Source organism: Pseudomonas sp. Lb2C2, assembly GCF_052112205.1.
In the GTDB taxonomy this organism is placed as follows: Bacteria; Pseudomonadota; Gammaproteobacteria; order Pseudomonadales; family Pseudomonadaceae; genus Aquipseudomonas; species Aquipseudomonas kilonensis.
Map to the genome: position 1 here is coordinate 1 of NZ_JAUTYW010000009.1, position 57671 is coordinate 57671.

The following is a 57671-nucleotide window of genomic DNA, read 5'->3' on the forward strand; positions in this document are numbered from 1 at the left end:
TTACGGTCTATGAAAAAGCCCTCGACCTGAACCAGGACGGCCAGGACCTGGCCCCTGGCACCGTCACTGGCAGCGAGCCGAGTGCCACCAGTGAAACCGCCAGCGGTAGCTTGGTCGGCTCGATCAGTGGTGCCACCGGCGCCGTCACGTTCACCCTGGTGGGCAACGCCACTGGTGCCTACGGTCAACTGTCACTTCAGCCCGACGGTTCTTATACCTACACCCTGACCTCGCCGGCCACGACCACGCCCCATGCTAACGATGGCCCGAACATGTTGAGCGAAAGCTTCACCTACCAAGCCACGGACACCCTGGGCAACAGCACCACCGGCAGCCTGGTGGTCAGCATCGTCGATGACGTGCCAAAGGCCGTTGCGTCCGAGCGTTCGGTCACGGCGGTGGAGATCGATACGAACCTGCTGATCGTGCTCGACGTGTCCGGCAGCATGAAAGACGACTCCGGCGTGTCGGGGCTTTCGCGGATGGAACTGGCGAAACAGGCGATCAGCGCCTTGCTCGACAAATACGACGACATGGGCGATGTGAAAGTCCAGCTCGTGACCTTCAGCGGCAGCGCTACCGAGCAGAGCACCCTGTGGGTGGATGTGGCAACGGCCAAGACGCTGATCTCGGCGCTGAATGCCCACGGTGACACCAATTATGATGCTGCCGTGGCGATGGCCAAGACTGCGTTCGCAAATCCCGGCCAACTGACCGGCGCACAGAACGTTGGCTATTTCTTCTCCGACGGCAAGCCGACCTTGGGCGAAATCGGCTCGGCAGACGAGGCCGCCTGGAAAGCCTTTCTCGACGCCAACGGCATCAAGAACTACGCCATCGGCCTGGGCGGCGGTGTCAGCAACACACACCTCGACCCGCTGGCCTACGACGGCAGCGCCCACACCAACACCAACGCGGTGGTGGTCACCGACCTGAACCAGCTCAACTCGGTGCTTTCCGACACCGTGCAAGGCGCGCCGGTCACCGGCAACCTGCTGGGCGAGGGGGGCTCGTTCGGCGCCGATGGCGGGTTTATCAAAAGCCTGGTGGTCGATGGCACCACGTACAGCTACGACCCGGCGGCCAACGGTGGCCACGGTGCGCTGACCGCCAGCGGCGGGCTCAACCATGGCTCCTTCAATACCGCTACCAACACACTGAGCATCGCCACCGATCATGACGGCACCCTGGTGGTCAATCTGGATACCGGTGCGTTCAGCTACACCTCCCAGACCGCCACCAGCACCCTGATTACCGAGCACATCGGCTACACCGTCAGTGACAACGATGGCGATCTGGCCAGTTCCAACCTGGTGATCAACGTCGTGCCCAACAGCCCGCCGATCGCTGTCGACGACAACATCATCACCAACGTGCTGTCGGGCAACATCGTGATCCCGGGTGAGTTGCTGCTGGGCAACGACAGCGACGTCAACGGCGATCCGCTCACCGCATCACCCACCAGTTTCAATACCGGTTGGACCGCCAAAGGCGGGGATTTCACTGGCAGCACCGGCACGGCCAGTTTCACCGGCAACAACGTGCAGTCGATCAACCTCAGCCGCAGTGCCTTCGTTGCCAATACCGCGAGCATGACGGCGATGCTGGTGGTCAGCGGTGCACTGGGGATGGTGTCCAATAACAACGCCAACGATGAAGACCGGCTCAACATCAGCCTCAAACAGGGCGAAACCCTCACCCTGGATCACAACCTTTCGGCCGGTCGCATTGCGATGGAGTATTCACTCAACGGCGGGCCATTCATTGCGATCAACGATGGTGCTTCGTTCACAGCGGCAGCGGATGGCAACTACCAGATCCACGTCATCAACATCGCCAATCCCGGCGGTGGTAATTCCAACGCGGCGGAAAACTATCAGCTGACCCTGACCGTCGACTATGCCGGGGCACAGGACAAAACGCCGGATTACCACGGCAGCTACACCGCCAGCGACAACCACGGCGGCAGTGACAGCGCATCGGTAGACATCAGCTATCAGGCGGGCCATACCCTGACGGGCACCAGTGGCGATGATGTGCTGGTGGCCGGCAACGGCGATAACCTCCTCAACGCAGGCGACGGCAACGACATCCTCAGCGCCGGTTCGGGCAACAACACCCTGCATGGCGGGGCAGGCGATGACTTGCTCTACAGTGGCGCGGGGAATGATCTGCTTGACGGCGGTACGGGCAACGACACCGCGAGCTATGCTCACGCGACCGCCGGGGTCACCGTCAACCTGGGTCTGCTTGCGGCGCAGAACACCCTTGGCGCCGGCACCGACACACTGGCAGGCATCGAAAACCTGATGGGTTCGAACTTCAACGACACCCTCATCGGCGACGGCGCCAGCAACCGCATCAACGGCGGATTGGGCCATGACGTGCTCAATGGCGGTGGTGGCGATGACTTGTTGATCGGCGGCCTGGGTAACAACACCCTGACCGGCGGCAGCGGTGCCGATACCTTCCAATGGCAGGCAGGCAACAGCGGCCACGACGTGATCACCGATTTCGCGCCCGGCGTCGACAAACTCGACCTGTCCCAGCTGTTGCAAGGGGAGAACGGCAGCGCGGCGTCACTGGATGATTACCTGCATTTCAGCGTGAGCGGCAGCGGTGCTTCGGTCGTCACCAGCATCGATGTCAGCGCCATTGCCGGCGCCACGCCGAACCAGACCATCGACCTGGCCGGCGTCAACCTTGCCAGTCATTACGGCGTCACGCCGGGGGCGGGGGGAATCATCGGCGGAGCGGACACCGCCACCATCATCAATGGGATGTTGAATGATCATTCGTTGAAAGTGGATACGGTGTGAGCTGAGCTGAAACGACAAAACCCGCCATCTCCGGTCTGGACATGGCGGGTTTTGCCTTTGTGGCGAGGGAGCTTGCTCCCGCTCGGCTGCGCAGCAGTCGTAAACCGGTTGCTGCGGTCTGCCTGGAAGACCACGTCAGGTCCATTTGGGGCGGCTTCGCCACCCAGCGGGAGCAAGCTCCCTCGCCACAGTGGGCAGCGCTGTACTTCCAGATGTACACAGGGTAAGCACAGCCCCACACTCAGGGTTTGCGCAATGTCTTCTGCCTGAGGATATAAACCGTCACCAGCACCGCACTGGTGAGCATGAACCCCCGGGCCCACGGCAGGGGCACCAGATAGCAGGAAAAGAGGATGCTCGCCCACATCAGCCCGATGGCATAGACCTTGCCCTTGAGCGGGATACCGTTGCCGCTGAGGTAGTCGCGGATCCACGGGCCGAGGCGGGGATGTTCTACCAGCCATTGGTAGAAGCGTGGCGAGCTGCGGGCGAAACAGGCCGCCGCCAGGAGCAGGAAAGGGGTGGTGGGCAGAACGGGTACGAAGATGCCGATAACCCCCAGCGCTACGCTCAGCCAGCCAATGGCCAACAGAACGTAACGCAGGATCAGCGGGCGATTGCCAACGGGCGAGGGCACCCGGTCACTCAGTGGTGGCGAGGCTTGAGGATCGCCGGTTTCTCGTCCGGGGCGTTGCACAGCAGGTACAGGGCGGTGAGGGCTTCCGGGATCTGGACGATCATGTCGTCCATCAGGTTGGCGTCGGCGGCGATGTCGGAAAACTCCGGTTGCTCGTCGAACAGGCCGGAACCAACCATGATCGGCAGCAGCATTTCGCTGACTTCCTCTTCGGCGGTTTCGAACCAGGCGGCTTCGCGCAGGAACACGCCTTCCATGAAGCCGATGCACCAGCCACGCAACTCCGAATCGTCCGGGTCATCGCCCAGGTCCAGGTCGCACGGCAGTTCGAATTCTTCGTCGGAGGCCAGTTGACGGGCGATGTGGGCCTTGAGGCCGACCAGCGTGGCTTCGATCTCGGCACGCTGGGCTTCGTCGCTGTAATGCGGCTCTTCGGCGAACAGGGCGTCGATCCATTCACGGTCCGGCACCGTTTCTGCGCAGATGGACAGGGCGGTCAGATAGCCGTGAGCGGCCACGTAGTCCAGCGCCTCTTCGTGCAGCTCATCGGCGTCGAGGAAGACTTGCAGGCGGGTCAGTTGCTCAGCGAAGGACATTACGGGCTACCTTGGGGAATAAACAATGCGGGAATTCTAGGCCTTCTTGAGCGCCCAGGCCAGCCGCGTGGCGTATTTGCCTCTTGAAGGCCGGGGGGGGACACAAATGGAGGGCACCGCAGATCAAATGTGGGAGCGAGCTTGCTCGCGATGAGGGCGGCACATCCAGCACCTTCTCAAAATGACCCACCGCTATCGCGAGCAAGCTCGCTCCCACAGGACTTGTGGCAACAGAAGCAATGTGTTGGGCATCCCAGCCGCTAGCACCTCCTGTCAGCAGCCCCCTTTGCAACGAAGGCCTCGGGTATACTGCCGCGTTTTGTGATGCCCTGCGGCGTCCCGCCGGTTCGAAACGCACACTTACGATTTGCCGGTGCAGCGTTTGTGATCCTGAACCAGCCTTGCAGGGATGTTTTGGTGATTTTTGGAGTTTTTATGCTCGAACAGGCTCAACGCGTCCTCAAGGACATCTTCGGCTACGACAGTTTCCGTGGCCGCCAGGGTGCCATTATTGAGCGCGTGGCCAGCGGTGGCGATGCCCTGGTGCTCATGCCCACCGGCGGCGGCAAATCCTTGTGCTTCCAGGTTCCAGCGCTGTTACGCGACGGCCTGGCGGTGGTGGTCTCGCCGCTGATCGCATTGATGGACGATCAGGTCGCGACCCTTGAAGAACTGGGTGTCGCCGCCGCTGCGCTGAACTCCACCCTCAGTGCCGAGCAGCAGCGAGACCTGGCGACGCGGATCAAGCGCGGCGAAGTGAAAATGTTGTACCTGGCCCCGGAACGCCTGGTGCAGCCGCGCATGCTGGCGTTCCTGCAGAGCCTGGAAATCGCCCTGTTCGCCATCGACGAAGCTCACTGCGTGTCCCAATGGGGCCACGATTTTCGTCGCGAATACCTGCAACTGGGGCAATTGGCGGAACTGTTCCCCGACGTGCCGCGCATCGCCCTGACCGCCACCGCCGACAAGCGCACCCGCGAGGAAATCGTCGAGCGCCTGCACTTGCAGGATGCCGAGCGGTTCCTGTCCAGCTTCGACCGCCCGAATATTTTCTACCGCATCGTGCCCAAGGAGCAGCCGCGCAAGCAGTTGCTGGCGTTTCTCGCCGAACGCCGCAGCGATGCCGGCATAGTCTATTGCCTGTCGCGCAAGAAGGTCGATGAAGTGGCCGCGTTCCTGTGTGAGCAGGGGTTCCCGGCGTTGCCGTATCACGCCGGCCTGCCCAACGACCTGCGGGCCTATCACCAGAAGCGCTTCCTCAACGAGGAAGGTCTGATCATGGTGGCCACCATTGCGTTCGGTATGGGCATCGACAAGCCCAACGTGCGTTTTGTCGCGCACCTGGACCTGCCCAAGTCCCTCGAGGCGTATTACCAGGAAACCGGACGTGCCGGCCGTGATGGCTTGCCGGCCGACGCCTGGATGGCCTACGGCCTGCAAGACGTGGTGATGCTCAAGCAGATGCTGCAGAACTCCGAAGGCGATGAGCGCCACAAGCGCCTGGAGCAGCACAAGCTCGATGCGATGCTCTCGCTGTGCGAAGAAACCCGCTGCCGTCGCCAGACCTTGCTGGCCTATTTTGACGAAGACATGCCCCAGCCTTGCGGGCATTGCGACAACTGTGTCGATGGCGTGGAAACCTGGGACGCCACCGAACCGGCCCGCCAGGCCTTGTCGGCGATTTTCCGTACCGGCCAGCGCTATGGCGTCGGGCATCTGGTGGACGTGTTGCTGGGCAAGGACAACGAGAAGGTCCGCAACTTTGGTCACCAGCACCTTTCGGTGTTCGGCGTGGGCAAGGCGCGCACCGAGAGTGAGTGGCGTTCATTATTCCGACAACTGGTGGCCCGCGGTCTGGCCGACATCGACCTGGAAGGCTACGGCGGCCTGCGCCTGAGTGCGACGTGCCGGCCGTTGCTCAAAGGCGAGGTCACCCTCGAACTGCGCCGCGACCTCAAGCCGGCAACGGCGGTCAAGAGCAGCAAGAGCCAGGCCAGCCAACTGGTGCGTGGCGAAGAGCGCGATCAATGGGAAGCCTTGCGCGCCTTGCGGCGCAAGCTGGCCGAGGAACACGGTGTCCCGCCGTACGTCATCTTTCCCGACTCGACGCTGCTGGAAATGCTCCGCAGCCAGCCCACCTCCCTGGAGGAAATGGCTCGGGTCAGTGGCGTGGGCGCGCGCAAGCTGGAGCGGTATGGCGAGGCCTTCCTCCAGGTACTGGGTGGCGAGGCCGAAGCACCGAAAGCGGTGGCCGATGTGCGCCACGAACTCATCACGCTGGCCCGGGCCGGCATGACACCGTTGCAGATCGCCGGGCAATTGCAGTGCTCGGAAAAGAACGTCTACACGATGCTGGCCGAGGCCATCGGCAAACAGCAGTTGTCCCTGGAGCAGACGCTGGATCTGCCTGAGGAACTGATGGGCGAGGTTCAGGACGCGTTCCTGGATGGCGAAGGTGAGTTACCCCCAGTGTCTGAAGTCGCCGCACTGTTTGTCGGACGAGTTCCCGAAGGCGTGCTGTACTGCGTCAGGGCTGCGTTGCAGTCGGAATTTGAAGTCTGATCAGTGAGTTGCGTTCCTTTAACGATTCAGTACAAGGCGAGCCTTGCTTGAATCCAAAGCTCATGCTTAGCTGACTAATAATTAGTTTTTCTCTATTTCAGATCTGATGAGTTTTTTTATGCCGTTAACCGATCAACACCGTTTTGGCATGCAGTTGGCGCAAATGTCTCGAGGCTGGCGTGCCGAACTGGATCGTCGCCTGGCCGGGCTGGGCCTGTCCCAGGCGCGTTGGCTGGTGCTGTTGCACCTGGCCCGTTTCGAACAGGCGCCGACCCAGCGTGAACTGGCCCAGAGTGTCGCCGTCGAAGGCCCGACCCTGGCTCGGTTGCTCGACAGCCTGGAAACCCAGGGGTTGGTGCAGCGCCAGGCTGTGGCCGAGGACCGCCGGGCCAAGAAAATCGTGCTCTGCGCACCGGCACTCCCCTTGATCGAACAAATCGAAACCATTGCCACACAATTGCGTCGGGAGCTGTTCGAAGGTGTCGACGAGGCGGACATGCGCGTGTGCATGCGGGTCCACGGCACGATCCTGGCCAACCTGGAAAAGTCCTGAGGCATATCCCTGGCGTCAGACTTTTGAGATTCGCCGGTTAGCGAACTATAACCAGTACTAAGTGATCGTATTGGATGCGTTTACGCTCAGTCTGGTAGTCGAAAGGGATGCCCATGCTTGAAAGTTTGCAGTCCACGTTGCGCAGTTGGGTCAACGTGTCGGTCGTCTTGGGTGCCTTGGGGTTTCCGGCTTTGGCGTCAGCGCTGGGGCTTGGCGAGATCACGCTCCATTCCGCCCTGAACCAGCCGCTACGCGCCGATATCGCCCTGGTCGATGTGGCCGGGATCGGCGAGGGCGATCTGTCGGCCAGCCTGGCGAGCCCGGACGATTTCAATCGTGCGGGTGTGGAGCGGGTGTTCTTTCTCAATAACCTGCGCTTCACGCCGGTATTGCGCGGTGATCGCAGCTTCATTCGGGTGACCTCCAACAAGCCGGTGGAGGAGCCGTTTCTCAATTTCCTGGTGCAGCTCAATCAGCCCAACGGGCGTCTGCTGCGCGAATACACCGTGCTGATCGACCCGCCGGGCACGCCGGGTATCGTGCCAGTCCGTGACGAACCCTCCGCGGCCCCGCCGTCCATCAAGCCGCCCCCGGCGGTACAGGGCAAGCGCTACACCGTGGTGCAGGGAGACAACCCCTGGATTATCGCCAAGCGTCTGCATGACGCCGGCAGCAACGCGTCGGTCAATGAGCTGATGCAAGGAATCCAGGCCTTGAACCCCGGCAGTGACCGGCTTTCCATCGGCCAGCGCTTGTTGTTGCCCGATTCGGCCGTGCTGCCGACACCGGCTGCAACCCCTGCCGGCCAGGCCCCCGCCGCGTCCGATGAACAAATGGCCGCCAGCGTGCTGCAAAACCAGCAGCAACAGAAAACCATCGATGAACTGCAGGCCAGGCTCCAGGTCCAGGATGAGGAAATCGCCGGCCAGCGCCAGCAGATCAGTGAATTGCAGACCCGGCTGGCCGAGGTTGCGCCAGTCCCTGTTGCATCGACACAACCGCAACCGGCGCTTCCTGCATCGGAACCGGCGCCGCAAGCGCAACCCGCTACAGAGCCGGTAGTAGAGCCAGAGGGCATCGATTGGGCATGGGGGGCGGGGCTGGTGGGCCTGTTGGGGTTGCTGGCGCTGCTACTGTTTGTTCGGCGTCGGCAGCAGCAGGCCGAGTTGGAACCGATGACCGGGCGGCCCGAGCCGATGCTGGAGGAGGGCGATGAAACCTTTGCAGCAATCCCCGACACGGAACCGCCCGAGAGCGCCGCATCGTTCAATAACGGGGATACGCCCCAGGGTGATGTGCTGGAGGGCGTCGGGATCTACCTGACCTACGGTCGTTTCACCGAGGCCGCTGGGCTGTTGCGCGCCGCGTTGCTGGCGGAGCCGGAACGCACCGACCTGGGCCTCAAGTTGCTGGAAGTACTGGGCAAGCAGGGCGATGTCATCGGTTTCCAGGCCCAGGAACATCATCTACTGGCACAGGGTATCGATGCCGGGACGCTGGAGGATATCCGGGGGCGCTACCCCAAGGTTGCCATGATCGCCGCGCCGACAGTGGCATCGGTACAACCTCAGGTACCGGTTCTTGCACCTGCTTCGGCACCGACCCCGACCCCGACCCCTGCTCCTGAACGTGAGCCGTTGCCTGGTGACGAGTTCGAGTTGGACCTGGATGCACTGTCCATGGAAACCAGCTGGGACCTCGCCGATGCCCAGGACAATACTGCTGAAAAAGAGGACGTCTCACCCCATGCCGTCGAGGGCTTGTCGCTTTCAGGTTTCGACGAACCGGACTTGCAATGGGAAGCGCCACTGGAAACCGAGTCGCTGGACGATGCTTTCCTCGATAGCTTTGCCGACGAAGAACAATCGCTGGAGTTTGAGCCGCTGGCCCTTGAACCTGTTTCCCTGGACACCCTGTCCCTCGAGCCTCAGGCCCCGGAGCACTCGGTCAAGCTGGAACAGGCACAGAATTGCATCGACGATGGCGACCTGAAGACTGCCGTCACCCTGCTTGAAGAACTGCTCGAGGAGGGTGACGAACCCCTCAAGCAGACCGCCCGGGTGCTGCTGGCAGGGATCCGCTAAGGTTGCAGCACAGCCAACATCACCGACACTGACCCACCGCTATCGCGAGCAGGCTCGCTCCCACAGGGATTTGTGGTGGACAGCCATTGCGCGGACACCCATGGACCCCATGTGGGAGCGAGCTTGCTCGCGATAGCGGCCTGTCAGGCTATCAATCCAGCCCAGGCAAACGCCTACCCCTCAAAACGTCTGCCCCAGGTTCAGATACACCGCCTGTTCATCATCGTCGTTAAAGCCATAGCTGAAATTCAGTGGCCCCAGCGGTGTATCGAAACCGAGGAAAATGCTGGCGGCGTTGATGTAGCCGCTGTCGAATTCGTTGTCATTGTTCCAGGCCCGGCCGCGTTCCAGTGAGCCGCCGATGTACAGCGGGAAGTCCAATGGCAGGTAGGTCCGCGGTGTGAGGCGGCGGTAATACACAGCACGCATCAGGCTGATGTTCTGCCCGGAGACCCCGTCTTCGCGAAAGCCCGACAGTTGCCGTGCGCCACCGAGCACAAAGCTGGACGTCACGACCTCTGCGGTGTCCAGTGTTCGGCCGTAGCGCCCACCCAGGATGAAGGTGTCCGGGCCGCTGCTCAGGGCCTTGTCCAGTTTGAACTCCCACTGGCGGTAACGCTGGTCGGAACCCAGCCCCGGTTCGTATTGGCGCCAGGTCAGGCCGATGTCTTCCCCTTCATGGGGGAAATACACGTTGTCGAAGGAGTCGAAGGAGTACTTCAGCTCATAGAAGCCTTCATTGAAGTTTTCGCTGGGCTGGTCGTGATCGCCAATACGCACATCCGCCTTGCCCCAGGCCTGGCCGACACCAAAGCGGATTTCGCCGTTGTTGCCGATCTGGCGGCCCACGTTCAGCCCGAAGCCATAGCGCTCGACGCGATACTGGGCCACTGGATCGTTGTCCAGGATGGACTCCACGTTGCGCGACTCGAATCGCCCGTAGGGGGCGATGAAGTAGCGTGAGCCGACATCCAATGGCTGGTAGAACTCGCTGTACAACTCTTGCTTGCCGCCGATCTGCGCCCGGGTCAGCCATTCGGCGCCCAGGCGATTGATACCGTTGACCCGGTAGCTGGCCCCCAGGTTGAAAGCGCTGTCGCCGCGCATGTCGTCCGACAGGCTCAGCCCCAGTCGCAGGTAGTCGGTGCCGGTGCGCCTGCCTCGGGCGCTGATCACCAGCGTGTGGTCCGGGCCCTTGTGGACCACGCGGTATTGCACCTGTTCGAAGTAGTCCAGGCCGTACAGCGTGCCCATGTCGGTCTGCAGGCGTCCCAGATCCAACGGCTCACCGATCTGCTGGCGAACGTAATAGCGAATCACGTCATCACCGACTTTCGAGTCGTTCTCCACGCGAATGGCGGTGATGACCGGCGTGCGTTCGCTGGGAGTGCGCGCGGCCATGAGTTCGGCGTCGGGCGCCTCGGGCGGACGCAGAGGCGCCAGACGCGCCTGGAGTATCCGGGTGGCGCGGTAGCCGGCGTCGATCATTTCCCGGGCCTGGCCGAAATCGGTGGAGCCGAAGCTCGCCAGGGCCGGCTGGATCAGTACGTCGTCTTTTTTCAGGGTGGCCAGTTGCTCTTCAGAGTTGCGCCGGGTCATCAAGGTGGTCGACTGGTTCAGCACGTCGACCACTGTGACCAGTTGCTTGCGGTTGCGCAGCGGCGTACCGATGTCGACCACGATGGCCACGTCCACGCCCATCTCCCGGGCCACATCCAGCGGGATGTTGTCGGACATGCCGCCGTCCACCAGCAGCCGGCCGTCCAGTTCCACCGGGGCGAACACCGCCGGGATCGACATGCTGGCGCGAATGACCTTGGGCAGGTGACCTTTGCGGAACACGACTTTTTCACCGGTGGCGATGTCAGTGGCGACTGCGCGAAACGGGATCGGCAGTTTGTCGAAGTCCCGTGTATCGCTGGCGTGGGCCAGCAGGCTTTCGAGCAGCAGGGCCAGGTTCTGGCCCTGGATGACCCCCAAGGGCAGGCCGAGGCTGCCGTCGTCGCGAAAGCTCAGTTTCTGTTTTACCAGGAAGTCGCGGTCATCCTGCTTGCGCCGGAATGGCACGTCCTTGCGGGGTGGCGCATCGGACAAGGCCTGTTGCCAGTCGATGCCCAGGGCGAGTTTTTCCAGTTCGTCGATCTTGTAGCCCGAGGCATACAGCCCGCCGATCACCGCGCCCATACTGGTGCCGGCGATGGCATCGATCTTGATGCCTTGCTCTTCCAGGGCCTTGAGCACACCGATGTGGGCCAGCCCTCGTGCGGCGCCGCCGGACAGCACCAGGCCGATTTTCGGGCGTGGCGCGTCGACGGCGGGCTCGTTGGCATGGCCGAGCAGGGGCAACAGCAACAGAAGCAGAAGGGGCAGCAGGCGGCGCATCGTCAATCTCGGGGCGGGCGATCAAAGGCGGGTATTATAGCGACGCCTTCGAACCCAGGAGTTCCCCCGTCATGACTGAACACAAACCGGAAGTCGTCATCACCTATTGCACCCAGTGCCAATGGCTGCTGCGCGCCGCCTGGCTGGCCCAGGAGCTGCTCAGCACCTTTGGCGATGACCTGGGCAAGGTGTCGCTGGTGCCGGGCACCGGCGGTGTGTTCCACATCAGTTGCGACGGCACGCAGATCTGGGAGCGCAAGGCCGACGGCGGGTTTCCCGAGGCCAAGGCCCTCAAGCAGCGGGTCCGCGACCGGATCGATCCGGAGCGGGACCTGGGCCACAACGATCGGGTTCAGTGAGACGCGGCTTGGGCGCCAACCCCCGGTTTCTTTGAACCGCTCAGTTGGCTTGAGATCACGATGGCCGTGATGATCACCACGCCGCCCAGCAGCATGCGCAGGGTCGGGCTCTCATCGAACAGCCACCAGGCCATGGCGATGCCGTAGACCGGCTCCATGGCGAACACCACCGCTGCCGTGCGCGCCTTGATCACCGCCAGGCTGGCGACGAACAGACTGTGGGCCAGGCCGGTGCAGAACACGCCGAGCAAGCCGATCCACAACCAGTCGATGGGGCGAACGTCGCTCAATTGTGGCGCGGCCAGCGGCAGCAGGCACAACCCGACCACCACGTTCTGGCACAGCGCGGCCTGCACCGGCGGCACGTGCGCCGAGCCGGCACGGTTGGTCAATGACAGCAGGGAGAAGAGCAACCCCGAGAACATGGCCCACAGCAGGCCAGTGGTGGCGCCGCTGGCCAGATCGAAGTTAGGCGTGACCAACACCAGGCCGACGCTCACCAACACCACCAACCAGATTTCATTGGCGCGAATCCGCTCGCGGAAGATCAGCCCTTCAAGCAACACCGTGAAGGCCGGGAAGCTGGTGAACCCCAGCGTGGCGACCGCCACGCCGGCAACCTTCACGGCGATGAAGAAACTCACCCAATGTCCGGCCAGCAACAGCCCCCCAAGCAACAATCTTCGGCCATCCTGTGCCCGCAGTTTCTGCCAGCGGCTGCTACTGGCGAACCGGGCAAACATCGCCAGGGCGAGCACGGCGAAGACGGCGCGCCCGAACACAATGACCGTTGGCGAGGCCGCGGCGAGTTTGCCGAATACACCGGTGAGGCCAAACATGAGTGCGCCGATGTGCAGGGCGCCGAGGGCAGTACGAGGTGTCATTTCAATCCTTTCAACAGACAGTGGGGCAACTGGCGAGTGTCTTCTGTGGGAGCGAGCTTGCTCGCGAAAGCGGTGGTTCAGGCAATGCAGATATTGACTGACAGATAGCAATCGCGAGCAAGCTCGCTCCCACAGGATCGTCCCCTAGTATTTAAGCGTTTGGGAGGTGGTGGCGTCTGTCGCGATCCTAGCGATTTTTAGCGCGAAGCTAGCGCTGACGCCGCAGCTTGCCCGGCGAGACGCCGAATTCGCGCAGCACCGCAGCGGCGAAGGCACTTTGGGAGCTGTAGCCGACGCGGTGGGCGATCTCGCCGATGGGCAACTGCGAATCACGCAACAACGCCACGGCCTTGTGCAAGCGGCGGCTGCGGATGTAATCCATCGGGGTTTGCCCGCACTCGGCGACGAAGCGTGCGTGCAGGCGGGCGCTGGAGAGGTCGGCGATTCGCGCCAGGTCCGCCACTTGCAGCGGATAGGCGGCGTTCTGGTCGATGTGGGCGTTGAGTGCGGCGTAGGGCAGGCGCCGGCCGCCGAGGGTTGCCTGGCGAGCGTTATTGAGACTCGCCAGCAGCAGCACCGCGCCTTGCTGGGCGATCACCGGATCGTCCACCGGGCTGCCCGCCAACCAACTGACCAACTGGCTTTGCCCCGCATCCAGGGGCAGGCGCGCGGTGTCGTCGAGCAAACGGCGGCTGGCGTCGGCGTGATCCCCCAGGCATTGCCCGACCCAATCATCACTGGGCACATCCAACACCAGGCAGCGGCTGCCGTGGGGGCTGCCGCAGCCGTGATGCGCGCCGGCCGGTACCACCACGAAGCTTTGTTGCACCACCTGGCTGCCATGCCCTTCGACCTCGAAATCCAGCGCACCAGACAGCCCGAACACCAGTTGGGCATGGTCATGGCTGTGGGCGATCAAGTCGTGGCTGTAGTGGCGTAGCGTGAGGATCGGTCTCATCGCGGTCTCCCGTGTCAGGCCGCCAGCATACACCGAGGGCGCCACGCCCGGCGCTGTCATGCAATGGACTTGTGTTTGTCATGGGCCATTAACCGCTGACGTGCACAGTGGCAAAAACGATCAGAGGGTTGCCCAATGACCAGCGCCGAGCTCGCCAAACCCAGCCGCAAACAGCGTGTTCGCACCCTGTGGATTTCCGATGTGCACCTGGGTACCCGGGATTGCCAGGCCGAGCACCTGTCGCAGTTTCTCAAGGGCTACCACGCCGACAAGATCTACCTGGTGGGTGACATCATCGATGGCTGGAAGCTGCGCGGTGGCATGTATTGGCCCCAGGCCCACACCAACGTCATTCGCCGCTTGCTGACCATGAGCAAGCGCGGCACCGAGGTGATCTACGTCACCGGCAACCATGACGAATTCCTGCGGCGCTATTCGAAGCTGATCCTGGGCAATATCCAGTTGGTGGACGAAGCGGTGCACGTCACTGCCGATGGTCGGCACCTGTTGGTGATCCATGGCGATCAGTTCGATGTCATCACCCGTTACCACCGTTGGCTGGCGTTCCTCGGGGATTCGGCCTACGAGTTCACCCTCACGCTGAACCGCTGGCTCAACCATTGGCGCGCCCGTTACGGCTACGGTTACTGGTCGCTGTCGGCGTACCTCAAGCACAAGGTCAAGACCGCCGTCAGCTTCATCAGTGACTTTGAGGAAGCCATCGCCCACGAGTGTGTGAAGCGCGAACTGCATGGCGTGGTCTGTGGGCATATCCACCATGCCGAGATGCGCAAAGTGGGTGAGGTGGAGTACCTCAATTGTGGCGACTGGGTCGAATCCTGCACGGCGCTGATCGAGCACTGGGACGGGTCGATCGAGTTGTATCGGTTGGCAGAGGCCCAGGCGCGGGAGGCGCTGGCCAAGACTGAGTTGAAAGTGACCGAGCCGGTGTAGGCCGGCCTGACGCTTTCTAAAGCGAACACATAACCCCTGTGGCGAGGGAGCTTGCTCCCGCTGGGCTGCGCAGCAGTCCCTTTTTATGAGCGCTGCGCACTCAAGCGGGAGCAAGCTCCCTCGCCACAGGGATTTGCTGTGTCTGTCAGGCCGGTGTGTCAGTCATCGCCGCCTTGTAGATCGATTGCTTCGGCGCGGCAAACACCCTTTCCAGCATCGGCTCGAAGAAACTCAACGCCAGCGTGTCGTACTCGGGGTCGAACGCCGCCGCGTCATATTTCGCACAAAAGTCGATGGTCGCCTGGTACTGCGGATGATCGAAAAACTGCTCGCGCAGGTGCCGGTCCATGCCCAGGTGATGGAAGAAGTAGTAGCCCTGGAAAATCCCGTGTTTTTCCACCATCCACAGGTTTTCGGCGCTGACGAAGGGCTTGAGGATCGCCGCTGCGATGTCCGGGTGGTTATACGAGCCCAGGGTGTCACCGATATCGTGGAGCAGGGCGCAGACCACGTACTCCTCGTCCTGTCCGTCACGGTAGGCGCGGGTGGCGGTTTGCAGGGAGTGGGTGAGGCGATCCACCGGGAACCCGCCGAAATCGCCGTCCAGCAGTTTCAAGTGGGTCAGGATCCGGCTCGGCAATTGCCGGGCATAGGCGCTGAAATCGGCCGCGATGAGCGCCCAGTCTTCCTGGGTGCCGTCCTGCATGTGGGTAAAGCGTGCATGGGTGTTCATGGGCAGTCCTTTGGCTAGAACGCAACCTTGCCCAGCAGCATGTCGCGGTACATGACGAAATCGCCGAGCAGGCTGTAGAACGGGTGCTGGAAGGTGGCGGGACGGTTCTTTTCGAAGAAGAAGTGCCCGACCCAGGCAAAGCCGTAGCCGGCCACGGGCAGGGCGAGCCACAACCACCCGCTACCCACGACGAGGGCCATGACGAAAATCAGGATGACCAGGGAGGTGCCGATGAAATGCAATCGGCGGCAGGTGCTGTTGCTGTGCTCGCCGAGGTAATACGGGTAGAACTCGGCGAAGGTATTGAATTGTCTGGTGTTTTCCACGACTGCGCTCTCTGTGGTTATTGTTCTGGCGATCGATGCTTCAGGCTTCTCATTCAAGTCTAGAGTGATCATTTGCAACGGCCAGTGACAATGGGCGCCACTCTAGTGTCCGGTCTTACCAATAACGCCCCTTTTGGACGGCTTCTGTTGCCGTCCAAAAGGGGCGTTATTGGTAAGACCGGACACTGCTATCCTTCGCAAATCCAGCCGTACCCTGCGGCTCGTCATGCAAGTAAAACGTCATGAGCGAACGAACGACTTCTTCAAGCTGGGCGATGGGGATTGTCAAGGCGTTGGAAATGGACGGCCTGGATTGTCGGGCGCTGTTCCAGCAACTGGGACTGGACTTTGATGCGCTGGATGATCCGGATGCACGTTTCCCCCAGGACTCGATGACGCGGCTCTGGCTGCGGGCGGTGGAGGTGTCGGGTAACCCGGCCATTGGCTTGAACATGGGCAAAGTGGTGCGCCCGGCCTCGTTCCATGTGGTTGGCTACGCCTTGATGTCCAGTCGCACCCTGGCAGAAGGCTTTCAACGGCTGGTGCGATACCAGCGGATCATTGCCGAAAGCGCCGAATTGAGTTTTCGTCGGTTGGAAGAAGGCTACGGGCTGATCCTGACGGTGCATGGGGACCATCTGCCCCCCACTCGCCAAAGTGCCGAAGCGTCCCTGGCCTGTGCGTTGGCGCTATGCAGTTGGCTGACCGGGCGCGCCCTGCACCCGGTGAAAGTGCTGTGCCAAGGCGCCGAGCCCTTGGACCTGGCGCCTTATCAGCGAGCTTTCTGCGCGCCGTTGGTGTTCGACGCCCCTTATGACGCACTGATTTTTGAACGGGCCGACATGGAGGCGCCGCTGCCGACGGCCAACGAAGCCATGGCGCAGCTTCACGACCGGTTTGCCGGGGAGTATCTCGCGCGTTTTTCGGAAAGCCGCGTGACCCACAAGGCGCGCCAAGTGTTGTGCCGACTGTTGCCCCAGGGCGAGCCCAAGCGAGACGTGGTGGCGCAGACGCTGCATCTGTCGCAGCGCACTTTGCAGCGGCGCTTGCAGGAGGAAGGCACGAGTTTCCAGAGCCTGCTCGAAGACACCCGTCGCGAACTGGCCGAGCAGTACCTGGCGCAGCCGGGCATGACGCTGCTGGAAATCGCCTATCTGCTGGGTTTTGCCGACCCAAGCAATTTTTTTCGGGCCTTTCGCCGCTGGTTCGACACCACGCCGGGCGAGTACCGGGCACGGTTGTCGAGCCAGTCTTGACCGGTCAGTGACGCCAGAACGCCGGGATACACAGCACGAATACCGTAATGATTTCCAGTCGGCCCAGCAGCATGCCGCCTGACAGAATCCACTTGGCCGCGTCCGGCAGCGGTGCGAAGTTGCCAGCCGGCCCGATGGTTTCCCCCAGCCCCGGGCCGACACCGGACACGGTACTGGCTGCACCGGTCAGCGCCGTCATCCATTCCACCCCCAGCAGCGACAGCAGCAGCGCGATCACGCAGATGGTGATGGCGAAGAAGAACGAGAACGTAAGGATCGAGCGGACGATTTCTTCGTCGAGGCGATGACCGTTGTATTTCTGCTTGATCACCGCGCGCGGGTGGATCAGTTGATTAAGGTTGGCCCGCAGCAGGATGTAGGCGACCTGGAAGCGGAAGATCTTGATCCCGCCAGCCGTCGAGCCCGAGCAACCGCCGACGAACCCCAGGTAGAAGAACAGCATCAGCGAGAAATTGCCCCACAAGCTGTAGTCGCCCAGGGCAAAGCCGGTGGTGGTGACGATGGACGTCACGTTCAGTGCCACGTGCCGCAACGCGTCCAGCCAGTGCAGGTCGGTGGTTGCCCAATACCAGGTGCCGAGCACCAGCCAGGTCACCAGCAGTACGCCGATAAGCCCCTGGACCTGCTGGTCCTTGATCAGCGCCCGGCGATTGCCTCGCAGCGTCGATACATACAGGGCAAACGGTAGGCTGCCGAGGATCATGATGACGATGGTGACCCAGTGCACGGCCGGTTGGGTCCATTTGGCCAGGGACAGGTCCGAGGTGGAAAAACCGCCGGTGGAGATCGCCGACATCGCATGGTTGATGGCATCGAACAGGCTCATCCCGGCCCACCAGAGCGCCAGGGTACCTAGAATGGTGATGCCCACGTAGGACGCCACGATCAGCCGCGCCACCATGTGGGAACGGGGCATGACTTTTTCCGAGCGGTCCGACGACTCGGTCTGGAACAACCGCATGCCACCGATGCGCAGCAGGGGCAGGATCGCCACCGCCATGCCGATGAAGCCGATGCCGCCGAGCCAGTGCAGCAGCGAGCGCCACATCAGGATACCCGGGGACATGTTGTCCAGGCCACTCAGGACGGTTGCGCCGGTTGCGGTGATGCCGGACATGCTTTCGAAAAACGAGTCGGTGTAGCTGATCTTCTGGGTCAGCAGGAACGGCAGCGCGGCAAACACACACACCACCAGCCAACTGCTGACGGTCAGCAGGTACATGTCCCGCGGGCGCAGGTGGATGTGCTCCGGGCGTCCGGGAAGAATCAGGGCCAGGCCGGCAACAAAGGTGATCATGCTCGACCAGAGGAAAGACGGCAGGTCGCTGGTGCGCTCATAGATCAGCAGCGTGGCCATGGGCACGACCATGAAGATCGCCAGGGTGATCAGGAAGATGCCGATGATGAAACCAATGATCCGCAGGGTCGGCAACGCCATGAAGTCCGCTCAGGCTGAAAGGGAAGGGCGCCATTCTACCTGCGGCAAGCGGCATGTAAACCGGAAGCCGGCGGGGCCTGGGCGCTTGGCCGCGGAATTTGAGCTAACGAACTCGCCGCGCAGCCACTAGAATAGCCGGACATTTTTTCAGGAGGTGGCCGATGCAGGCTCTCGACGCTTTGCTCAACCGTGTTTCCGTCCCGCGCCTGGTGGACCCGGCCCCCACGCCGGAGCAGCGCGAACTCATGTTCGCCGCGGCCATGCGGGCGCCGGATCACGGCCAGTTGCGGCCATGGCGCTTTCTGACGGTCGAAGGGCAGGCGCGCAATCGCATGGGCGAACTGCTGGCCGAAGCGGCGCGGTTCAATGACCCGCTGGTACCGGAAGCGGTCGTGGAAAAGGCCCTCAACGGCCCATTGCGTGCGCCTTTGGTCGTGGTGGTGATTGCCCGCCTGCAGGACCATTTCAAGATCCCCAAGTCCGAGCAACTGCTGGCGGCCGGCTGCGCGGCTCATGGCATCCTACTGGCGGCGTATGCCCAAGGGGTCGGTGGGGTGTGGCGGACCGGTGAGCTGGCGTATTCGCCGCATGTGGCCAGGGGGCTTGGCCTTGAAGACGGGGAAGAGGTGATTGGTTTCCTCTACCTGGGCACGCCGCAGAAAGAAGCGCGTACGGCGCCGAAAGTGGAAACCGCCGAATTTGTCAGCGAGTGGACAGGCCTGTAGGTAGAGAGTCTGGCGCAGCGCCTGTGGTGAAGAGGACTTATCTGTGGCGAGGGGATAAATCCCCTCGCCACAAGGGGATTTGTTCAGCTATTTAAAGGCTGGTTATCTGCAAACGTCAGCAATCGCCTCGGCCAGCAGGTCCAGGCGCGTCGCATCGATGCCGGCCACGTTGGCCCGGCCGGTGCCGACCATGTAGACGCTGTGGCGCTCGCGCAGGTGCTTGACCTGTTCCGGGGTCAGGCCGGTGTAGGAAAACATCCCGCGTTGCACGCCGATATGGGCGAAGCGCTCGCGCAAGCCATGGGGTTCGAGGGCCTCCAGCAAGCCGCTGCGCAATTGCGCGATGCGCAGGCGCATGGCCTGGACTTCATCGGCCCACAGGCTCTTGAGTTCCGGGTTGCCGAGGATGGTCGCCACCACGGCCGCGCCATGGTCCGGCGGTGTCGACCACAGGTTACGGGCGATGTTTGCCAGTTGACTGCGGATGTCCACCAGCTTCTCGGCATCCCGGGCGCAGACGATCAACGCACCCGTACGATCGCGGTAGAGGCCGAAGTTCTTCGAGCAGGAACTGGTGACCAGCACTTCCGGCAGGGCCTGGGCAAACAGCCGGACCGCCCAGGCATCCTGCTCCAACCCATCGCCGAAGCCCTGGTAGGCGAAGTCGATCAGCGGTAGCAGGTCGCGGCTGCGCACCACCTCCAGCACCTGACGCCATTGCTCATGGGACAGGTCGAACCCGGTGGGGTTGTGGCAACAGGCGTGCAGCAGCACCACATCACCCTTGGGCGCCTGGTTCAGGACCGCCAGCATTGCCTCGAAATCCAGACGGTTATCGGTCCCCACGTACGGGTAATGACTGACCTTGACCCCGGCCGCGGCGAAGATGGTTTCGTGGATCGGCCAGGTCGGGTTGCTCAGCCATACGCCACGGCCCGGCAGGCACTGGGCGATGAAGTCGGCGCTCAGGCGCAGCGCACCGGTGCCGCCCGGTGTCTGGGTGGCGCCGGCACGTTTTACGCTGATCAGCGGCGAGTCGGCGCCCAGCACCAGCTCGTTGATCAACTGGCCGAACGCAGCGTCGCCGTGACCGCCGATGTAGGTCTTGGTGGTCTGGCGATCCACCAGTCGCTGCTCGGCCTGCTTCACGGATTGAAGAATCGGCGTCAAGCCCTGGGCGTCCTTGTAGACGCCCACGCCCAGGTCGAACTTGCTCGGGTTGCTGTCCGCCCCGTAGGCCTCCATCAGACCAAGGATCGGGTCGCCGGGTACCCGGCCGATGGCGTCGAAATGCATTACTTGCGGCCCTCGGCGGTCTTGGCCACGTCATCGGTGCGGGCGGCCATGATGAAGTCGTTGCGGTGCAGGCCCTTGATGGAGTGGCTCCACCAGGTCACGGTGACTTTGCCCCATTCGGTGAGCAGGCCTGGGTGGTGGCCTTCGGCCTCGGAGATTTCACCGACGGCGTTGGTGAATGCCAGGGCATGTTTGAAATTCTTGAACAGGAAAACTTTTTCCAGCTGCATCACGCCGTCGCGCACTTCGATGTTCCAGTCGGGGATCTGCTTGATCAGTACCGGCAGTTCTTCGTCGCTGACTTGTGGGGCGTCGGCGCGGCAGGCTTCGCAATGGGCTTGGTTCAGAGTGTTCATGGTGTGTTCCTGGATCGAATTTTTGAAAACGTCGATGCACCCACGCTAAAGCAAAGCCGCGTTGTGCAACAGACTCAATTGAGATTAAAAGACGCGGTTCACGCAGCCTTTGGTGGGAATTTCGGCGTGTGCAGGCCCAGTTCCCGACCGCGCTTGACCATGCCCATGATGTCTTCGTGGGCCAGGTCGAACAGGCGCTTGAGCTCGGGCAGCACGAAATACACCGGTTGCAGGATGTCGATGCGATACGGCGTGCGCATGGCTTCCAGTGGATCGAAGGCCTGGTGCTCGGGCTCGTCGGACAGGCAGTACACGGTTTCCTTGGGCGAAGACAGGATGCCGCCGCCATAGATGCGCCGGCCCTGTGGGGTCTCCACCAGGCCGAACTCGATGGTCATCCAGTACAGGCGCGCCAGGTAAACGCGTTCTTCCTTGGACGCCTGTAGGCCGAGTTTGCCGTAGGTGTGGGTGAATTCGGCAAACCAGGGGTTGGTCAGCAACGGGCAGTGGCCAAAGATCTCGTGGAAAATGTCCGGCTCTTGCAGGTAATCCAGCTCTTCACGGGTACGAATAAAGGTCGCCACCGGAAACTGTTTGCTGGCGAGCAATTCGAAAAAGGTCTGGAAGGGGATCAACGCCGGCACCCGGGCGACTTGCCAGCCCGTGGTCTCGCCCAGCACTTGGTTGATTTCGCCCAGTTGCGGGATGCGGTCGTGGGGCAGGCCCAGCTTGTCGATGCCGTCCAGGTATTCCTGGCACGCACGGCCTTCGATGACATTCAGCTGGCGGGTGATCAGCGTGTTCCACACCGCGTGTTCTTCGTCGGTGTAGTGGATAAAACCTTGCGCATCGGGCTCGCGGGCCACGTACTGCGTCTGCTTCATGCTGCTCTCCTGCTGATTTCCCTCTGGGGGAAGATGTGTTGTTTTTATGTCCAGCGATGCAATAGAGATAGCGCGAAGCAGCGGTGTGCGCATCGGCTTGGGGGGCGATGGATCAGGCGAACGAAAGCTCAAATCGTAAAGTATTCGTTACGATTTGGCCGGCACTACGATGTTGTCGGGTTTTTCAGGTGGGAATCGGCCTACATCTGTAACATAATCTTGACGACTATTTGCGTTGTCGCGCAGAAAACCTTTGTGGCGAGGGAGCTTGCTCCCGCTGGGGCGCGAAGCGGCCCTGTTTTTTGGGGCTGCTGCGCAGCCCAGCGGGAGCAAGCTCCCTCGCCACAGGGGGATTTGAATGACGCGCCTTTCTATCTCATACGCACCCGGGCCTCTTCATGCGCATCAAAGTCCATTGCCAGAACCGCATCGGCATCCTGCGGGACATCCTCAACCTGTTGGTGGAGTACGGCATCAACGTCGCCCGGGGGGAGGTCGGTGGCGAGCATGGCAATGCGATCTACCTGCACTGCCCGAACCTGATCAACATCCAGTTTCAGGCGCTGCGTCCGAAATTCGAAGGCATCGCCGGGGTGTTTGGCGTCAAGCGTGTAGGACTGATGCCTAGCGAGCGTCGGCACATGGAGCTCAACGCCTTGCTCGGCGCCCTGGAGTTTCCGGTGCTGTCCATCGACATGGGCGGTTCGATCGTTGCAGCCAACCGGGCGGCGGCGCAGTTGCTCGGCGTGCGGGTGGACGAGGTGCCAGGGATCCCCCTGTCCCGCTATGCCGAGGATTTCGACTTGCCGGAACTGGTGCGCGCCAACCAGTCGCGTATCAACGGCCTGCGGGTCAAGGTCAAGGGCGACGTGTTCCTGGCCGACATCGCGCCGCTGCAATCGGAGCACGACGACAGCGAAGCCATGGCCGGTGCGGTGCTGACGCTGCACCGGGCCGACCGGGTGGGCGAACGTATCTATAACGTGCGCAAACAGGAGCTGCGTGGCTTCGACAGTATTTTCCAGAGTTCGAAGGTCATGGCAGCGGTGGTTCGTGAGGCCCGGCGCATGGCACCGCTGGACGCGCCGCTATTGATAGAGGGTGAAACCGGCACGGGCAAGGAGCTGCTGGCCCGCGCCTGTCACCTGGCGAGTCCGCGCGGGCAATCGCCCTTGATGGCGCTCAACTGTGCCGGGCTGCCGGAGTCCATGGCCGAGACCGAACTGTTCGGCTACGGCCCGGGTGCCTTCGAAGGCGCCCGGGCCGAAGGCAAGCTTGGACTGCTGGAGCTGACCGCCGGGGGAACGCTGTTCCTCGATGGTGTGGGGGAGATGAGCCCGCGCTTGCAAGTGAAACTGCTGCGCTTTCTGCAGGACGGTTGCTTCCGGCGTGTTGGCAGCGATGAGGAGGTGTACCTGGACGTCAGGGTGATCTGCGCCACCCAGGTCGATTTGTCCGAACTCTGCGCCCGGGGCGAATTCCGTCAGGATCTGTACCACCGCTTGAACGTGCTTTCCTTGCACATTCCACCGTTGCGCGAATGCCTCGATGGTCTGGCGCCGCTGGTGGAGCATTTCCTCGACCAGGCCAGCCGCCAGATCGGCTGTGCCCTGCCCAAGCTGGCCCCGGCGGCGATGGACCGTCTCAGTCACTACCACTGGCCGGGCAACGTCCGGCAGTTGGAAAACGTGCTGTTCCAGGCCGTTTCCCTGTGCGATGGCGGCACGGTCAAGGCTGAGCATATCCGCCTGCCGGATTACGGCGTGCGCCAACCCCTTGGCGATTTTTCCCTCGAGGGTGGCCTGGACGAGATCGTCGGGCGTTTCGAGAAAGCGGTGCTGGAGCGCTTGTACTCCGAGCACCCCAGCAGCCGGCAGTTGGGCAAGCGGCTGGGGGTTTCCCATACGACCATTGCCAACAAGTTGCGTGAGTATGAAGTGGGCAAAGAATCTGGCGCGTGAAGATAGGCGTTTCGTGGCGAGGGAGCTTGCTCCCGCTCGATTGCGCAGCAATCGCCAAAAGTGTGGGGCCGCTACGCAGCCCAGCGGGAGCAAGCTCCCTCGCCACAGGGGGCGTCCATTGATCAGGATAGGCGGACACTTGCCGTAAGCGGCACGACACCGCCGGTTTTTCGTCTTCGATACTTTTGCAGAATCCCTTCCAGAACCCCCAGGCCCTTTGTTTACCGGGTCCATCCGCGCCAGAAAAAAGTTGGTCTGCAAATTGCTTAAGGCTGTGCAACACAGCAGTGGGCGGCAAACGTCCGGCATGCAGAGGAACGACAGTGGACAAGTACCTTTATGTGGCAATGACCGGCGCCAGCCAGAACGCACTGGCGCAGCGGGCCCATGCCAACAACCTGGCGAACATCTCCACCAATGGTTTTCAGAAAGACCTGGAGCAGGCACGTTCGATGCCGGTGTTCGGCGACAGCTTTCCGGCGCGGGCGTTTGCCCTGTCCGAACGGCCTGCCACGGATTTCACCCCGGGTGCGCTGATTGAAACCGGTCGTGACCTCGACGTGGCGGTCAGCGGGCCTGGCTGGATGGCTGTGCAGAACCCTGACGGCGGAGAAAGCTACGTGCGCACCGGCAGCCTCAATGTTGACGCCCTGGGTGTGCTGCGCGCCGGCAACGGCATGCCGGTAATGGGCAATGGCGGTCCGATCGCCGTGCCGCCGGAGCAGAAGATCGAGATCGGCCAGGACGGCACCATCAGCATCCGCGCCATGGGCGAAGGCCCGCGGGTGATGGCTGAAGTTGACCGCATCAAGCTGGTCAACCCGGACCTCAAGACCATGACCAAGGGCCTGGACGGTTCGATCCGTACCAAGGACGGCCAGCCGGCGCCCATCGACGGCAACGTGCAGTTGGTGTCGGGTTTCCAGGAGGCGAGCAACGTCAACGCCGTGGATGAGATGACCTCGGTGCTGGCCCTGGCCAAGCAGTTCGAGCTCCACGTCAAGATGATGAACACCGCCAAAGAAGGCGATGAAGCCATGGCTCGGGTCTTGCAGATCTAACTATTAATTACAGCGTCGCGCCGAAAAACAGGCGTACGAGGAGAATCGAATGCTTCCGGCTCTTTGGGTTGCCAAAACAGGTCTGTCCGCCCAGGACACCAACCTTTCCACTATTTCCAACAACCTGGCGAACGTTTCGACCACGGGTTTCAAGCGTGATCGTGCCGAGTTCCAGGACCTGCTGTATCAGGTAAAACGCCAGCCTGGCGCCCAGTCGACCCAGGACAGCGAACTGCCGTCGGGCCTGCAAGTGGGTACCGGTGTGCGCATCGTCGGCACCCAGAAAAACTTCAACGCCGGCAGCCTGCAAACCACCGAGCAGCCGCTGGACATGGCCATCGACGGTCGCGGTTTCTTCCAGATCCTGCAACCGGACGGGACCACGTCCTACACCCGTGACGGCACGTTCCACCTCGACTCCAATGGCCAGATCGTCAACGCCAGCGGTTTCGCCCTGGAGCCAGCGATCGTTATCCCGAACGATGCCCAGACCTTTACCGTGGGCCGTGACGGCACCGTGTCCGTCACCGTGGCGGGCAACCCGGCCTCCCAAGTGATCGGCAACCTGCAGACCGCCGACTTCATCAACCCGGCCGGCCTGCAAGCGGTGGGCAATAACCTGTTTCTGGAAACCGCCGCCAGCGGCGCGCCGCAAGTCGGCACTCCCGGCCTGAACGGTTTCGGTACCACGCTGCAGAACACCCTGGAAACGTCCAACGTGAGCACCGTTGAGGAGATGGTCAACATGATCACCACCCAGCGCGCCTACGAGATGAACTCCAAGGTGATCTCCACCGCCGACCAGATGCTCTCGTTCGTTACGCAGAATCTGTAATCACGTCGCAACGTCCGTCATTACGTAGACAGGGCGGCCCCAGGGTCGCCTGCAACACCAAGAGGTAGGGTCATGAAACGCTTCGTATCTGTTCTGGCACTGAGTGGGATCACCGCACTCGCGGGCTGTGTCGCGCCGACACCCAGGCCCAATGACCCGTATTACGCCCCGGTGTTGCCGCGCACGCCGTTGCCGGCTGCCGCCAATAATGGCTCGATCTACCAGGCCGGTTTCGAGCAGAACCTGTACAGCGACCGCAAGGCTTTCCGGGTTGGTGACATCATCACCATCACCCTGAACGAGCGGACCCAGGCCAGCAAGAACGCCAACTCGCAAATCGACAAGACCAGCGAGACCAGCGTCGGCCTGACCTCGCTGTTCGGCTCCAGCCTGACCACCAACAACCCGATCGGTAGCGGCGACCTGAGTCTCAATGCCGGCTACAGCGCTGATCGGGCCACCAAGGGCGACAGCCAGTCCGGCCAGAGCAACAGCCTGACCGGTTCGATCACCGTGACCGTCGCCGATGTGTTGCCCAACGGCATCATCGCCGTGCGTGGCGAGAAGTGGCTGACGCTCAACACCGGTGACGAACTGGTGCGCATCGCCGGCATGATTCGCGCCGATGACATTTCCACTGACAACACTGTTCCGTCGACCCGTGTAGCCGATGCGCGCATCACCTATTCGGGTACCGGTGCCTTTGCCGATGCGAGTCAGCCGGGCTGGTTCGACCGTTTCTTCCTCAGCCCGAAGTTCCCTTTTTAGGTGGCCCAGTTGAATCTTAAGCAGCTGTTGATCGGTGCCCTGGTGATGTCGGCGGCCTTTACCGCTCAAGCCGAGCGTTTGAAGGACATCGCCAGCATTTCCGGCGTGCGTTCCAACCAGTTGATCGGCTACGGCCTGGTCGTGGGCCTGAACGGTACCGGTGACCAGACCACCCAGACCCCGTTCACCCTGCAGACCTTCAACAACATGTTGTCGCAGTTCGGCATCAAGGTGCCGGCCGGCTCCGGCAACGTGCAGTTGAAGAACGTCGCGGCGGTGTCGATCAGTGCCGATCTGCCGGCGTTCGCCAAGCCTGGGCAGCAGGTGGATATCACCGTCTCGTCCATCGGTAACTCCAAGAGCCTGCGCGGCGGTACCTTGCTGCTGACGCCGCTCAAGGGTATCGACGGCAACGTCTACGCCATTGCCCAGGGCAACCTGGTGGTGGGCGGTTTCGATGCCGAGGGGCGCGACGGTTCGAAGATCACCGTCAACGTTCCGTCGGCCGGCCGCATCCCAGGTGGTGCGTCGGTGGAGCGGGCGGTGCCGAGCGGTTTCAACCAGGGCAACAGCCTGACGCTGAACCTCAACCGTTCCGACTTCACTACCGCCAAGCGCATTGTCGACAAGATCAACGACATGCTCGGCCCAGGCGTCGCCCAGGCCATCGACGGCGGCTCGATTCGCGTCACCGCGCCACTGGATCCGAGCCAGCGGGTCGACTACCTGTCGATCCTGGAAAACCTTGAGGTCGACCCGGGCCAGGCGGTGGCGAAAGTCATCATCAACTCGCGTACCGGCACCATCGTGATCGGCCAGAACGTCAAGGTGTCTCCGGCCGCCGTGACCCACGGCAGCCTGACGGTGACCATCACCGAAGACCCGATCGTCAGCCAGCCGGGGCCGTTGTCCAACGGCCAGACCGCCGTGGTACCGCGTTCGCGGGTCAATGCCGAGCAGGAAGCCAAGCCGATGTTCAAGTTCGGCCCGGGCACTACCCTGGATGAAATCGTCCGGGCGGTGAACCAGGTCGGCGCGGCACCGGGCGACTTGATGGCCATTCTCGAAGCCTTGAAGCAGGCCGGCGCGTTGCAAGCCGACCTGATCGTGATTTAAGGAACACGGCCATGGTGGATATGCGCAAAGGCGCCTTGATCAGCGGGGATTCGGGGTCCTACTCGGACTTGAACCGCTTGAACCAGCTCAAGGTCGGCGACAAGAACAGCGAAGGCAACCTGCGCAAAGTGGCGCAGGAATTCGAGTCGCTGTTCCTCGGCGAAATGCTCAAGTCCATGCGTTCGGCCACCGAGGCCTTGGGCAAGGACAATCCGATGAACACGCCGGAAGCCAAGCAGTACCAGGAAATGTACGACCAGCAGTTGGCCGTTTCCATGTCCCGCGAAGGCGGTGGTATCGGCCTGGCCGACGTGCTGCTGCGCCAGATGTCCAAGAACAAGCCGCTGGTGTCTGGCGAGGCGGCGACATTGTCGGCTGCCAAGCAGCAAGAGGTGCAGGACAAGGTCGCCAAGGCGCCGGTGCCGACGCCAGTGGCGGCCGGGACCCTGCCCACCGATGGCCCGTTGTCGCGTATCAGCGGCCAGCGTCCGTTGTGGGCTTCGCGGGCCGTGAGTGCGCCGCAAGGGGCTGAGGGCGTCCATCGCAACGACATGGAATTGCTCAACCAGCGCCGCCTGGCCCTGCCGCCGAAACTGGCCGACCGCCTGCTCGCCGGCCTGGTGCCTTCGGCGTCGGCCAATGCCGATGTGCCTGCGCAGAACTTGCTGCCTGATCGCGCCATCGCCGCCGTCAAGCCGGCCACCGGCGAACTGGCCAATGGCGACTGGCTGGCCGCGCTCAAGGCTTCCGAGCCCAAAGGCGACATGCAGGTCTATGGTCGCGCCGTGGCACAGCCACCGCTGGCACCGGCACGCAAGGCCTTCCGCGATGCCGATGAATTCGTCAACGCCATGCTGCCAATGGCCAAGGAAGCGGCGGACCGCATCGGTGTCGACCCGCGTTACCTGGTGGCCCAGGCCGCCCTGGAAACCGGTTGGGGTAAATCGGTCATGCGCCAGCCCGATGGCAACAGCAGCCACAACCTGTTCGGCATCAAGGCCAGCGCCAATTGGAAGGGCGATTCGGCGCGGGCGATCACCAGCGAATTCCGCAATGGCGCGATGGTCAAGGAGACGGCCGAGTTCCGTTCCTACGCCTCGTACCGCGACAGTTTCCATGATCTGGTCAATCTGCTGCAAAGCAACAGTCGCTATCAAGATGTACTGAAGTCGGCCGATAACCCGGAACAGTTTGTACGCGAGTTGCAGAAAGCCGGTTACGCCACCGACCCGAACTACGCCAGCAAGATTTCGAACATAGCCCGGCAGATGACGAGTTACCAAAACTACGCGTCGGCTGGTGCCACCACGACTTTATAAGGTCTGAACCATGAGTTTGCTCAATATCGGGATGTCGGGTCTGTCCGCAAGCCAGACCGCACTGGTGACCACGGGTAACAACATCGCCAACGTCGATACCGCTGGGTATTCGCGTCAGCAGACCGTGCAGACCACCAAGGCGTCGAACCAGTACGGCAACGTGTTCATCGGTTCCGGCACAACCCTGGCGGACGTGCGCCGGGTGTATAACGCCTATCTCGAAGCGCAACTGAAAACCACCACCTCGCTCAACAGCGACGCGGCGGCCTATCAGGGCCAGATCACTCCGCTCGACTCCCTGTTGTCCGACAGCGGCACCGGTCTCAACGGGGCATTGACCAAGTTTTTCGCCTCGGTGCAGAACGTCAACGCCAAACCGGGTGACGATGCATCCCGCCAGTTGCTGCTTAGCGATTCCCAGGCCCTGAGCAACCGTTTCAATTCGATTGCCAGCCAGTTGACGGAGCAGAGCCAGAACATCAACGGCAACCTGTCGAACATGGTCGAGCAGGTCAATAACCTGGCGGCCACCGTTGCGCAGTTGAACAAGAAAATCGCCGAAGTCTCCAACGCCGGCGGCGCCCCTAACGACCTGCTCGATGCCCGCAGCGAAACCATTCGCCAGCTCTCGACCTTCACCGGCACGCAGGTCGTCGAGAACGGCAGCAGCCTGGACATCTACCTGGGCTCCGGCCAACCGTTGGTGATGGGCAATACCGTCAATACCCTGGAAGCGGTGCCGGACAAGAACGATCCGGGTCGTATTGGCATCCAGCTCAACAGCGGCTCCAGCTCCATGGACCTGACTTCGGTGCTCACTGGCGGCGAAATCGGTGGCCTGATGCGCTACCGCAGCACCGTGCTCGACCCAGCCATGAACGAGCTGGGGCGCGTGGCCCTGGTGGTCGCCGACCAGATGAACAGCATCCAGGCGTCGGGCATCGACATGAACGGCGCCTTCGGCTCCAACCTGTTCAGCAACATCAACAGCACTGCGCAAATGAGTCAGCGCAGCGTTGCGTCGTTGAACAACAGTGCGGGCTCCGGCAACTTCAACGTGTCCATCGAAGACACCGGAAAACTGACCACCAACGACTACAAAATTACCTTCACCAGCGCCACCAATTACACCGTGCAGCGCTTGCCTGACAACACGTCGATGGGCGCATTCAGCACTACGACTACGCCAGCACCGATCGTCGATGGCTTCTCGCTGACCTTCGCCAGTGGCACCGCGGCCGCAGGCGATTCGTTCAAGATCACCCCGACCCGCAACGCGGCGACCAGCATCAAGACCGAGATGACCGACTCCAAGCGGCTGGCAATTGCCGCGCCGTTGGGCGCCGCCATCGTGCCAGGGGGCAGCGGTACGCTGACCATTCCGGCCAGCGGTCAGCCCACCATGACCACGAAGCTGGACATCTACGATGAGGCCACCACCAGCATCATCCAGAACGGCATCAAGAATTCCATGCCGGTCAAAGTGGTGTTCGGCGCGACGTCCACTGATGGCACCAGCCAGGCTTACCAATTACTCGATGCCAAGGGCTTCGAGATCAGCAATGGCACGATCAAGCCTGGCCAGAGCAACACCCTGAGCCTGAGCGTTCCGCTCACGGACGCCAGCGGCAACCCGATCATGGATTCGTCCGTACCGCCGGTGCAGCGCACCGTCACGTTCGACATGTCCATTGCCGGCGCGCCATCCGAGGGTGCTGGTATCAATGTCAGCCTCAGCCAGCCCGGCACCCTGGACAACCGTAACGGCACCGCCCTGGCCGGTTTGCAGACCGCCAAGACCGTGGACACCGGTTCTTCCAGCGCGGGCATTTCCTTGAACGATGCCTACGGCAAGCTGGTGGAAGGCGTAGGTTCCAAGGCCGCCCAGGGCAAGCTCGACAGTGCCGCCACCGGTGCGATCCTGGACAACGCCAAGAACGCCCGCGACTCACTGTCGGGCGTGGACCTGGATGAGGAAACCGGCAACCTGGTCAAATTCCAGCAGTACTACACCGCGTCTTCGCAGATCATCAAGGCTGCGCAGGAAATTTTCAGCACGCTGATCAACAGTCTTTAAGGAGCCGTAGCCCATGCGCATTTCCACCTCCCAGTTTTACGAAAGCACGGCTGCGAACTATCAGAAAAACTTCGCCAACGTGGTCAAGACCAGCGAAGAGGCCAGCAGCCTGGTGCGCGTGAACACCGCTGCCGATGATCCGGTAGGGGCCTCGCGTCTGCTGCAACTGGGCACGCAAGCATCGATGCTGGCTCAGTACGAAACCAACACCAACACCATCAAGGCAACCCTGGGCACCACTGAAGCGGTGATGACCAGCATCGGCAACGTGCTGCAACGCGCCAAGGAATTGGCCGTCGGTGCCGGCAACGCCGGCTACACCGACGCCGACCGCCAGGCCAACGCCTCGGAGCTGGCGCAGATCGAAGAGCAGTTGCTGAGCCTGATGAACAGCAAGGACGAAAACGGCAAGTATATTTTCGCCGGCTCCAAGGGCGACACCATTCCGTTCACCCGCAACAACGATGGCAGCTACAGCTATAACGGTGACCAGGTGACCCTCGACCTGCCCGTCGGCGACACCATGTCGATGGCCACCAACAGCACCGGCTGGGAAGTGTTCCAGCAGGCCGTCAACACCAGCCGCAGCCAGGTCACCATGACCGCGCCTGCGGTGGATGATGGCCGCGTGGTGCTGTCCAACGGCCAGGTGTCGTCCAGTGTCAGCTACAACAGCAAATTCCGCAGTGGCGAACCGTACACCGTTGAGTTCACCAGCGGCACGCAACTGAGAATCACCGACTCCGGCGGCAACGACGTCACCGCCGAAGCCAGCCAGGGCGGTGCTTTTGATCCCAACAGCAAAAGTGGTCAGGCGGTACAGTTCCGTGGCCTGGAACTGACCCTGAACATCAACCTGCAAACCGGTGATACCGCGGGCACTGTGTTGCCTGGCCACACCTTCACTCTGGCCGCCAAGCCGGATACTTTTGTCACGACCCGCAGCCCGGGCAACCCGACCACGGTCCAGGTCACTGGCAGCGAAATCACCGACCCGGTGGCCTACCACGCCAGTTTCCCTACCGGTGCGGCCGTACTGAAGTTCACCAGCGCCACCGATTTCGACCTCTACACTGCGCCGCTGACCGCCAACAGCCAGCCGGTGTCCAGCGGTACCCTGGCCGGCAACGTGGCCACCGCCTCGGGCGTGAGCTTTACCCTGGACGGTACGCCTGCCGCTGACGATCAGTTCAGCATCGCGGTCAACACCCACGAAACCCAGAACATTCTGGACACCGTGAACCAGCTGAAAACCGCGCTGAACACGCCGACCAACAACGATCCGATTGCGCTGCAAAAGCTGCAGGCTTCGCTGGCCTCCGGCATCGGCAACCTGGCCAGCGGCACCGATCAGTTGTCCAGCGCCTTGAGCTCGGTAGGTGGGCGTGGCCAGGCTCTGGAAACCCAAAGCGACACGAACCAGAGCCTGCTGTTGGCCAATAACCAGACTCAATCGTCGATTCGTGATTCCGATGCGGCCGAAGTGATGACTCGCCTGACCTTGCAGCAGACCATGTTGCAGGCCTCGCAACTGGCTTTCAGCAAGATCACCCAGTTGGGCCTGTTCAACAAGATCTGAGCCGGTATCGACCGAGCCGCCAACCGTCTTTTTTTAAGCGGTTCCGGGGCTCCGACCTGAAAAGGCCGGGGCCCGCCGCTCGAGAGTTTTAACCGTGAAGTCACTTCCGCTCGTCAGTATCGTCATCCCCGCCTACAACCCTCGGTTCTTCGACCAGGCACTGCTCAGTGCCCTGACCCAGACCTACGAACACATCGAGATCATCGTTTGCGATGATTCGCCTAGCGATGAGATTCGCCAGATCGTCGAATCGTTCACTGAACCGTCCCATCCGATCCGCTACTTGCGAAACCCACAGCGACTGGGGCTTCAGGGCAACCTGTTGCGCTGTGTCGAAGAGGCCAGCGGTGAGTTCATCAAGGTGCTGTGCGACGATGACCGTCTATTCGCGCCGAGCATTGCGATGCAGGCCCGGGCGTTGATGGATCATGCTGACGTGAGTGTGGTGTTTGCGCTTCGGCTGTTGTGCGACGCAGGCAACTTCATCTTGCCACCCCGGGTGGATAACTGCCGCTTCTCGCCTAATGACGCCTTGCTCAAGGGCGACGACATGCTGGCGATTTTTGAGAAAACACCTACCAACTTTGTCGGTAATTTCAGTTCCGCCCTGATGCGCCGGGCCGATGTGCTGGAGTTGTTGCCCGCCCTGATTCAGGACGGTGCCGGTTTTGTTGCGGTGCTCGATTTTGCTTTGTTTGTCTGCTTGATGCGACGCGGCAACCTGATTGCCTTGAATACCGTGTTGAGTATCGAGCGTCTCTACCCGGAGCGGTTGAGCAAAACCCCGGAAATGCTCAAGGCTGCCAAATCAGAGTGGGAATGGCTGGCGCAGATGCTTGTTGCACGCAGCGGTGAAGCGGCTCCAGCCTCGGGTTGGGTGCGCTGCATCGATTTGAATAAAGTCACTGACCAGCCTCATGCCTGGCAGGAGCTCTGCGTAACCCGCGTGCTGGGCAACCGCAATACCGTCGTCAATGGTCGGGTAGGCGCCCAGAGCGAGAGCTATGCCGAGTTCTACCGTGAATGGCTGTCGAATCGTCGTTTCAGTGAGGTCGAACAGCGTGTCATGCCTGCGCGCATCGACAGTTGGCCGTTGCGGCCGAACATCGTGCCCATTGTCATCGACGGTGCCGGTGATGATGTGGCATTGGCGTCCACGCTGCGCAGCATAGACGGCCAGCTCTATCCGGCCCAGGCTGTCGTGGTGCTTTCCGACGCCCGTTGCGAGGCCAATGACCGGGTGTTGCAGTTGCCCTATCAGCCCGATTGGGCGCGGCAACTCAATGCCATTGTCCCGCAGTTGGAGGGCGCGCATTGGTTCTATCTTCTGCGCGCTGGCGATACCCTCCGTGATTCAGCGTTGTTGATCCTGGCCGAACGCGTGGCCGGGAAACCGGGAATCCTCTGCGCTTACAGCGATGAGGGCGCACTGGTAAACGGCGAGTCCATCGAGCCGGTATTCAAGCCTGATTTCAACCTCGACCTGATGCGCGCCTATCCCTACGTCGGCCGGGCCCTGGCCTTCGAGCGTGAGCGTTTCATGACCGTGGGCGGTTTCGACCCGGCCCATGGCGAGCTGGCACCTCACGATTTGCTCTGGCGGTTGGTAGAAGAGGCTGGCCCGCAGACCATCGAGCACATTGCCGAGATTCAGGTGGAGTCGACGCTGAGCTTCGCCCAATGGCTGTCGTGGCCAGGAGTTATTGAGGGCAACGCCCCTATGGTCAGCGCTCACCTGGCGCGCATCGGCGCACCTCATGAGATTCGCCAGGATATGCTGCCGCTGATCAATCGCATCGACTACCGATATGGCATTCGTCCGTTGGTGTCAATCATCCTGCGTACGGGGGATTCGCTGACAGCCTTGCAGCGCTGCTGCGAAAGCCTGATCGAGCGCACGGCCTATACGCATTATGAAATTCTGATAGTGGATAGCGGCGCCCGGGATCCTGCCATGCTCGGCTGGCTGGCGGACATGGCGCAGTTGGGCGCAAGCATGCTGCGCGTGCTGCGCTACGCCGGTGACGACAATGAGGCTGCGGTGCGTAACTTTGCCGCGAGCCAGGCCCGGGGCGACTACTTGTTGCTGCTTAGCCCACAGATGGTCATTTGCGAAAGTGATTGGTTGGACGAGCTTATCAACCATGCCTTGCGCCCGGAAGTCGCGGTGGTCGGCGCAAGGATACTCAGCCCCCAGGGTACGATTGTCGGCGCAGGGCAGATCCTCGGGTTGGCCGGACCGGTGGGATCACCATTTTATGGCGAGTCCGCGACCTCGCGTGGCTACATGCAGCGTCTGCACACGACTCAGAACTGGAGTTCGGTCAGCAGCGACTGCCTGATGGTTCGCAAGCAGGTGTTCGAAGAGCTCGATTGTCTTGATGAAGCGACGTTCACCCAGGGCCTCAGTGACGTCGATTTGTGCCTGCGCATAGGTAAGGATGGCTATCTGGTGGTCTGGACGCCTTACGCCAGCGTCATGCAAGCGACCGGGCAATCGCCAGCCCAGCCGGAAGAAGCGTTGCAGGAACGCGAGCGTGAAGTTTTCTATCGCAAATGGCTGCCGCAGATTGCTCGTGACCCGGCTTACAGTCCTTCCTTGAGCCTGGGGGCTTCCAGCTTCGGTCTGGAACCCTCGCTACGCAATAACTGGAACCCGTTTTGCACCCGTACATTGCCACTGGTACTTGGTTTGCCAGTCAATGCCACAGCAGTTGGTCATTATCGCGTCACGGCCCCTCTGGCTGAGCTTGAAGCTGCCGGTCGAGTGATTGCTCGGGTGGCCTACGAGTCGCCTTCGACCGTTGAAATCGAGCGGCTGTCTCCAGATGCCATCGTGTTGCAGGGGCGCTACAGCGAAGGTGCTGCTGGCGACATTCTACGAATGAAGAAGTATTCCGGCGCTTTTAGGATTTTTGAACTCGACGACTACATCGTAAGCGCGCCCAAGAAAAATACCCACACGCGCAACAAACCGGTCAACACCGAGCAGATGTTGCGCGAGGGTATCGCGTTGTGTGATCGCGTGGTGGTGACAACTCAACCGCTGGCGGATGCCTTATCCTGCATGCACAACGAGATCCGCGTGGTGCCTAACATGTTGCGACCCGAGCCATGGGCCCGGTTGAGCAGCCGGCGCGGAACATCCTCCAAGCCACGGGTCGGCTGGGGCGGCGGGACCAGCCACAGCGGCGATCTGGAAATCATTGCCGACGTCGTCCGCGAACTTGCCAATGAGGTGGAGTGGGTGTTCTTCGGGATGTGCCCGGAAGTGTTGCGCCCCTACATTCATGAATTCCACGCCTCCGTCGGGTTGCAGACTTACCCGTTCAAACTGGCCAGCCTGAACCTCGACCTGGCACTGGCGCCGCTGGAGTTCCACATCTTCAACGACTGCAAGAGCAATCTGCGCTTGCTGGAGTACGGCGCCTGCGGCTACCCGGTGATCTGCACCGACACCAAGGCCTACGACGGCTTCCTGCCGTGTACCAAGGTACGCAGCAACAGCACCGAGGAATGGATCGCGGCAATCCGCATGCACTTGGCCGACCCTGACGCCAGCTACCGCATGGGCGATGAACTGCGCGAAGCGGTGTTGCGCGACTACATGCTCAGCGGCAAAAACCTGCAACATTGGTTGTGGGGTTGGTTGCCGGACTAGCTCTGACAAAACTTGGATCAGTGGCGACTTTAGTCGCCTTTTTTTCGCCTCAGTCTCCATGCCCACAAGCCGATAAAGGCAGATGAGTTTTTTTGATCGCGAGCGGTTTTATCCAATGCTGCTTGAAAAAATACCCGGTTTCTCAACAGAGCAAGGAAGAAGCAAATGGCAGTGATAAATGGAACGAGCGGCGTGGATACACTGGCCGGGAGCAGTGATGACGACGAGGTCTATGGATTGGCCTCCAATGATGTACTCCTGGGTAGCGCTGGGGCGGACAGGCTGGATGGGGGGACGGGGGTCGATACGGTGGATTATTCCGCTTCGACGGCTGGCATCGACATTGATATTCGCAACGGTGTCGGCCGGGCTGGTGTCGGTGGTGATGCCGAGGGCGATACGCTGGTCGCTATCGAAAAAGTTATCGGTACGGCATTTGATGACACTTTCACGAGCGCGATTGGTGGCCCTACTTTTGAAGGCGGCGCCGGTAACGATGTTTATAACGTCGCCACAAGTGGCGTGAAAATAATTGAGCAGGACAATGGTGGCATCGACGAGCTGCGTACCAGCTGGAAGTTGATGACCATGGACCCCTTCATTGAAAACATGACCTACACCGGCAGCACAGACTTTACCGGTTACGGCAACGCCAGCGACAACATCATCACCGGCGGCGTGGGCAACGATGTGCTGTTCGGTGGTGACGGCGCCGACCAGTTCTTTGGCGGCGCGGGGCTGGACGTGGCCGGTTATACCGACAGCAAGGTGGCGGTGAACATCAACCTCAAGACGGGTGTTCACTCGGGCATTGCGACTGGCGACACCTTTACCGACATCGAAGTGATTCGTGGCACAGGTGCTGCCGATACCTTCGTGGCGGACGGTCGGGCGATTGGCTTCGACGGCGGCGCGGGCATCGACACGGTGGATTACTCGACGTCGGCCGAGGCGATCAATGTCGATATTCGGGCCTATAAAGGCTTGCCTGGGATTGGCGGTGATGCCGAGGGCGACACGCTGGAAGGGATCGAAAAGGTTATCGGTACGGCGTTCAATGACACGTTCACCAGTGCCTGGGGAGCCGTGACGATGGAAGGCGGGGCAGGGGACGATCTCTATACCGTCAATACCAGCGGCAACAAGACGGTCGAGTTGGCTGACGGCGGCTACGACGAAGTTCGCACTAATCAGGCCACCTTCACCCTGAACCCGTTCATCGAAAAACTGACCTACACCGGCACGGCGACGTTCACCGCGTACGGCAACGCCAGCGACAACATTATCATCGGCGGCGTGGGCAACGATGTACTGTTCGGTGGTGACGGCGCCGATCAGCTCTTCGGCGGCGCGGGGCTGGACGTGGCCGGTTATACCGACAGCAAGGTGGCGGTGAATATCAACCTCAAGACGGGTGTTCACTCGGGCATTGCGACTGGCGACACCTTTACCGACATCGAAGTGATCCGCGGCTCAAGTTACAACGACACCTTCGTGGCGGACGGTCGGGCGATTGGTTTCGACGGCGGCGCGGGCATCGACACGGTGGATTATTCCACTTCGACCGAAGCGATCAATGTCGATATCCGCAATTACAAAGGCCTGCCAGGTACCGGCGGTGATGCCGAGGGCGACACGCTGGAAGGTATCGAAAAGGTCATCGGTACGGCGTTCAATGACACATTCACCAGTGCCTGGGGCGCCGTGACGATGGAAGGCGGGGCAGGGGACGATCTCTATACCGTCAATACCAGCGGCAACAAGACGATCGAGTTGGCTGACGGCGGCTACGACGAAGTACGCACTAATCAGGCCACCTTCACCCTGAATCCGTTCATCGAGAAACTGACCTACACCGGCACAGCGGCTTTCACTGCTTACGGCAGTGTCACTGACAACATCATCGTCGGCGGCGCAGGCAATGACGTGCTGTTCGGCGGTGACGGCGCCGATCAGCTCTTCGGCGGCGCGGGGCTGGATGTGGCCGGTTATACCGACAGCAAGGTGGCGATGAACATCAACCTCAAGACGGGTGTTCACTCTGGTATCGCTACCGGCGATACCTTTACCGACATCGAAGTGATCCGCGGCTCAAGTTACAACGACACCTTCGTGGCGGACGGTCGGGCGATTGGTTTCGACGGCGGCGCGGGCATCGACACGGTTGATTACTCGACGTCGACCGAAGCGATCAACGTCGATATTCGCGTCTATAAAGGCCTGCCTGGAATTGGCGGTGATGCCGAGGGCGACACGCTGGAAGGGATCGAAAAAGTCATCGGTACGGCGTTCAATGACACATTCACCAGTGCCTGGGGCGCCGTGACGATGGAAGGCGGGGCAGGGGACGATCTCTATACCGTCAACACCAGCGGGAACAAGACGGTCGAGTTGGCTGATGGCGGCTTCGACGAAGTGCGCACTAATCAGGCGACCTTCACTCTGAACCCATTCATCGAGAAGCTGACCTATACCGGCACAGCGGCTTTCACCGCGTACGGCAGTGTCACCGACAACATCATCGTCGGCGGCGCAGGTAACGACGTGCTGTTCGGCGGTGACGGCGCCGATCAGCTCTTCGGCGGCGCGGGGCTGGACGTGGCCGGTTATACCGACAGCAAGGTGGCGGTGAACATCAACCTCAAGACGGGTGTTCACTCGGGCATCGCCACTGGCGACACCTTTACCGACATCGAAGTGATCCGTGGCTCGAATTTGAACGACACCTTTGTGGCGGACGGCCGGGCGATCGGTTTTGACGGCGGCGCGGGCATCGACACGGTGGATTACTCGACGTCGGCCGAGGCGATCAACGTCGATATTCGGGCCTATAAAGGTTTGCCTGGGATTGGCGGTGATGCCGAGGGCGACACGCTGGAGGGCATCGAAAAGGTCATCGGTACGGCATTCAATGACACGTTCACCAGCGCCTGGGGAGCTGTGACGATGGAAGGCGGGGCAGGGGACGATCTCTATACCGTCAATACCAGCGGCAACAAGACGATCGAGTTGGCCGATGGTGGCTACGACGAAGTGCGCACCAACCAGGCCAGCTACAAGATGGATCCGTTCATCGAGAAGTTGACCTACACCGGCACGGCCGCTTTCACCGCCTATGGCAACGCTAGCGAAAATATCATTATCGGGGGAGCAGGCAACGACGTGCTGTTCGGCGGTGACGGAGCCGACCAGTTCTTCGGTGGCTCGGGGCTGGACGTGGCCGGTTATACCGACAGTAGCGAGGCCATGTACATCAACCTCAAAACCGGAGTTTATTCGGGTATTGCAGTTGGTGATACCTTTACCGACATCGAAGTGATCCGCGGCTCAAGTTACAACGACACCTTTGTAGCGGACGGTCTGGCGATTGGCTTCGATGGTGGTCTGGGCATCGACACGGTGGATTATTCGACCTCGGCCGAAGCGATCAATGTCGATATTCGGGTCTATAAAGGCTTGCCTGGGATTGGCGGTGATGCCGAGGGCGACACGCTGGAAGGGATCGAAAAGGTCATCGGTACGGTGTTCAATGACACGTTCACCAGTGCCTGGGGTGCTGTAACGCTGGAAGGAGGGCTCGGTGACGACGTCTACATCGTCAACACCAGCGGGAACAAGACGGTCGAGCTGGCCGATGGCGGCTTCGACGAAGTATTTACTAGCCAGGCCATCTTCACCATGGACCCGTTCATTGAGAAGATGACCCACACTGGCACGGTGGCATTCACAGGGTACGGCAACACCGGCGATAACATCATCATCGGTGGTGGCGGTAACGATGTACTGTTCGGCGCCGCTGGCGCAGATCAACTCATTGGTGGAGCAGGCGTGGATGTCGCCAGCTATGGCGATAGCCGGGTAGCGGTTACCCTTAATATGACCACAGGCGTCCATACAGGCCTTGCGGCTGGGGATACCTATCAGGAGATTGAAACGCTACGAGGGTCGGGTTTTAACGACACCTTCATCGGCGGTTCGCAAGCGATGGGCGTGGATGGCGCGTTGGGAACTGATCTGGCCAGCTATGAGCAGTCCTCCAGTGCGGTGACCATCGACCTGACAACCAATGTGAATGCCGGTGATGCGGCGGGCGATACGTTTACCGCGATCGAGATCTATCAGGGCTCCAGCTTCGATGACACCCTGTTGGGCTCTGCTAAAGCCGACATTTTTATTGGTGGTGCAGGCGCCGACGTCATCGATGGTCGCGATGGTGTGGACCAGGCCTGGTACATCAACAGTGCTGCCGCTGTGGATATCAACCTTCAGACGGGTATTCACCAGGGAGGCGACGCCGAGGGCGATGTGCTGACTAACATCGAGCGGGTCATGGGTAGCCAGTTCAATGACTCCATGACAGGAGACAGCCTGGCTAATTGGCTGGAGGGCGGGCTGGGCAGCGACACCATCTACGGGGGCGATGGCGCCGATTACATCTATGGCGGCTTGTACACGGCTATTGGCCCGATGCTTCCCGGTAGCTCTACCAACGTTGCCCAAGCCGATCAGCTCTATGGCGGCCTCGGCAATGATGCGATCACCACGGCCAGCCTGGACACCGGAACAGTGGCTTATGGCGAGGCTGGCAACGACGGTATCGCGGTGTTCAGCGGCACTGCTGACGGTGGGGCCGGCAACGATATTTTGTTGGGCAAAGGGGATGGTTTCCGCTTATTGGGCGGGGCAGGCGATGACACTTTGACTGTCGCCGAAGGTGGTCAGGGGTTCGTCAATGGAGGCCAGGATGACGATACCTACGTCATTGATACTTACGGCCAGGTCACGATCAAGGATGACGGCACAGGAGGATTTGACCGGGTGATGCTGAACGGAATGGCGTCGATGGACACGATAACGACCGTGCGAAGTGGCAATGATGCCTATATCTTCAATACCTCCAGCTACCATTCAGGCCAACCTCTTTCGGACATGGGCGTGAAGCTGCAGGATTGGTACGCGGGCTTCAACACCATCGAGCAGTTCCATACGTCCAATGGAGATGTCTTTACGATCCCCGCATAACACCTGCGCGTGCTCCCCCTTGCCCGGGGAGCTTGATCAAGAGCAGGGCTATAGGAACGCCTCTGGGTCTTATTGACCCAGAGGCGTTTTTATTTGCCCGCAGCTTGGGCGCAATCTTGCGCAGGCGAGTCCTGCCGTAGGCGGACTGTCTGGTGCGGAACTTGCAGCCCAGCGCAAAGCGCTCGAAGAGCGTCAAGTTTCCATACGGCCTCTGTCATCAAGTCAGTATTGACTGGTGACATGGATGTCATGAAAAACCAAGGGATGGAAAACAGTTGAAAACCCCTAACGCTGTCAGTGCGCCTGTTGTCGCGCCTCCATTGAAATCGGCATTGCGCCGGGGGCTGATAGGCGCCGCGCTGTTTTCCGGGGTGATCAATATCCTGGCGCTGATTGGCCCAGTGTTCATGCTGGAAGTCTACGACCGAGTCATTCCCAGCCAGAGCGTCCCGACTCTGGTCGCCCTTGGGCTGCTGGCGTTGGGGGTTTATGCGCTTTCGGGCCTGCTGGACATCATTCGCTCCCGAGTCATGGTGCGAATTGCCTCCTCGCTGGATCTGACACTGTCTTCGAGAGTCTTCAACGTGATTGCCGGTGCTTCACTGAAAACACCGATTACCGGAGACGCTTTGAAACCGGCCCAGGAGCTGGACCAGATCCGCAGTTTTATTGGTGGTCCGGGACTTGTGGCATTTTTCGATTTGCCGTGGATGCCGGTTTACCTCGCGGTCTGTTTTTATATTCACCCGCTCTTTGGTCTTTTGACCGTCGGCCTGATGATTATCCTCATCGCGCTGACCGCGCTCACTGACCGGCAGACCCGCAAATTGATGCAGGCGTCGGCCGATGCGCTGAACAAGCGCAATCACCTGGGTCAGCAAGCACACCAGAACGCCGAAGCCCTGATGGCCATGGGCATGTTGGGCAACACGTCGACTATCTGGCAGAAGAATCACAGCACCTTCATCACCCTGCAACGACGCTCGATCGACATCGGCGGTTTTTACGGTGGCATTTCCAAAACCTTGCGCCAGGTCGTTCAGTCGGCCGCCCTGGCCTTGGGGGCATGGTTGGTGATCCAGGGCGACTTGAGCGGCGGCACGATGATCGCGGCCTCGATTATTGTGGCGCGGACCCTGGCACCGGCGGAGCAGGTCATTGCCTCGTGGCGCAGCCTGTTGGGTGCCCAAATCGCCTGGAAGAAGCTAGTGGAAGTGTTCTCGCTGTTCCCGGATGCCCAGAGCAAGACCGAGCTGCCCGCGGCCCATCGCAACTTGCAGGTCGAAAGTGTTTTCGCCGCGCCGCCCGGCGCGCAGCGCCTGACCTTGCAAAATATCAACTTCATGGTCGCCGCGGGCACTGCCGTGGGGGTGGTGGGGCCGAGCGCATCGGGCAAGTCGTCATTGGCACGGGTGCTGGTCAACGCCTGGGCACCGGCTCGTGGGCATGTCCGGCTCGATGGCGCGCCGCTGGATCTGCTGACCGAACAGGCTCGAGGCAAGTTGATCGGTTATCTGCCGCAAAGCGTTGGGCTGTTTACCGGAACCGTCGCCCAGAACATCGCCCGGCTAGACCCTTCGGCACCGGACAGTGCGATTGTCAGCGCAGCACAATTGGCTGGGGTTCATGAGCTGATCCTGCAGTTGCCCCAAGGCTATGAAACCCAAGTGGGAGAAGGTGGGGTCAACCTCTCGGCCGGCCAACGGCAGCGGGTGGCCCTGGCCAGGGCATTGTTTGGTGATCCGTTCCTGGTGGTGTTGGACGAGCCAAATTCAAACCTCGATGCCGAGGGCGAACAGGCGCTGGCCAAGGCCATCCTGGCGCTCAAGGCCCGTGGCGCCATCGTGGTGGTGATCGCCCATCGCACCAGTATCTTGTCGGTGATTGACCATGTGCTGATTCTCGAAAACGGCGTGCAAGCGGCTTTCGGCCCCAAGGATGCCGTCCTTAAAAGGCCGCCTGCGCCAGCTCCCCGGCCCGCCAACAATGTCGTGGAATTGGGAGTGCCCAACTGATGCAGACCGATCAAGAAGCCAATCTGACCGATTCTTTATCCCGTCATCTGCGTTGGGGGGCGGTGTCATTGGTGGTGCTGCTTGGCGGAGGGCTGACCTGGGCGGCGAGCACCAGCCTGTCCGGCGCGGTCATCGCCACGGGCGTGGTGGCCGTGGAGGGCAGCGTCAAGACCGTCCAGCATCCTACCGGCGGCGTCGTCGCCGAACTGCTGGTCAAGGAAGGGCAGACAGTCGCGGCAGGGGACGTGTTGTTGCGGCTCGATGCCACATTGCCTGCCGCCAGTCAGGCCATCGTCAGTAAATCATTGAACCAGGCCTGGGCCCGTCTGGCTCGCCTGGAGGCCGAGCGGGACAATGCCAGCGAAGTGACGGTGCCAAAAGAGCTGCTGAGTCGTCTGAGCGTGGAAGAGGCCAAGACCGTCATGGCCAGCGAGCAGCAACTGTTCATCGACCGCCGCGCTTCCCGGGAAGGCCAGAAGAAGCAACTGCGCGAGCGTGTCCAGCAACTCAACGAAACCATTGCCGGCCACGACCTCCAGCAGAAAACCAAGCTGGAAGAGATCGAGCTGATCGACTCGGAATATCAGGCCGTCAAAAAGCTGTTCGACAAAGGCATGATGACCCTCGACCGGGTTAACGCCCTGGCTCGAGGTATTGCCCGCTTGCGCGGAGAGCGGGGACAGTTGATGGCGTCCATTGCTGAGGCGCGGGGCAAGATCGCCGAAACCGAGTTGCAACGACTCCAGGTTGATCAGACTTTTCGCAGTGAAGTGTCCCAGGAATTGAGAGATTTGCTGGCTCGTCAGGGCGAGTTGATCGAGCGGGAAATCACGGCCAGTGATCAGCTCAAACGCATCGACATCACCTCGCCGATTGCCGGGCGCGTGCAGCAATTGGCCGTGCACACAATCGGTGGCGTCATCTCACCGGCCGAGGGGCTCATGCAGATCGTACCCGCCGACGATGAACTGCTGGTGGAGGCGAAAATCAGTGCCCAGGACATCGACCAACTAACGGTCGGGCAATCCGCGACCTTGCGCTTGAGTGCGTTCAACCGTAGTACCACGCCGGAACTGACCGGCACCGTGGTGCGGCTGTCAGCAGATCTGATTCAGGATGAGCGCACCGGGGTGGGGTTTTATCGGGCGGGTATCAAGATTCCTCAAAGTGAATTGGCAAAACTGCAAGGGCTTGCCCTGGTGCCGGGAATGCCTGTGGAGTCGATGATCCAGACCGGCTCCAGAAACGTCATGTCTTATTTGCTTAAACCAATCAGCGACCATGCCCAGCGAGCATTCAGAGAGGGCTAGTTTTTAACGCTGAATGGCTTGGCAAGGTTATGAACGCTAGAGCTTTCGATACCAGGATGTGCTGGCGCGTTTCCTGCAAGCCCCCCTCATATCGCCATAAAACGAGCGCTCGCGGCCCATCGCAGCGCCCGGATCGGCATTGAAGGTGTAATCCCCGCGCCAGCAAAGCGAAACAACGCTTGGCCGAGCCCGGTGATGAACAAGAGGGGAGACGATGAAGGCAGTTATCTTGGCAGGTGGTCTCGGCACGCGGATCAGCGAGGAGTCGCACCTCAAGCCCAAGCCGATGATCGAGATCGGTGGCAAGCCAATTCTTTGGCACATCATGAAGCAGTATTCCGCCCATGGAATCCACGACTTCGTGATTTGCCTTGGTTACAAGGGCTATGCCATCAAGGATTTTTTCGCCAACTACTTCCTGCACACCTCTGACGTCACCTTCGATATGTGCAACAACCGCATGGACGTTCACCAGAACTACAGCGAGCCGTGGCGCGTGACTTTGATCGACACCGGCGAAGACACCATGACCGGTGGGCGTCTGCGTCGGGCGGCGCGTTATCTGGAAAATGAAGAGGCGTTCTGCTTCACCTATGGTGATGGCGTGTCGGACCTCAATATTGGCGCGCTCGTAGATTTTCATTTGTCTCACGGCAAGCTTGCCACCGTGACGGCAGTCCAGCCCCCCGGGCGTTACGGTGCGTTGGAGCGCGACGGCGATAGCGTTCTGGGTTTCACCGAAAAACCTCGAGGTGACGGTGGCTGGATAAATGGGGGCTTCTTTGTGCTCTCGCCAAAAGTCTTGCCTTTTATCACCGATGACCAAACGTCCTGGGAGGCCGAGCCGCTGGCGGCGTTGGCGACCGAGCAGCAGCTCCAGGCGTTCCAGCACGATGGTTTCTGGCATCCAATGGACACCTTGCGGGATAAAAACCACCTCGAAGCCCTGTGGCAAAGTGGCGAGGCCCCATGGAAACAATGGTCGTGAATCCGGAATTCTGGCGTGGCAAGCGCGTGCTGGTCACCGGCCATACCGGCTTCAAGGGCAGTTGGCTGACGCTGTGGTTGCAAAGCCTGGGGGCCAAGGTCAGTGGCTTTTCCCTTGACCCGGCCACCCAGCCAAACCTGTTCGAGCTGGCCCGCGTGGGCGAGGGCATCGATGACCGGCGCGGTGACTTGCGCGACCTCGGCGCCTTGTTGGAGCTGCTGGCCGACGTGCAGCCGGAGATTATCCTGCACCTCGCGGCGCAGCCGTTGGTGCGCGAAGGTTATCGCGACCCATTGGGCACGTATTCCAGCAACGTCATGGGGACTCTTAACCTGCTGGAAGCGGTTCGCCAGGTAGGTGGTGTCAAGGCGTGTGTACTGGTCACCACCGACAAGGTCTACGCCAACCAGGAATGGTTATGGCCCTACCGCGAAAACGAGGCCTTGGGCGGTCACGATCCCTATAGCAGCAGCAAGGCCTGCTGCGAATTGCTGGCGCAGTCTTATGCCGCCTCATTCTTTTCGGCTGAGCGCTATGCCGAGCACGGCCTGGCCCTGGCCACGGCGCGGGCCGGAAACGTGCTGGGGGGCGGTGATTTCGCTCCCGAGCGCCTGATTCCCGACGTGCTTAAAGCCTGGTCGGCAGACGAGCCGGTGACACTGCGTTATCCACAAGCCGTTCGTCCATGGCAGCACACCTTGGAACCATTGGCCGGTTACCTGCAATTGGCTGAGTGTCTGTATCGACAAGGCCCGGAATTCGCCGGTGCCTGGAACTTCGGTCCAAGTGAAGCCGACATGTGCAGCGTCGGCGAAGTCGTCCAGTTGTTGGCCGAGCGCTGGCCGCAAGCGCCGGGCCTGCGCATCGAACCAAGCGATTTGCACGAGGCCGGCCTGTTGCGCCTGGACAGCAGCCGTGCCCGGCAGCTGCTCGGTTGGCAGCCGCGCTGGTCGTTGCAACAGTGCCTGGCCCAGACCCTGGATTGGCACTTGGCATGGCAGAACGGCGACGACATGCGGCAAGTCACCCTCGGCCAACTGAACCTGTACCGAGGCGCGTTGTGAGCGAGTTTTCCTTGAAGGCATTGCCGCTGGCCGATCTGTTCAGCGTCCAGCACAAACGCTTCGAAGACCAGCGCGGGCATTTCGCCCGGCTGTTCTGCGAAGGTAGCCTGAGTGCATTCGGCCAGCCGTTCCATATCCGTCAGATCAATCATTCCTGCACCCGTGAGCGCGGTAGCGTGCGTGGGTTGCATTATCAGAACGCGGCGCAACCGGAAGCCAAACTGATTACCTGTCTGCGTGGCGAAGTCTGGGATGTGGCCGTGGATTTGCGTCCCGATTCCGACACTTTCCTGCATTGGCATGCCGAGCACCTGCAGGCTGGCGATGGTCGCAGCCTGTTGATCCCGGCCGGGTTCGCCCATGGCTTCCAGACCCTCACCGACGATGCCGAACTGCTTTACTTGCATAGCGCCGACTACGCCCCGGAGCATGAGGGTGGCCTGTCGGTGACTGATCCGCGGCTGGCGATCTCCTGGCCGCTGCCTGTCAATAATCTGTCGAGTCGGGACAGCAACCATCCCTTGCTCGACGAGCGTTTCGCTGGAGTGCGTCTATGAACTGCCGAGGTTGCGGGACTGCCCTGGCTTTGCCACTGATCGATCTCGGTACTTCACCGCCGTCCAACGCCTATGTGCGGGCCGACCAATTGGATCAGGCCGAGCAGTGGGTGCCGCTCAAAGTCGCGGTGTGCCAGCAATGCTGGTTGGTGCAGACCGAGGATTACACCCGCGCGGACACACTGTTCGACGCCGAGTACGCCTATTTCAGCTCTTTTTCCAGCACTTGGCTGGCCCACGCCGAGCGCTATGTTGCCGAGATGGCCGAGCGCTTCGAACTGAGTGCTGACAGTCGCGTGGTGGAAATTGCCGCCAACGATGGCTACCTGTTGCAGTACGTGGCCAAGCGCGGTATTCCCTGCCTGGGCGTCGAGCCGACGCGCAGCACCGCCGAGGCTGCTCGTGCCAAAGGCCTGGAGATCCGCGAGTTGTTCTTTGGTCGCGAAACGGCCACGCAGTTGAACAGCGAAGGCTGGGCAGCGGATTTGATGGCGGCCAACAACGTATTGGCCCACGTGCCGGACATCAATGATTTCCTCGCCGGTTTTGCGATGCTGCTCAAGCCAACCGGCGTCGCTACTTTCGAGTTTCCGCAACTGCTCACATTGATGGCCGGCCAGCAGTTCGACACGCTGTACCACGAACATTTTTCCTACTTGTCGCTGACGTCCGTGCAAACCCTGTGTGAGCGCAATGGGCTGGAAGTATTCGATGTCAGCCAACTGTCGACTCATGGCGGTTCGTTGCGAGTTTTCGCCCAGCGTGCCGACGGCGTTCGTCGCCCGGTCCAGGCCTCGGTGCAACAGCAGTTGCAGGCCGAACTGGATGCCGGCGTGAAAACTGCCGCGTACTACACCACCCTTGCGCCGGCCGCCGAGGCGATCAAACATGGTCTGTTGCGCTTTTTGTTGCAGGCCAAGGCCGATGGCAAGCGTGTGGCCGGTTATGGCGCGGCCGCCAAGGGCAACACGTTGCTCAACTACGCCGGGGTCAAGCCTGACTTGTTGGCGTGGGTGGCCGATGCCAATCCGCACAAACAGGGTAAATATTTGCCGGGCAGTCGGATTCCTATCGTGTCGCCCGAGCATATCGCGATAGAGCAACCCGACTACGTTCTCGTCCTGCCCTGGAACTTGCTGCGCGAAGTCAGCCAGCAGTTGGCTGAGGTTCGCCAATGGGGCGGGCAATTCGTCATCGCAGTGCCTGAGTTGACGCTGCTATGAAGGTTTTAGTGACCGGCGCCACCGGGTTTGTCGGCCGTCATCTGGTCACGGCCTTGCTCGCGCGCGGTTGTCAGGTCCGGGCCGTTGCACGCCGGGTGGAACCGGCCAGGGCATTGCCCTGGTTCGACCGGGTTGAATTCGTCGCGACCGATGTCCACGCAGAAGAACTGGACGTCGCTGCCTTGGTCGAGGGCGTCGATGCCTTGGTTCATCTCGCATGGCCGGGGCTGCCGAATTACCAGGCACTGTTTCATTTCGAACATAACCTGCTGGCCGATTATCAGTTCATCAAACAGGCTGTCGTGGCGGGGGTCGGGCAGGTGCTGGTCACCGGTACTTGTTTCGAATACGGCCTGCAGAGTGGACCGCTCGATGAGCAGATTGCACCGCAGCCGGCCAACCCTTACGGCTTGGCAAAAAATACCTTGCGCCTGTTTCTTGAACAGCTGCAATGCGAGCACCCGTTTACCTTGCAGTGGGCACGTTTGTTCTACCTGCACGGTGTCGGTCAGAACCCCAACAGCCTGCTTGCGGCGCTGGACCGGGCCATCGATGCCCAAGCCTCGGTCTTCGACATGTCCGGGGGCGAGCAACTGCGCGATTACCTGGCAATCGAAACAGCGACTGCTTATCTGGCGGGGCTGGTGTTGCGGCGCGAGTTCAATGGTGTCGTCAATTGCTCAAGTGGCGTACCAGTGTCGGTTCGCTCGCTGGTGGAAACACGGCTGCGCGAGCGTGGCGCGGCCATTCGCCTGAACCTGGGCCATTACCCATACCCGACTCATGAACCCATGGCGTTCTGGGGCGTGGCCGAACGCTTGCACACCTTGCTGGGAGCCGAACATGACGCGTGAGTTGTACCGGGCCATCGGCCTTCCGGTCCTGCAGAACCGGACCTTCGCCGATGAACAGTCGGCCAAAGCCTCGGCGTGTGCCGATATGGTTTTGGTCCAGGACGAAGTGAGCGGGTTGGTCTTCAATCAGGCATTCGATGCGGACAAGCTCTGCTATGACAGTGATTATCAGAACGAACAGGCCCACTCAGGGCAGTTCCAGCGGCACCTGGCTGATGTGGAGGGCATCATTGCTCGACATTTCAGCGACCAGGAACTGATTGAGGTCGGTTGTGGCAAAGGCTATTTCCTGGAGTTGCTCAAAGAGCGCGGCTATGCCATCACTGGCATCGACCCTGCTTATGAAGGCGACAACGCTGACGTGATCAAGGCACCGTTCACTCGCGATCTGGGCCTGTCGGCCGACGCGGTGGTGCTGCGTCACGTGCTTGAGCATATCCAGGATCCGGTGGCTTTCCTTGCTGAAATCGCAGCGGCCAACCAGGGCGGGCAGATTTACATCGAAGTGCCGTGTCTGGACTGGATCCTGGACCATCGTGCCTGGTTCGACCTGTTCTACGAGCATGTGAATTATTTCCGCCTCGATGACCTGCGCCGGATGTTCGGTACGGTACATGAAGCCGGACACCTGTTCGGCGGTCAGTACCTATACATCGTTGCCGATCTGGCCACGTTGCGCCTGAAGCCGGAGCAGCCCGTTCCAGCCTTGCAATTGCCCGCTGAATTCACCGCCAGCCTGGGGCGTGCGGTGCAGATTATCCAGGCTGCGCCGCAGCAGGGTTCGGCGATCTGGGGGGCATCCTCCAAGGGCGTGATCTATTCGCTGTTCCTGCAACGAGCCGGTGTTGCTGTGGACTGCGTGGTGGATATCAACCCGGCCAAGCAGGGGCGGTATCTGCCGTTGAGTGGTGCGCGGGTTTCCTCGCCGGAGGAGGCGACGCAGGCTCTGCCTGAAGGGGCGCACGTATTTGTAATGAATTCCAATTACCTCGAAGAGATCAAGCGGATGACCGGTGGGCGCTACGTCTACCACGCCGTTGACAGCGCTTCGTTCCAATAACCGCGAGATTCGAAAATGACCGACAACACTATCCATAAAGCTTTCGAAGCCCAATGCCAGACCGAAATCGCCGGTCAAGGCCAAGACCAGAAACTCGTCGGCTTGGCCAAGGAGTTTTTCAACGAATCGGCCCGCCACAAGTACAGCTACCATTTTTCATGGATGGGTCGGCCGATCATCCAGCTGCCACAGGACATGATGGCGATGCAGGAGTTGATCTGGCAGATCAAGCCTGACCTGATCATCGAATGCGGCATCGCTCACGGCGGTTCGATCATTTATTACGCCTCGTTGCTGGAGCTGCAGGGCCATGGCGAAGTGCTGGGCATCGACCTGGATATTCGCCCTCATAACCGCGAAGCCATCGAGAGCCACCCGATGAGCAAACGCATCTCGATGATCGAGGGGTCGAGCATCGATCCGGCCATCGCCGAGCAGGTCCATGCAGCGGCCAAAGGCAAGAAAGTCATCCTGGTGCTCGATTCCAACCATACCCATGATCATGTGCTCGAAGAGCTGCGCCTGTACGCGCCGCTTGTCTCGGTGGGCAGCTATTGCGTGGTGATGGACACCGTGGTCGAAGACATGCCAGCGGACTTTTTCCCGGATCGCCCATGGGGCCCTGGCGATAACCCGAAAACCGCCGTGTGGAAATACCTTGAGGAAAACGCTGATTTTGAAATTGACCAGCAATTGCAGAACAAGCTGCTGATCACCGTTGCTCCAGACGGTTATCTGCGTCGGGTTCGTTAATTCATCCGTTTCAAGTCATTGGCGTCTGGCAGGTTGTGGGGACAGGAAATATGCAGGTTCGAAACAATATTCAAAACAACGTGGCACCGCTGAACGAGCGGTTCACCGTGGTGGTGATTTCCCACAACCGCAGCGCATTCCTGCGGCGTACATTGCATTACTACAGCAGCTATCCGTGTTCGGTACTGGTGCTTGATTCGTCGGTTGAGCGCGATGAGCAAATCGCCCGGGATTTTCCCTCGGTCGACTACCGACACTTGCCTCAGTTCACCTACAAGGGACTGCAGGACAAACTGGTGTATGGCGTCAATCAGGTCACGACGCCGTACATGGTGTTTGCCGCCGATGACGATTTCCTGCTGCACGATGCCTTGACCGAATCGGTGGAGTTTCTCGAGGCCAACCCCGACTATGGCCTGTGCCATGGCTACGGGATCATGTATCTGTCCTGCGCGACTGAAGTGAATTACTTCCGTCGCGATCGCAAGGTGCATGAGGATTACAACAGCGAGCTGGCCGAAGACCGGGTCATCCGCTTCATGGACCAGTTCCTGCCGCCATTTTATGCCGTGACCCGCACTGATCTGCTGCAACAGTGGTATGGCCTGTTGCCGCCGGGCACCAGTTTCGAATGGCAGGAGATCGGCCACACCTTTTATCTGCTGGCCTGCGCCAAGGCGCGGATCCTGCCGATTCCATTTGCCGTTCGCGAGGCCAATTACGGCGGTTCCGAGCACAACACCAATGTGTTGACCGTGCTTAGCTACAAGGACGCCAAAAGCGTTGCCGAGCGCGAGCAATTCGCCGAGTTCCTGGCATCCCTTCCAACGCCGCTGCGCGAGCAAGCGCACGGACGTGCCAAGCAGATTGCTCTGGACAGTTTCGCGGCCATGGCTGACTGCCTGCAGCAAGGGCGTTCACTCAAGGGTACACAGATCATTCGTTCGGCCTGGCCGCAGGCCGGTAGTGAGCCAGTGCGTTCGTTTGGCCCGCAACAATTTGTCGAGATGCCTTTTTACAACCTGCGAGTATTCGATCTCCTGGCCCAGTTTGAATTCCTGTTGCACGCCATGCCGGCCGGTCGCCTGCAACTTCAGCAACTGGAAGGCATTCTGCTGCGCCAGCACGAACTGATGCGCGTGCAACCCAATGACAACGAGCGCACGATACGCAGTCGTTTGTGGGAGGCCCAGGGCCTGTATGCGTTCAACCGTACCGTGGTCAAGCGCTTGGCCGAATCGTTGAAGAATAGCGACGAGCCCGAGGAAGCCGTGAAATTGCAGGCTTGGGCCGAGCGCCTGGACTCGGTGCCGGGACAGCAGGGCCGCCGGTTACTGGAAAACATGCATTCCGGTCGCTTGTTGAGCTGGCTTGAAGCGCGTAACCCGGATGAACAGCAACTCAAGTCCATCGCCGCCCATCTGGCCGAGCATCAGGGCGGGCCGCGGTTTGGCGTCCTGTTGCTGGATCTGGACGCAGACATGTTCAAGTTGCAGGCCACCTTCGACAGCCTGGTCAATAGCCATTGCAAAGCATTCAATGTCGTGGTGTTCACCACGGGTGACCTGCCGGCGACCACCACCGTGCGCGACACCGTGCACTTCGTCAAAGTCAGCACGACTAATTATGTAGAGCGCATCAACCAGGTTATCGAGCAGTCCAGCGCCGACTGGATGGTGCTGGTCGAGGCCGGTGACCAGTTCACCCAAAACGGCCTGCTGCGCGCCAGCCTCGAATTGATCGGTGCCGAAGGTGTGCGCGCCGTGGCCATGGATGAAATCCAGCGCAAGGCTGACGGCAGCCTCACTGACGTGTTCCGTCCGGGCGTCAACCTCGATCTGCTGCAATCGGTGCCCTCGTTGATGGCTCGTCACTGGCTGATTCGTCGTGATGTACTGGCCCAGGCTCGCGGCTTTACCGCGGAATACACTCAGGCCCTGGAGCTGGATCTGTTGTTGCGCCTGATCGAGGACGAAGGGCTCAGCGGCCTTGCGCATTTGGCCGAGCCGTTGCTGATCTGCAACGCCCCGGCGGAAGAGGAAAATTCCCAGGAACGTCAAGTACTGACACGCCACCTGGCAGCCCGGGGTTATCGGCCTCAGGTCACTTCGGCGCAACCGTTGACCTATCAAATCGACTACCAGCATGCCGAGCGGCCATTGGTTTCGATCATTCTCGAAAGTCGGGACAACTTTGAACAGGTACAGCAGGCGTTGGTCAGTGTGCTGCAGCGCACGCGTTACCATCGTCATGAAATTCTGATCGCGGACAATCATAGCCAGTCCGAAGCGTTGGCTCAGTGGCTCGACAGTCTTGAAGGGAAGGGTGATCGGATCCGCATCCTGCGCAGCGACCGGCGCCTCAGCGCTTCGGCCCTGAACAACTGGGCGAGTGCCCAGGCCAAAGGGGAGTACCTGGTCCTACTATCGTCCCAGGTGCAGGTGGTCAACGCCAACTGGCTCGACAGTCTGCTCAATCAGGCCCAGCGGCCTGAAGTGGGGATCGTCGGCAGCAAACAAATGGAGATACGCGGTATCACGACCCAGGCTGGCCTGGTGCTCGCTCCCGACGGCCAGGTGAGCTCGGTATTTGTGGGCGAACGCAAGGACGCCAAGGGCTACCTCAACGGCCACCAAGTGGAGCAGAACTACTCGGCGGTGTCCGGCGTTTGCCTGATGATCCGCAAGGACTTGTTCGAAGCCGTTGGCGGCCTGGACGAGGATCATTTCGGCGAGGCCTTTGCCGATGTCGACCTGTGCCTGAAAATCGCCGACGCGGGTTATCTCACGGTCTGGACGCCTCAGGCCCAAATGCTGCACGCCGGTACGTTCCCCGATGTGCCGGAGGCGGCCGACACCTTGCGCAACAAGTGGCAGGCGCGCTTCGACCATGACGCGGCTCGTAATCCGAACCTGGCCTTGACCGGCACCGGTTTTGCGCTGGGTACCGCCACGGCAGTCGACTGGGCGCGGTTGCTCGCATAAGCCTGCCAGGCAAAAGGAATCAGGGTATGTTCAACGGTAAATCGATTTTCATCTCCGGCGGCACCGGCTCGTTCGGGCGCAATTTCATCCGCCGGTTACTGGAGCAATACCAGCCCAAGCGTGTGGTGGTGTTTTCCCGCGACGAACTCAAGCAGTACGAGATGCAACAAACCTTCAATGCCCCGTGCATGCGTTATTTTCTCGGGGACGTGCGTGACGCCGATCGTCTGCGCCAAGCCATGCGTGGCATCGATTATGTGGTGCATGCGGCGGCCCTCAAACAGGTGCCGGCGGCGGAATACAATCCCACCGAGTGCATTCGCACCAACGTCAATGGCGCAGAAAACATCATTGCGGCGGCCATCGACAACGGCGCGACGAAAGTCGTTGCGCTGTCCACCGACAAAGCGGCCAGCCCAATTAATCTGTACGGCGCGACCAAGTTGCTGTCAGACAAACTATTCGTAGCGGCCAACAATATCGCCGGTGAACAGCAGACCCGGTTCGCCGTGGTGCGCTATGGCAATGTCGCCGGTTCGCGAGGCTCGGTGGTGCCGTTCTTCAGCAAGTTGATCGCAGAGGGTGCGACGGAGCTGCCGATCACGGATGAACGCATGACCCGTTTCTGGATCACCCTCGACCACGGCGTGCAGTTTGTGCTCGATAGCTTTGCCCGCATGCACGGCGGTGAAGTCTTCGTGCCGAAAATTCCGTCGATTCGTATCGTCGATCTGGCGTTGGGCATGGCTGGGCATTTGCCTCACAAGAACGTTGGGATTCGTCCTGGCGAAAAACTTCATGAGCTAATGGTGCCGCTCGATGACGCGCGCATGACCATCGAGTTTGCCGATCACTACACCATCCAGCCGTCGATTCGCTTTACCAGCGTGGATGTGGATTTCGCGCTGGACAATCTGGGTGAGTGCGGCAAGCCTGTGGCGGAGGACTTCGAATATCGCTCCGACACCAATCCGCACTTTTTGTCGGTGGATCAGATTGCCGACCTTCATGCCCGGTTGCCGACATGATTCCCTACGGTCGGCAAAGCCTCGATCAAGCTGACATCGATGCGGTGGTCGCGGTATTACACTCCGATTGGCTGACCCAGGGGCCGACTCTTGAGCGTTTCGAACAGGCCATGGCCCTCCGTTGCCAGGCCGATCACGCCGTGGCGGTGTGCAATGCGACCGCCGCGCTGCACATCGCCTGCGTGGCGGCGGGGCTAGGGCCAGGTGATCGTTTATGGACTACCCCCAATACCTTCCTGGCTTCGGCCAACTGCGGGCGTTATTGCGGCGCGCAGGTCGATTTTGTCGATGTCGATCCGCTGACCTGGAATCTCGATGCCCATGCCCTTGCCACAAAGCTTGAAGAGGCCGAGCGCGATGGGACTCTGCCCAAAGTGTTGGTGGCGGTGGCATTCTCGGGGCAAAGCTGTGACATGCGCAGAATCGGCCAGCTATCCGAGCGATACGACTTCACAGTGATCGAGGATGCTTCCCATGCAGTGGGGGCGTCTTATGCTGGCCGACCAGTGGGCTGTGGCGAATTCGCGGACATGACAGTATTTAGTTTCCATCCTGTGAAAATCATCACGAGCGCCGAAGGCGGCATGGTCCTGACCAATCGCCCGGACCTGGCACAGCGCCTGCAACGCCTGCGCAGCCACGGAATGACCCGCGACGCCGGTCAAATGACCGAGCCCAGCCATGGGCCGTGGTACTACCAGCAAGTCGAGTTGGGTTTCAATTACCGCATGACAGACCTGCAGGCCGCGCTGGGGCTCTCGCAGTTGAACAAGTTGGATGGGTTTATCGCACGGCGCCGTGAGTTGGCAGCGCGATACCATCGTTTGCTGGGCGGTTTGCCATTGACCTTGCCGGGCTTACAGCCCGAGGCGGAGTCGGCCTGGCATTTGTATGTGGTGCGCTTGCAACTTGATGACATCACCCTCAGCCACCTTCAGGTGTTCGAGGGCTTGCGCGCGGCCGGGATTGGCGTAAACCTGCATTACATTCCGGTTCATTTGCAACCGTATTACCGTGACCTGGGATTCGCCACAGGGGATTTTCCCCAGGCCGAACGTTATTACAGCGAAGCGATCAGCTTGCCCATGTTCCCTTCCCTCAGTGATGAACAGCAGGACTATGTGGTCGAGCAACTACACCGATTGCTTGAGGAGTAACGACACGTGAGCGCAGTCGCGATCATTCCTGCCCGTGGCGGCAGCAAGCGGATCCCGCGCAAGAACCTGAAGCTGTTCGATGGCGTTCCGATGATCGTTCGCTCGATTCGTACAGCCCTGGCGTCACGGTTGTTCGATGACGTGATCGTCAGTACCGACGACGAAGAGATCGCTGAGCTGGCGCAGGTCCATGGTGCGCAGGTGCCGTTCATGCGACCGGCGACGTTGGCCGATGATTTCACGGGGACGGCGGCGGTGATTGCCCATGCCTTGGGCGAATTGCATGAGCGCTCGTTCGATTTTGCCTGTTGCATTTATGCCACTGCGCCGCTGCTGCAGGCTCGGTTTCTGCACCAGGGACTGGAGCTGTTGCGCAAGCATCCTGACAAGTCGTTCGCGTTCTCGGTGACGGGCTTCGGTTTTCCCGTGCAACGCGCTTTGATCCTGGATGAGCAGGGGGCGCTGACCCCGCTTTATCCGCAGTTTCGCGACACGCGTTCCCAGGACCTGCCCGAAGCGTTTCAGGACGCCGGCCAATTCTACTGGGGGCGCCGGGAAGCTTGGTTACGCGGTGATAAATTGTTTTCACCCAGCAGCTTGCCGTTGGTCCTGCCTCGCCATCTGGTGCAGGACATCGACACACTCGAAGATTGGAAACGGGCCGAATACCTCTATGCGGCATTGAAGGCTGGCGGTGAGCTGCAATGAGGATCCTGATCCGCGCCGACGCTTCGCCAACCATCGGCAGTGGGCACATCGCCCGCTGCCTGACCTTGGCTCGCGTGTTGCGTGAGCAGGGGACGCATGTCGCGTTTGCTTGCCGCCAGTTGCTGGGGCATCGTCTGCAAGCCTTGGCATCCGAGGGCTTCGAGACGTTTGCTCTGCCGGATTCTTATCCTGGGGAAGACCCGCAGCAGGCCATCGAGTCCTTGCTGCCCTGGCAGGCGGACATCACGGCGTTGGAACGGGTACTAGGCGGCCAGTCTGGTTTCGACTGGATCATCGTCGACCATTACGGCCTGGATCATCGTTGGCAAACTGCCGCCCGGCGCTTTGCGCCAAGGATCATGGCAGTGGACGATTTGGCCAGCCGCACTTATGACGTTGATTTACTGCTCAACCAGAACCTGTCCGGGACCCGCGCTGCCTACTCGGGTTTGTTGCCAGAGCATTGTCAGGCGCTGCTGGGGCCGCGTTATGCGCTGTTGCGAGATGAGTTTCGCAGCGAGGCGATTACCATAAAACCCAAGGCCAGGCGCGTACTGGTGAACTTCGGTGGGTTTGACGCGGCGATGCAGACCCACCGTGCCATGCTCGCGCTGGCGGATTTTGATGAGCTTGAAGTCGATTTTGTCGCGGGTGCCGACAACCCGGCTTGGGCTCAGATGCAGGGGATGGCGGCGAGTCGACCTTATTGGCGCCTGCACAGCTTTGTCAGCCATTTCCATCAGCTCAT

43 protein-coding genes (1 of these 43 running past the window's edge) are annotated in these 57671 nt (G+C 60.9%); 32 read left to right on the top strand and 11 right to left on the bottom strand.

Annotated features, from left to right (window positions below; all coding sequences use genetic code 11):
- A partial coding sequence (locus Q7F16_RS24630; RefSeq protein ID WP_409557456.1) for a type I secretion C-terminal target domain-containing protein occupies window positions 1-2819 on the top strand: 2819 nt, incomplete at its 5' end.
- A gap of 241 nt (window positions 2820-3060) precedes the next feature.
- Here the strand turns inward: Q7F16_RS24630 and Q7F16_RS24635 are convergent.
- Both Q7F16_RS24635 and Q7F16_RS24640 read right to left on the bottom strand, forming a co-directional pair.
- A complete protein-coding gene (locus Q7F16_RS24635; protein ID WP_046062963.1) occupies window positions 3061-3456 on the bottom strand; it encodes a YbaN family protein in 396 nt (131 codons plus the stop codon).
- An 8-nt stretch (window positions 3457-3464) separates the two neighbouring features.
- Window positions 3465-4052: a UPF0149 family protein gene (locus Q7F16_RS24640; protein ID WP_003198997.1), complete on the bottom strand. Its 588-nt coding sequence runs from the start codon at window positions 4050-4052 to the stop codon at window positions 3465-3467.
- A gap of 435 nt (window positions 4053-4487) precedes the next feature.
- Between Q7F16_RS24640 and recQ the strand changes: the two genes are divergently transcribed.
- The 3 genes from recQ to Q7F16_RS24655 all read left to right on the top strand — a co-directional run bounded on the left by recQ (window position 4488) and on the right by Q7F16_RS24655 (window position 9251).
- Window positions 4488-6614 carry a DNA helicase RecQ gene (gene recQ / locus Q7F16_RS24645; RefSeq protein ID WP_409556421.1) on the top strand — a complete coding sequence of 709 codons (2127 nt, stop codon included), beginning with the start codon at window positions 4488-4490 and terminating at the stop codon, window positions 6612-6614.
- Window positions 6615-6732: 118 nt separating this feature from the next.
- A complete protein-coding gene (locus tag Q7F16_RS24650) occupies window positions 6733-7167 on the top strand; it encodes a MarR family transcriptional regulator (RefSeq protein ID WP_003199001.1) in 435 nt (144 codons plus the stop codon).
- Between the two features lie 113 nt (window positions 7168-7280).
- Window positions 7281-9251: a FimV/HubP family polar landmark protein gene (locus tag Q7F16_RS24655; RefSeq protein ID WP_409556422.1), complete on the top strand. Its 1971-nt coding sequence runs from the start codon at window positions 7281-7283 to the stop codon at window positions 9249-9251.
- A 180-nt stretch (window positions 9252-9431) separates the two neighbouring features.
- Here the strand turns inward: Q7F16_RS24655 and Q7F16_RS24660 are convergent, their stop codons facing one another.
- Window positions 9432-11633, bottom strand: coding sequence for a patatin-like phospholipase family protein (locus tag Q7F16_RS24660; protein WP_409556423.1), 2202 nt, complete (start codon window positions 11631-11633; stop codon window positions 9432-9434).
- A 71-nt stretch (window positions 11634-11704) separates the two neighbouring features.
- Between Q7F16_RS24660 and Q7F16_RS24665 the strand changes: the two genes are divergently transcribed.
- Window positions 11705-11992 (top strand): SelT/SelW/SelH family protein, encoded by a 288-nt coding sequence (locus tag Q7F16_RS24665; protein ID WP_046062968.1) that lies wholly within the window; start codon window positions 11705-11707, stop codon window positions 11990-11992.
- Here Q7F16_RS24665 and Q7F16_RS24670 read toward each other — a convergent pair.
- Together Q7F16_RS24670 and Q7F16_RS24675 are read right to left on the bottom strand one after the other, a co-directional pair.
- Complete coding sequence (locus Q7F16_RS24670) at window positions 11986-12876, bottom strand: DMT family transporter (protein WP_046062969.1); 891 nt, start codon at window positions 12874-12876, stop codon at window positions 11986-11988. The genes Q7F16_RS24665 and Q7F16_RS24670 overlap by 7 nt on opposite strands.
- A 208-nt stretch (window positions 12877-13084) precedes the next feature.
- Window positions 13085-13834 carry a helix-turn-helix transcriptional regulator gene (locus Q7F16_RS24675; RefSeq protein WP_057448540.1) on the bottom strand — a complete coding sequence of 250 codons (750 nt, stop codon included), beginning with the start codon at window positions 13832-13834 and terminating at the stop codon, window positions 13085-13087.
- Between the two features lie 135 nt (window positions 13835-13969).
- Here Q7F16_RS24675 and Q7F16_RS24680 point away from each other — a divergent pair, with 135 nt between their 5' ends.
- Complete coding sequence (locus Q7F16_RS24680) at window positions 13970-14788, top strand: UDP-2,3-diacylglucosamine diphosphatase (RefSeq protein ID WP_409556424.1); 819 nt, start codon at window positions 13970-13972, stop codon at window positions 14786-14788.
- 145 nt (window positions 14789-14933) lie between these two features.
- Here the strand turns inward: Q7F16_RS24680 and Q7F16_RS24685 are convergent, their stop codons facing one another.
- Both Q7F16_RS24685 and Q7F16_RS24690 read right to left on the bottom strand, forming a co-directional pair.
- Window positions 14934-15521: an HD domain-containing protein gene (locus Q7F16_RS24685; protein ID WP_079305218.1), complete on the bottom strand. Its 588-nt coding sequence runs from the start codon at window positions 15519-15521 to the stop codon at window positions 14934-14936.
- 14 nt (window positions 15522-15535) lie between these two features.
- Window positions 15536-15847, bottom strand: coding sequence for a DUF962 domain-containing protein (locus Q7F16_RS24690; RefSeq protein WP_046062973.1), 312 nt, complete (start codon window positions 15845-15847; stop codon window positions 15536-15538).
- 242 nt (window positions 15848-16089) lie between these two features.
- On the opposite strand from Q7F16_RS24690, the gene Q7F16_RS24695 reads away from it, so the two are divergent.
- Window positions 16090-17103 carry an AraC family transcriptional regulator gene (locus Q7F16_RS24695; RefSeq protein WP_079305219.1) on the top strand — a complete coding sequence of 338 codons (1014 nt, stop codon included), beginning with the start codon at window positions 16090-16092 and terminating at the stop codon, window positions 17101-17103.
- Window positions 17104-17107: 4 nt separating this feature from the next.
- On the opposite strand, the gene Q7F16_RS24700 is transcribed toward Q7F16_RS24695, so the two are convergent.
- Window positions 17108-18562 (bottom strand): TrkH family potassium uptake protein, encoded by a 1455-nt coding sequence (locus tag Q7F16_RS24700; protein ID WP_014337125.1) that lies wholly within the window; start codon window positions 18560-18562, stop codon window positions 17108-17110.
- A 161-nt stretch (window positions 18563-18723) separates the two neighbouring features.
- Here Q7F16_RS24700 and Q7F16_RS24705 point away from each other — a divergent pair, with 161 nt between their 5' ends.
- A complete protein-coding gene (locus Q7F16_RS24705; protein ID WP_046062975.1) occupies window positions 18724-19287 on the top strand; it encodes an NAD(P)H nitroreductase in 564 nt (187 codons plus the stop codon).
- 102 nt (window positions 19288-19389) lie between these two features.
- Here the strand turns inward: Q7F16_RS24705 and Q7F16_RS24710 are convergent, their stop codons facing one another.
- From Q7F16_RS24710 to phhA, 3 genes are all read right to left on the bottom strand, one after another.
- Window positions 19390-20583 (bottom strand): amino acid aminotransferase, encoded by a 1194-nt coding sequence (locus Q7F16_RS24710; protein ID WP_046062976.1) that lies wholly within the window; start codon window positions 20581-20583, stop codon window positions 19390-19392.
- Complete coding sequence (locus Q7F16_RS24715) at window positions 20583-20939, bottom strand: 4a-hydroxytetrahydrobiopterin dehydratase (RefSeq protein WP_003184087.1); 357 nt, start codon at window positions 20937-20939, stop codon at window positions 20583-20585. Before Q7F16_RS24715 ends, Q7F16_RS24710 begins: the two co-directional genes overlap by 1 nt.
- A 98-nt stretch (window positions 20940-21037) precedes the next feature.
- Complete coding sequence (phhA, locus tag Q7F16_RS24720; RefSeq protein WP_409556425.1) at window positions 21038-21823, bottom strand: phenylalanine 4-monooxygenase; 786 nt, start codon at window positions 21821-21823, stop codon at window positions 21038-21040.
- Window positions 21824-22221: 398 nt separating this feature from the next.
- Between phhA and Q7F16_RS24725 the strand changes: the two genes are divergently transcribed.
- The 24 genes from Q7F16_RS24725 to pseG form a co-directional block, all read left to right on the top strand.
- Window positions 22222-23784 carry a sigma-54-dependent phenylalanine hydroxylase transcriptional regulator PhhR gene (locus Q7F16_RS24725; protein ID WP_046062977.1) on the top strand — a complete coding sequence of 521 codons (1563 nt, stop codon included), beginning with the start codon at window positions 22222-22224 and terminating at the stop codon, window positions 23782-23784.
- Between the two features lie 323 nt (window positions 23785-24107).
- Window positions 24108-24845 (top strand): flagellar basal body rod protein FlgF, encoded by a 738-nt coding sequence (locus Q7F16_RS24730; protein WP_014337130.1) that lies wholly within the window; start codon window positions 24108-24110, stop codon window positions 24843-24845.
- Between the two features lie 49 nt (window positions 24846-24894).
- Window positions 24895-25680, top strand: coding sequence for a flagellar basal-body rod protein FlgG (gene flgG / locus Q7F16_RS24735; RefSeq protein WP_018614451.1), 786 nt, complete (start codon window positions 24895-24897; stop codon window positions 25678-25680).
- Window positions 25681-25752: 72 nt separating this feature from the next.
- Window positions 25753-26448, top strand: coding sequence for a flagellar basal body L-ring protein FlgH (flgH, locus tag Q7F16_RS24740; protein WP_046062978.1), 696 nt, complete (start codon window positions 25753-25755; stop codon window positions 26446-26448).
- A 45-nt stretch (window positions 26449-26493) separates the two neighbouring features.
- On the top strand, window positions 26494-27564 hold the full coding sequence (locus Q7F16_RS24745) for a flagellar basal body P-ring protein FlgI (protein WP_161798353.1): 1071 nt from the start codon (window positions 26494-26496) through the stop codon (window positions 27562-27564).
- A gap of 14 nt (window positions 27565-27578) precedes the next feature.
- On the top strand, window positions 27579-28883 hold the full coding sequence (flgJ, locus tag Q7F16_RS24750) for a flagellar assembly peptidoglycan hydrolase FlgJ (protein ID WP_079305380.1): 1305 nt from the start codon (window positions 27579-27581) through the stop codon (window positions 28881-28883).
- Window positions 28884-28893: 10 nt separating this feature from the next.
- Complete coding sequence (flgK, locus tag Q7F16_RS24755; protein WP_409556426.1) at window positions 28894-30960, top strand: flagellar hook-associated protein FlgK; 2067 nt, start codon at window positions 28894-28896, stop codon at window positions 30958-30960.
- A gap of 13 nt (window positions 30961-30973) precedes the next feature.
- The gene (locus tag Q7F16_RS24760; RefSeq protein ID WP_204127047.1) at window positions 30974-32539 is read left to right on the top strand and encodes a flagellar hook-associated protein 3; all 1566 of its coding nucleotides are present in this window, start codon (window positions 30974-30976) and stop codon (window positions 32537-32539) included.
- 94 nt (window positions 32540-32633) lie between these two features.
- Window positions 32634-36200 (top strand): glycosyltransferase, encoded by a 3567-nt coding sequence (locus Q7F16_RS24765; protein ID WP_409556427.1) that lies wholly within the window; start codon window positions 32634-32636, stop codon window positions 36198-36200.
- Between the two features lie 165 nt (window positions 36201-36365).
- Window positions 36366-41222 (top strand): hypothetical protein, encoded by a 4857-nt coding sequence (locus Q7F16_RS24770; protein WP_409556428.1) that lies wholly within the window; start codon window positions 36366-36368, stop codon window positions 41220-41222.
- A 275-nt stretch (window positions 41223-41497) separates the two neighbouring features.
- Complete coding sequence (locus tag Q7F16_RS24775; protein WP_409556429.1) at window positions 41498-43237, top strand: type I secretion system permease/ATPase; 1740 nt, start codon at window positions 41498-41500, stop codon at window positions 43235-43237.
- The gene (locus Q7F16_RS24780; protein WP_409556430.1) at window positions 43237-44547 is read left to right on the top strand and encodes an HlyD family type I secretion periplasmic adaptor subunit; all 1311 of its coding nucleotides are present in this window, start codon (window positions 43237-43239) and stop codon (window positions 44545-44547) included. The genes Q7F16_RS24775 and Q7F16_RS24780 overlap by 1 nt, the downstream gene beginning before the upstream one ends.
- A gap of 214 nt (window positions 44548-44761) precedes the next feature.
- Entirely contained in the window at window positions 44762-45535 is a 774-nt protein-coding gene (gene rfbF, locus Q7F16_RS24785) for a glucose-1-phosphate cytidylyltransferase (protein WP_018611833.1), read from the top strand.
- Entirely contained in the window at window positions 45526-46599 is a 1074-nt protein-coding gene (gene rfbG, locus Q7F16_RS24790) for a CDP-glucose 4,6-dehydratase (RefSeq protein ID WP_409556542.1), read from the top strand. Before rfbF ends, rfbG begins: the two co-directional genes overlap by 10 nt.
- Window positions 46596-47156 (top strand): dTDP-4-dehydrorhamnose 3,5-epimerase family protein, encoded by a 561-nt coding sequence (locus tag Q7F16_RS24795; RefSeq protein ID WP_409556431.1) that lies wholly within the window; start codon window positions 46596-46598, stop codon window positions 47154-47156. The genes rfbG and Q7F16_RS24795 overlap by 4 nt, the downstream gene beginning before the upstream one ends.
- Complete coding sequence (locus Q7F16_RS24800; protein WP_409556432.1) at window positions 47153-48379, top strand: methyltransferase domain-containing protein; 1227 nt, start codon at window positions 47153-47155, stop codon at window positions 48377-48379. Before Q7F16_RS24795 ends, Q7F16_RS24800 begins: the two co-directional genes overlap by 4 nt.
- The gene (locus tag Q7F16_RS24805) at window positions 48376-49233 is read left to right on the top strand and encodes an NAD-dependent epimerase/dehydratase family protein (RefSeq protein ID WP_409556433.1); all 858 of its coding nucleotides are present in this window, start codon (window positions 48376-48378) and stop codon (window positions 49231-49233) included. The genes Q7F16_RS24800 and Q7F16_RS24805 overlap by 4 nt, the downstream gene beginning before the upstream one ends.
- Complete coding sequence (locus Q7F16_RS24810) at window positions 49223-50293, top strand: class I SAM-dependent methyltransferase (RefSeq protein ID WP_409556434.1); 1071 nt, start codon at window positions 49223-49225, stop codon at window positions 50291-50293. Before Q7F16_RS24805 ends, Q7F16_RS24810 begins: the two co-directional genes overlap by 11 nt.
- Before the next feature lie 15 nt (window positions 50294-50308).
- Window positions 50309-51046, top strand: a complete 738-nt coding sequence (locus tag Q7F16_RS24815; RefSeq protein ID WP_024617489.1) for a cephalosporin hydroxylase family protein — start codon at window positions 50309-50311, stop codon at window positions 51044-51046.
- 50 nt (window positions 51047-51096) lie between these two features.
- Window positions 51097-54030: a TIGR00180 family glycosyltransferase gene (locus Q7F16_RS24820; protein ID WP_409556435.1), complete on the top strand. Its 2934-nt coding sequence runs from the start codon at window positions 51097-51099 to the stop codon at window positions 54028-54030.
- Window positions 54031-54056: 26 nt separating this feature from the next.
- On the top strand, window positions 54057-55058 hold the full coding sequence (gene pseB, locus Q7F16_RS24825; RefSeq protein WP_409556436.1) for a UDP-N-acetylglucosamine 4,6-dehydratase (inverting): 1002 nt from the start codon (window positions 54057-54059) through the stop codon (window positions 55056-55058).
- Complete coding sequence (gene pseC / locus Q7F16_RS24830) at window positions 55055-56215, top strand: UDP-4-amino-4,6-dideoxy-N-acetyl-beta-L-altrosamine transaminase (RefSeq protein WP_409556437.1); 1161 nt, start codon at window positions 55055-55057, stop codon at window positions 56213-56215. The genes pseB and pseC overlap by 4 nt, the downstream gene beginning before the upstream one ends.
- Before the next feature lie 6 nt (window positions 56216-56221).
- Window positions 56222-56923: a pseudaminic acid cytidylyltransferase gene (gene pseF / locus Q7F16_RS24835; RefSeq protein ID WP_409556438.1), complete on the top strand. Its 702-nt coding sequence runs from the start codon at window positions 56222-56224 to the stop codon at window positions 56921-56923.
- Window positions 56920-57671: the 5' portion of a UDP-2,4-diacetamido-2,4,6-trideoxy-beta-L-altropyranose hydrolase gene (gene pseG / locus Q7F16_RS24840; protein WP_409556439.1), read on the top strand. The gene runs 754 nt beyond the window's last position; 752 of the gene's 1506 nt are visible here — the first part of the coding sequence; its start codon is at window positions 56920-56922; the stop codon falls past the right edge of the window. Before pseF ends, pseG begins: the two co-directional genes overlap by 4 nt.

Bases quoted from the DNA above. Each gene is read 5' to 3' on its own strand.
- Q7F16_RS24640 (WP_003198997.1), bottom strand. From the start codon at position 4,052: ATGTCCTTCGCTGAGCAACTGACCCGCCTGCAAGTCTTCCTCGACGCC.
- recQ (WP_409556421.1), top strand. From the start codon at position 4,488: ATGCTCGAACAGGCTCAACGCGTCCTCAAGGACATCTTCGGCTACGAC.
- Q7F16_RS24650 (WP_003199001.1), top strand. From the start codon at position 6,733: ATGCCGTTAACCGATCAACACCGTTTTGGCATGCAGTTGGCGCAAATG.
- Q7F16_RS24655 (WP_409556422.1), top strand. From the start codon at position 7,281: ATGCTTGAAAGTTTGCAGTCCACGTTGCGCAGTTGGGTCAACGTGTCG.
- Q7F16_RS24660 (WP_409556423.1), bottom strand. From the start codon at position 11,633: ATGCGCCGCCTGCTGCCCCTTCTGCTTCTGTTGCTGTTGCCCCTGCTC.
- Q7F16_RS24665 (WP_046062968.1), top strand. From the start codon at position 11,705: ATGACTGAACACAAACCGGAAGTCGTCATCACCTATTGCACCCAGTGC.
- Q7F16_RS24670 (WP_046062969.1), bottom strand. From the start codon at position 12,876: ATGACACCTCGTACTGCCCTCGGCGCCCTGCACATCGGCGCACTCATG.
- Q7F16_RS24675 (WP_057448540.1), bottom strand. From the start codon at position 13,834: ATGAGACCGATCCTCACGCTACGCCACTACAGCCACGACTTGATCGCC.
- Q7F16_RS24680 (WP_409556424.1), top strand. From the start codon at position 13,970: ATGACCAGCGCCGAGCTCGCCAAACCCAGCCGCAAACAGCGTGTTCGC.
- Q7F16_RS24685 (WP_079305218.1), bottom strand. From the start codon at position 15,521: ATGAACACCCATGCACGCTTTACCCACATGCAGGACGGCACCCAGGAA.
- Q7F16_RS24695 (WP_079305219.1), top strand. From the start codon at position 16,090: ATGAGCGAACGAACGACTTCTTCAAGCTGGGCGATGGGGATTGTCAAG.
- Q7F16_RS24700 (WP_014337125.1), bottom strand. From the start codon at position 18,562: ATGGCGTTGCCGACCCTGCGGATCATTGGTTTCATCATCGGCATCTTC.
- Q7F16_RS24705 (WP_046062975.1), top strand. From the start codon at position 18,724: ATGCAGGCTCTCGACGCTTTGCTCAACCGTGTTTCCGTCCCGCGCCTG.
- Q7F16_RS24710 (WP_046062976.1), bottom strand. From the start codon at position 20,583: ATGCATTTCGACGCCATCGGCCGGGTACCCGGCGACCCGATCCTTGGT.
- Q7F16_RS24715 (WP_003184087.1), bottom strand. From the start codon at position 20,939: ATGAACACTCTGAACCAAGCCCATTGCGAAGCCTGCCGCGCCGACGCC.
- phhA (WP_409556425.1), bottom strand. From the start codon at position 21,823: ATGAAGCAGACGCAGTACGTGGCCCGCGAGCCCGATGCGCAAGGTTTT.
- Q7F16_RS24725 (WP_046062977.1), top strand. From the start codon at position 22,222: ATGCGCATCAAAGTCCATTGCCAGAACCGCATCGGCATCCTGCGGGAC.
- flgG (WP_018614451.1), top strand. From the start codon at position 24,895: ATGCTTCCGGCTCTTTGGGTTGCCAAAACAGGTCTGTCCGCCCAGGAC.
- flgH (WP_046062978.1), top strand. From the start codon at position 25,753: ATGAAACGCTTCGTATCTGTTCTGGCACTGAGTGGGATCACCGCACTC.
- Q7F16_RS24745 (WP_161798353.1), top strand. From the start codon at position 26,494: ATGTCGGCGGCCTTTACCGCTCAAGCCGAGCGTTTGAAGGACATCGCC.
- flgK (WP_409556426.1), top strand. From the start codon at position 28,894: ATGAGTTTGCTCAATATCGGGATGTCGGGTCTGTCCGCAAGCCAGACC.
- Q7F16_RS24760 (WP_204127047.1), top strand. From the start codon at position 30,974: ATGCGCATTTCCACCTCCCAGTTTTACGAAAGCACGGCTGCGAACTAT.
- Q7F16_RS24770 (WP_409556428.1), top strand. From the start codon at position 36,366: ATGGCAGTGATAAATGGAACGAGCGGCGTGGATACACTGGCCGGGAGC.
- Q7F16_RS24780 (WP_409556430.1), top strand. From the start codon at position 43,237: ATGCAGACCGATCAAGAAGCCAATCTGACCGATTCTTTATCCCGTCAT.
- rfbF (WP_018611833.1), top strand. From the start codon at position 44,762: ATGAAGGCAGTTATCTTGGCAGGTGGTCTCGGCACGCGGATCAGCGAG.
- rfbG (WP_409556542.1), top strand. From the start codon at position 45,526: ATGGTCGTGAATCCGGAATTCTGGCGTGGCAAGCGCGTGCTGGTCACC.
- Q7F16_RS24800 (WP_409556432.1), top strand. From the start codon at position 47,153: ATGAACTGCCGAGGTTGCGGGACTGCCCTGGCTTTGCCACTGATCGAT.
- Q7F16_RS24805 (WP_409556433.1), top strand. From the start codon at position 48,376: ATGAAGGTTTTAGTGACCGGCGCCACCGGGTTTGTCGGCCGTCATCTG.
- Q7F16_RS24810 (WP_409556434.1), top strand. From the start codon at position 49,223: ATGACGCGTGAGTTGTACCGGGCCATCGGCCTTCCGGTCCTGCAGAAC.
- Q7F16_RS24815 (WP_024617489.1), top strand. From the start codon at position 50,309: ATGACCGACAACACTATCCATAAAGCTTTCGAAGCCCAATGCCAGACC.
- Q7F16_RS24820 (WP_409556435.1), top strand. From the start codon at position 51,097: ATGCAGGTTCGAAACAATATTCAAAACAACGTGGCACCGCTGAACGAG.
- pseB (WP_409556436.1), top strand. From the start codon at position 54,057: ATGTTCAACGGTAAATCGATTTTCATCTCCGGCGGCACCGGCTCGTTC.
- pseC (WP_409556437.1), top strand. From the start codon at position 55,055: ATGATTCCCTACGGTCGGCAAAGCCTCGATCAAGCTGACATCGATGCG.